Source organism: Streptomyces sp. NPDC002926, from assembly GCF_053591755.1.
In genome coordinates, this window is sequence record NZ_JBSFUK010000002.1 from 170061 (window position 1) to 225922 (window position 55862).

The 55862-nt window shown below is 68.2% G+C and carries 52 protein-coding genes, 2 tRNA genes and 3 pseudogenes (2 of these 57 cut by a window edge); 28 read left to right on the top strand and 29 right to left on the bottom strand.

All coding sequences use genetic code 11. From position 1 onward, the window contains the following. The 3 genes from pheA to ACWDZ6_RS04060 form a co-directional block, all read left to right on the top strand. A protein-coding gene (gene pheA, locus ACWDZ6_RS04050) for a prephenate dehydratase (RefSeq protein WP_366733010.1) crosses the window boundary here: on the top strand, positions 1 to 847 show its 3' portion. 89 nt of this gene lie to the left of the window's left edge; 847 of the gene's 936 nt are visible here — the last part of the coding sequence; its start codon lies off the left edge, out of view; its stop codon occupies positions 845 to 847. 655 nt (positions 848 to 1502) lie between these two features. Continuing rightward, the gene (gene serS / locus ACWDZ6_RS04055; protein ID WP_451501583.1) at positions 1503 to 2780 is read left to right on the top strand and encodes a serine--tRNA ligase; all 1278 of its coding nucleotides are present in this window, start codon (positions 1503 to 1505) and stop codon (positions 2778 to 2780) included. After that, positions 2777 to 3586, top strand: a complete 810-nt coding sequence (locus tag ACWDZ6_RS04060) for an HAD family hydrolase (protein ID WP_451501584.1) — start codon at positions 2777 to 2779, stop codon at positions 3584 to 3586. The genes serS and ACWDZ6_RS04060 overlap by 4 nt, the downstream gene beginning before the upstream one ends. Before the next feature lie 2 nt (positions 3587 to 3588). On the opposite strand, the gene ACWDZ6_RS04065 is transcribed toward ACWDZ6_RS04060, so the two are convergent. The 7 genes from ACWDZ6_RS04065 to ACWDZ6_RS04095 all read right to left on the bottom strand — a co-directional run bounded on the left by ACWDZ6_RS04065 (position 3589) and on the right by ACWDZ6_RS04095 (position 8527). After that, positions 3589 to 3680 (bottom strand) — tRNA-Ser (locus ACWDZ6_RS04065). Between the two features lie 129 nt (positions 3681 to 3809). Beyond that, positions 3810 to 3897 (bottom strand) — tRNA-Ser (locus ACWDZ6_RS04070). Between the two features lie 246 nt (positions 3898 to 4143). Continuing rightward, positions 4144 to 4806, bottom strand: coding sequence for a rhomboid-like protein (locus ACWDZ6_RS04075; protein ID WP_451501585.1), 663 nt, complete (start codon positions 4804 to 4806; stop codon positions 4144 to 4146). Between the two features lie 196 nt (positions 4807 to 5002). Beyond that, complete coding sequence (locus ACWDZ6_RS04080; RefSeq protein WP_451501586.1) at positions 5003 to 5722, bottom strand: ABC transporter permease; 720 nt, start codon at positions 5720 to 5722, stop codon at positions 5003 to 5005. A gap of 17 nt (positions 5723 to 5739) precedes the next feature. Further along, positions 5740 to 6651, bottom strand: coding sequence for an ABC transporter ATP-binding protein (locus tag ACWDZ6_RS04085; RefSeq protein WP_389179882.1), 912 nt, complete (start codon positions 6649 to 6651; stop codon positions 5740 to 5742). Continuing rightward, positions 6648 to 7553 (bottom strand): ABC transporter permease, encoded by a 906-nt coding sequence (locus tag ACWDZ6_RS04090; RefSeq protein ID WP_451501587.1) that lies wholly within the window; start codon positions 7551 to 7553, stop codon positions 6648 to 6650. The genes ACWDZ6_RS04085 and ACWDZ6_RS04090 overlap by 4 nt, the downstream gene beginning before the upstream one ends. Beyond that, positions 7550 to 8527, bottom strand: coding sequence for an ABC transporter ATP-binding protein (locus ACWDZ6_RS04095; RefSeq protein WP_451501907.1), 978 nt, complete (start codon positions 8525 to 8527; stop codon positions 7550 to 7552). Before ACWDZ6_RS04095 ends, ACWDZ6_RS04090 begins: the two co-directional genes overlap by 4 nt. Positions 8528 to 8776: 249 nt before the next feature. Between ACWDZ6_RS04095 and ACWDZ6_RS04100 the strand changes: the two genes are divergently transcribed. The 6 genes from ACWDZ6_RS04100 (at position 8777) to ACWDZ6_RS04125 (ending at position 14139) form a co-directional block, all read left to right on the top strand. Further along, positions 8777 to 9625 carry a M24 family metallopeptidase gene (locus tag ACWDZ6_RS04100; RefSeq protein WP_451501588.1) on the top strand — a complete coding sequence of 283 codons (849 nt, stop codon included), beginning with the start codon at positions 8777 to 8779 and terminating at the stop codon, positions 9623 to 9625. Further along, positions 9622 to 9747, top strand: coding sequence for a hypothetical protein (locus tag ACWDZ6_RS04105; RefSeq protein ID WP_451501589.1), 126 nt, complete (start codon positions 9622 to 9624; stop codon positions 9745 to 9747). The genes ACWDZ6_RS04100 and ACWDZ6_RS04105 overlap by 4 nt, the downstream gene beginning before the upstream one ends. Then, positions 9744 to 11525, top strand: a complete 1782-nt coding sequence (locus ACWDZ6_RS04110) for an SDR family oxidoreductase (protein ID WP_451501590.1) — start codon at positions 9744 to 9746, stop codon at positions 11523 to 11525. The genes ACWDZ6_RS04105 and ACWDZ6_RS04110 overlap by 4 nt, the downstream gene beginning before the upstream one ends. Beyond that, positions 11522 to 12439: a metal-dependent hydrolase gene (locus ACWDZ6_RS04115; RefSeq protein ID WP_451501591.1), complete on the top strand. Its 918-nt coding sequence runs from the start codon at positions 11522 to 11524 to the stop codon at positions 12437 to 12439. The genes ACWDZ6_RS04110 and ACWDZ6_RS04115 overlap by 4 nt, the downstream gene beginning before the upstream one ends. 25 nt (positions 12440 to 12464) lie before the next feature. Beyond that, on the top strand, positions 12465 to 13418 hold the full coding sequence (locus ACWDZ6_RS04120; RefSeq protein WP_451501592.1) for a MerR family transcriptional regulator: 954 nt from the start codon (positions 12465 to 12467) through the stop codon (positions 13416 to 13418). Between the two features lie 145 nt (positions 13419 to 13563). Beyond that, positions 13564 to 14139 carry an RNA 2'-phosphotransferase gene (locus ACWDZ6_RS04125; protein ID WP_451501593.1) on the top strand — a complete coding sequence of 192 codons (576 nt, stop codon included), beginning with the start codon at positions 13564 to 13566 and terminating at the stop codon, positions 14137 to 14139. A gap of 27 nt (positions 14140 to 14166) precedes the next feature. On the opposite strand, the gene ACWDZ6_RS04130 is transcribed toward ACWDZ6_RS04125, so the two are convergent. Continuing rightward, the gene (locus ACWDZ6_RS04130) at positions 14167 to 15066 is read right to left on the bottom strand and encodes an LLM class flavin-dependent oxidoreductase (protein WP_451501594.1); all 900 of its coding nucleotides are present in this window, start codon (positions 15064 to 15066) and stop codon (positions 14167 to 14169) included. 94 nt (positions 15067 to 15160) lie between these two features. On the opposite strand from ACWDZ6_RS04130, the gene ACWDZ6_RS04135 reads away from it, so the two are divergent. Beyond that, positions 15161 to 16030, top strand: coding sequence for a Cof-type HAD-IIB family hydrolase (locus ACWDZ6_RS04135; RefSeq protein ID WP_451501595.1), 870 nt, complete (start codon positions 15161 to 15163; stop codon positions 16028 to 16030). Between the two features lie 55 nt (positions 16031 to 16085). Here the strand turns inward: ACWDZ6_RS04135 and ACWDZ6_RS04140 are convergent, their stop codons facing one another. The 5 genes from ACWDZ6_RS04140 to hisC form a co-directional block, all read right to left on the bottom strand. Beyond that, a complete protein-coding gene (locus tag ACWDZ6_RS04140) occupies positions 16086 to 17132 on the bottom strand; it encodes a peptidoglycan DD-metalloendopeptidase family protein (RefSeq protein ID WP_451501596.1) in 1047 nt (348 codons plus the stop codon). 205 nt (positions 17133 to 17337) lie between these two features. Continuing rightward, the gene (gene cydD, locus ACWDZ6_RS04145) at positions 17338 to 20892 is read right to left on the bottom strand and encodes a thiol reductant ABC exporter subunit CydD (protein WP_451501597.1); all 3555 of its coding nucleotides are present in this window, start codon (positions 20890 to 20892) and stop codon (positions 17338 to 17340) included. Positions 20893 to 20907: 15 nt separating this feature from the next. Beyond that, positions 20908 to 21909, bottom strand: coding sequence for a cytochrome d ubiquinol oxidase subunit II (cydB, locus tag ACWDZ6_RS04150; RefSeq protein WP_451501598.1), 1002 nt, complete (start codon positions 21907 to 21909; stop codon positions 20908 to 20910). A gap of 22 nt (positions 21910 to 21931) precedes the next feature. Beyond that, positions 21932 to 23440: a cytochrome ubiquinol oxidase subunit I gene (locus tag ACWDZ6_RS04155; RefSeq protein ID WP_451501599.1), complete on the bottom strand. Its 1509-nt coding sequence runs from the start codon at positions 23438 to 23440 to the stop codon at positions 21932 to 21934. A 338-nt stretch (positions 23441 to 23778) separates the two neighbouring features. Next, positions 23779 to 24858, bottom strand: coding sequence for a histidinol-phosphate transaminase (gene hisC / locus ACWDZ6_RS04160; protein ID WP_451501600.1), 1080 nt, complete (start codon positions 24856 to 24858; stop codon positions 23779 to 23781). A 381-nt stretch (positions 24859 to 25239) separates the two neighbouring features. On the opposite strand from hisC, the gene ACWDZ6_RS04165 reads away from it, so the two are divergent. From ACWDZ6_RS04165 to ACWDZ6_RS04175, 3 genes are all read left to right on the top strand, one after another. After that, positions 25240 to 26352: a LacI family DNA-binding transcriptional regulator gene (locus tag ACWDZ6_RS04165; RefSeq protein ID WP_366732991.1), complete on the top strand. Its 1113-nt coding sequence runs from the start codon at positions 25240 to 25242 to the stop codon at positions 26350 to 26352. Positions 26353 to 26526: 174 nt separating this feature from the next. Further along, positions 26527 to 27744, top strand: coding sequence for a metallophosphoesterase (locus ACWDZ6_RS04170; protein WP_451501601.1), 1218 nt, complete (start codon positions 26527 to 26529; stop codon positions 27742 to 27744). 148 nt (positions 27745 to 27892) lie between these two features. After that, positions 27893 to 28717, top strand: coding sequence for a hypothetical protein (locus ACWDZ6_RS04175; protein ID WP_451501602.1), 825 nt, complete (start codon positions 27893 to 27895; stop codon positions 28715 to 28717). Between the two features lie 27 nt (positions 28718 to 28744). Here the strand turns inward: ACWDZ6_RS04175 and thiC are convergent, their stop codons facing one another. Then, positions 28745 to 30511 (bottom strand): phosphomethylpyrimidine synthase ThiC, encoded by a 1767-nt coding sequence (thiC, locus tag ACWDZ6_RS04180; protein WP_451501603.1) that lies wholly within the window; start codon positions 30509 to 30511, stop codon positions 28745 to 28747. A gap of 208 nt (positions 30512 to 30719) precedes the next feature. Between thiC and ACWDZ6_RS04185 the strand changes: the two genes are divergently transcribed. Beyond that, positions 30720 to 32063: a YibE/F family protein gene (locus ACWDZ6_RS04185; protein WP_366732987.1), complete on the top strand. Its 1344-nt coding sequence runs from the start codon at positions 30720 to 30722 to the stop codon at positions 32061 to 32063. A 24-nt stretch (positions 32064 to 32087) separates the two neighbouring features. Here the strand turns inward: ACWDZ6_RS04185 and ACWDZ6_RS04190 are convergent, their stop codons facing one another. The 4 genes from ACWDZ6_RS04190 to ACWDZ6_RS04205 form a co-directional block, all read right to left on the bottom strand. Further along, positions 32088 to 32522, bottom strand: coding sequence for an SsgA family sporulation/cell division regulator (locus tag ACWDZ6_RS04190; RefSeq protein ID WP_451501604.1), 435 nt, complete (start codon positions 32520 to 32522; stop codon positions 32088 to 32090). A gap of 105 nt (positions 32523 to 32627) precedes the next feature. Next, positions 32628 to 32846 carry a hypothetical protein gene (locus tag ACWDZ6_RS04195; RefSeq protein WP_451501605.1) on the bottom strand — a complete coding sequence of 73 codons (219 nt, stop codon included), beginning with the start codon at positions 32844 to 32846 and terminating at the stop codon, positions 32628 to 32630. 184 nt (positions 32847 to 33030) lie between these two features. Continuing rightward, positions 33031 to 33243, bottom strand: coding sequence for a DUF5326 family protein (locus ACWDZ6_RS04200; protein WP_351454040.1), 213 nt, complete (start codon positions 33241 to 33243; stop codon positions 33031 to 33033). Between the two features lie 128 nt (positions 33244 to 33371). After that, entirely contained in the window at positions 33372 to 33689 is a 318-nt protein-coding gene (locus ACWDZ6_RS04205; protein WP_366732984.1) for a cupin domain-containing protein, read from the bottom strand. Positions 33690 to 33739: 50 nt separating this feature from the next. Here ACWDZ6_RS04205 and ACWDZ6_RS04210 point away from each other — a divergent pair, with 50 nt between their 5' ends. From ACWDZ6_RS04210 to ACWDZ6_RS04230, 5 genes are all read left to right on the top strand, one after another. Then, positions 33740 to 34117 carry a phage holin family protein gene (locus tag ACWDZ6_RS04210; protein WP_389179926.1) on the top strand — a complete coding sequence of 126 codons (378 nt, stop codon included), beginning with the start codon at positions 33740 to 33742 and terminating at the stop codon, positions 34115 to 34117. Positions 34118 to 34181: 64 nt separating this feature from the next. Next, positions 34182 to 34622, top strand: a complete 441-nt coding sequence (locus ACWDZ6_RS04215; RefSeq protein WP_451501908.1) for a low molecular weight protein-tyrosine-phosphatase — start codon at positions 34182 to 34184, stop codon at positions 34620 to 34622. Continuing rightward, positions 34619 to 35776, top strand: coding sequence for a cystathionine gamma-lyase (locus ACWDZ6_RS04220; protein WP_451501606.1), 1158 nt, complete (start codon positions 34619 to 34621; stop codon positions 35774 to 35776). Before ACWDZ6_RS04215 ends, ACWDZ6_RS04220 begins: the two co-directional genes overlap by 4 nt. A gap of 273 nt (positions 35777 to 36049) precedes the next feature. Beyond that, entirely contained in the window at positions 36050 to 36940 is an 891-nt protein-coding gene (locus ACWDZ6_RS04225) for a LysR family transcriptional regulator (RefSeq protein ID WP_389179932.1), read from the top strand. Between the two features lie 52 nt (positions 36941 to 36992). Further along, entirely contained in the window at positions 36993 to 37472 is a 480-nt protein-coding gene (locus tag ACWDZ6_RS04230; protein WP_326651104.1) for an NUDIX hydrolase, read from the top strand. Between the two features lie 32 nt (positions 37473 to 37504). Here ACWDZ6_RS04230 and ACWDZ6_RS04235 read toward each other — a convergent pair whose 3' ends face one another. Together ACWDZ6_RS04235 and ACWDZ6_RS04240 are read right to left on the bottom strand one after the other, a co-directional pair. After that, a complete protein-coding gene (locus tag ACWDZ6_RS04235) occupies positions 37505 to 39085 on the bottom strand; it encodes a globin domain-containing protein (RefSeq protein WP_451501607.1) in 1581 nt (526 codons plus the stop codon). 304 nt (positions 39086 to 39389) lie between these two features. Then, complete coding sequence (locus ACWDZ6_RS04240; protein ID WP_451501608.1) at positions 39390 to 40031, bottom strand: HAD family hydrolase; 642 nt, start codon at positions 40029 to 40031, stop codon at positions 39390 to 39392. A gap of 76 nt (positions 40032 to 40107) precedes the next feature. Here ACWDZ6_RS04240 and ACWDZ6_RS04245 point away from each other — a divergent pair, with 76 nt between their 5' ends. Further along, a complete protein-coding gene (locus ACWDZ6_RS04245; RefSeq protein ID WP_451501609.1) occupies positions 40108 to 40653 on the top strand; it encodes a DUF2269 domain-containing protein in 546 nt (181 codons plus the stop codon). A 5-nt stretch (positions 40654 to 40658) separates the two neighbouring features. Then, entirely contained in the window at positions 40659 to 41513 is an 855-nt protein-coding gene (locus ACWDZ6_RS04250) for a GNAT family N-acetyltransferase (RefSeq protein ID WP_451501610.1), read from the top strand. Positions 41514 to 41532: 19 nt separating this feature from the next. On the opposite strand, the pseudogene ACWDZ6_RS04255 reads toward ACWDZ6_RS04250, so the two are convergent. Beyond that, positions 41533 to 42624, bottom strand: a pseudogene (locus ACWDZ6_RS04255) (MFS transporter); the annotation flags it as partial. Between ACWDZ6_RS04255 and ACWDZ6_RS04260 the strand changes: the two are divergent. The 3 genes and pseudogenes from ACWDZ6_RS04260 to ACWDZ6_RS04270 form a co-directional block, all read left to right on the top strand. Continuing rightward, positions 42625 to 42996: pseudogene (locus ACWDZ6_RS04260) on the top strand (MarR family winged helix-turn-helix transcriptional regulator); the annotation flags it as partial. It abuts the pseudogene before it with no gap. A gap of 10 nt (positions 42997 to 43006) precedes the next feature. After that, positions 43007 to 43459 carry an N-acetyltransferase family protein gene (locus ACWDZ6_RS04265; protein ID WP_451501611.1) on the top strand — a complete coding sequence of 151 codons (453 nt, stop codon included), beginning with the start codon at positions 43007 to 43009 and terminating at the stop codon, positions 43457 to 43459. A 15-nt stretch (positions 43460 to 43474) separates the two neighbouring features. Beyond that, positions 43475 to 44635 (top strand): winged helix DNA-binding domain-containing protein, encoded by a 1161-nt coding sequence (locus ACWDZ6_RS04270; protein ID WP_451501612.1) that lies wholly within the window; start codon positions 43475 to 43477, stop codon positions 44633 to 44635. 70 nt (positions 44636 to 44705) lie between these two features. Here ACWDZ6_RS04270 and ACWDZ6_RS04275 read toward each other — a convergent pair whose 3' ends face one another. The 3 genes and pseudogenes from ACWDZ6_RS04275 to dnaB form a co-directional block, all read right to left on the bottom strand. Beyond that, complete coding sequence (locus ACWDZ6_RS04275) at positions 44706 to 46088, bottom strand: serine hydrolase domain-containing protein (protein ID WP_451501613.1); 1383 nt, start codon at positions 46086 to 46088, stop codon at positions 44706 to 44708. Positions 46089 to 46149: 61 nt separating this feature from the next. Further along, positions 46150 to 46824, bottom strand: a pseudogene (locus ACWDZ6_RS04280) (class I SAM-dependent DNA methyltransferase). Between the two features lie 51 nt (positions 46825 to 46875). After that, complete coding sequence (dnaB, locus tag ACWDZ6_RS04285; protein WP_451501614.1) at positions 46876 to 48357, bottom strand: replicative DNA helicase; 1482 nt, start codon at positions 48355 to 48357, stop codon at positions 46876 to 46878. 423 nt (positions 48358 to 48780) lie between these two features. Between dnaB and ACWDZ6_RS04290 the strand changes: the two genes are divergently transcribed. Next, positions 48781 to 50118 carry an MATE family efflux transporter gene (locus ACWDZ6_RS04290; protein WP_451501615.1) on the top strand — a complete coding sequence of 446 codons (1338 nt, stop codon included), beginning with the start codon at positions 48781 to 48783 and terminating at the stop codon, positions 50116 to 50118. Between the two features lie 133 nt (positions 50119 to 50251). Here ACWDZ6_RS04290 and rplI read toward each other — a convergent pair whose 3' ends face one another. The 4 genes from rplI to rpsF form a co-directional block, all read right to left on the bottom strand. Next, entirely contained in the window at positions 50252 to 50698 is a 447-nt protein-coding gene (gene rplI, locus ACWDZ6_RS04295) for a 50S ribosomal protein L9 (protein WP_326651115.1), read from the bottom strand. Between the two features lie 18 nt (positions 50699 to 50716). After that, the gene (gene rpsR, locus ACWDZ6_RS04300) at positions 50717 to 50953 is read right to left on the bottom strand and encodes a 30S ribosomal protein S18 (RefSeq protein WP_003956534.1); all 237 of its coding nucleotides are present in this window, start codon (positions 50951 to 50953) and stop codon (positions 50717 to 50719) included. Between the two features lie 43 nt (positions 50954 to 50996). Beyond that, the gene (locus tag ACWDZ6_RS04305) at positions 50997 to 51596 is read right to left on the bottom strand and encodes a single-stranded DNA-binding protein (protein ID WP_366732963.1); all 600 of its coding nucleotides are present in this window, start codon (positions 51594 to 51596) and stop codon (positions 50997 to 50999) included. A 74-nt stretch (positions 51597 to 51670) separates the two neighbouring features. Continuing rightward, positions 51671 to 51961, bottom strand: a complete 291-nt coding sequence (rpsF, locus tag ACWDZ6_RS04310) for a 30S ribosomal protein S6 (protein WP_004950685.1) — start codon at positions 51959 to 51961, stop codon at positions 51671 to 51673. 260 nt (positions 51962 to 52221) lie between these two features. Between rpsF and ACWDZ6_RS04315 the strand changes: the two genes are divergently transcribed. From ACWDZ6_RS04315 to ACWDZ6_RS04325, 3 genes are all read left to right on the top strand, one after another. Continuing rightward, positions 52222 to 52533 (top strand): hypothetical protein, encoded by a 312-nt coding sequence (locus tag ACWDZ6_RS04315; protein ID WP_326651117.1) that lies wholly within the window; start codon positions 52222 to 52224, stop codon positions 52531 to 52533. 146 nt (positions 52534 to 52679) lie between these two features. Further along, positions 52680 to 53798 carry a lipid II:glycine glycyltransferase FemX gene (locus tag ACWDZ6_RS04320; protein ID WP_451501616.1) on the top strand — a complete coding sequence of 373 codons (1119 nt, stop codon included), beginning with the start codon at positions 52680 to 52682 and terminating at the stop codon, positions 53796 to 53798. Between the two features lie 109 nt (positions 53799 to 53907). Beyond that, positions 53908 to 54939 (top strand): alanine racemase, encoded by a 1032-nt coding sequence (locus ACWDZ6_RS04325; RefSeq protein ID WP_366732961.1) that lies wholly within the window; start codon positions 53908 to 53910, stop codon positions 54937 to 54939. 37 nt (positions 54940 to 54976) lie between these two features. On the opposite strand, the gene ACWDZ6_RS04330 is transcribed toward ACWDZ6_RS04325, so the two are convergent. Continuing rightward, positions 54977 to 55862: the 3' portion of a glycosyltransferase family 87 protein gene (locus ACWDZ6_RS04330; RefSeq protein WP_451501617.1), read on the bottom strand. It continues 638 nt past the right edge of the window; the window shows 886 of its 1524 coding nt (coding positions 639-1524); the start codon falls outside the window, past its right edge — the gene reads right to left on this strand; the stop codon is at positions 54977 to 54979.

Here is a 55862-nt window from a genome sequence, read left to right on the forward strand (position 1 = left end):
GCTCGTCCCGATGCTGTCCGTGCCCGCGGCTCTGGATGCCGTACGGAACGGGGATGCCGCGGCCGCCCTCGTACCGATCGAGAACTCCGTGGAGGGTGGCGTCACCGCGACCCTCGACGAGCTGGCCTCCGGGCAGCCGCTGATGATCTACCGCGAGGTGCTGCTGCCGATCGCCTTCGCGCTGCTGGTGCGGCCGGGCACCAAGCTCTCCGATGTGAAGACGGTGACCGGTCATCCGGTCGCCCAGCCGCAGGTGCGCAACTGGCTGCGGGCGAATCTGCCGGGCGCACTGTGGGAGTCGGCCGCGTCGAACGCGGACGGAGCGCGGCTGGTGCAGGAGGGACGGTACGACGCAGCCTTCGCGGGCGAGTTCGCGGCCGCGACGTACGGGCTCGAGCCGCTGGTCAAAGAGATTCATGACGCGGAGAACGCCGAGACGCGTTTCGTACTGGTGGGCCGGCCCGCCAGGCCCGCGTCGCCGACCGGCGCGGACAAGACCTCGGTGGTCATCTGGCTGGGCGACGACCACCCGGGTGCACTGCTGGAGCTGCTCCAGGAATTCGCCGTGCGCGGGGTCAACCTGATGCTGATCCAGTCCCGGCCGACCGGAGCGGGCATCGGGAACTACTGCTTCGCGGTGGACGCCGAGGGCCATATTTCGGACCGGCGGGTGGGCGAAGCGCTGATGGGGCTGAAGCGGATCTGCCCGAAGGTGCGGTTCCTCGGTTCGTATCCGCGGGCGGGTGTGGCGGTGGAGGACGTGTCGGCGCTGCGCGCGGGGACGTCGGACGCCGAGTTCACGGCCGCGTCGGACTGGCTGGCGCGCTGCCAGGACGGCCGGTCCTGAGCGGTCGGCGCATCGGCGCATCGGCCTGTCGGCGCAGTACGGGCGCGGTCGGCGCTGAAGGATCGGCGGCCGGTGCCGAGTGCGGTACCGGGCGGCTGGTGGGCGGCTTCCGGGCCGGTCCTACCTGCAGATTTTCGTTGTCCACAGAAGTTATCCACAGGCTCGCTTCTCGACCTGGGGACAAGTCGACAACAGAGGACGACATGGTCGACATATCGGCTCACTCGCCGCACTTCCCTCCACAGAGCGGCAGGTTGGTCCGTGTCACTCCAATTCCATTGATCAACCCTTTAGAGCGAGGAATTCCCACCCGAATGAGTGCGTGAGGTGGGTTTGGGTGGGGAATCCTTCGGCCCGCGCGCAGCTTTCGGAACGATCACTTCCGTAGTCCACAGATCTCCCACACAGGCTGTGGATAACTTTGCGAAGACCCGCATCCCTGTGGACAAGGGATGTCCAAATCCCGGACAGGGCAAGGAAAGCGGGTCAATACGGGCGCTCACGCGGTGCCCCATTTCGGGGAATAGCATCCTGTTTATTGACGCTTGCGCCGGTGATTTGCCTGCCTCTTTCCAAATTGTGGCAATTCGGACAAAGGGACACGCAAGGCTATATCGAGTGCGGCGGCGAGAGTCCGCACCGGTAGCCTGGTGGGGTGATTGACCTTCGCCTGCTCCGTGAGGACCCCGACCGTGTTCGCGCCTCCCAGCGCGCCCGTGGAGAGGACGTCGCCCTCGTCGACGCCCTGCTCGCCGCCGATGAGCGGCGCAGGTCGTCCGGCCTCAGCTTCGACGAGCTGCGCTCCGAGCAGAAGTCGCTCGGCAAGCTCATCCCCAAGGCCGGTCCGGAAGAGCGCGCCGAGCTGCTGAAGAAGGCCGAGCAGCTGAAGGCCGACGTGAAGGCGGCCGACGCCGCACAGAACGAGGCCGACGAAGAGACCAAGCAGCTGCTGCTCCGGCTCGGGAACATCGTCCAGGAGGACGTCCCGGTCGGCGGCGAGGAGGACTTCGTCGTCCTCGAGACGCACGGCACGATCCGCGACTTCGGCGCCGAGGGCTTCGCGCCCAAGGACCACCTGGAGCTCGGCGAGGCACTGGGCGCCATCGACGTCGAGCGCGGCGCGAAGGTGTCGGGCTCGCGCTTCTACTACCTGACGGGTGTCGGCGCGCTGCTCGAGCTCGCGCTGGTCAACGCCTCGATCGCGCAGGCCACCGAGGCCGGCTTCATCCCGATGCTGACCCCGGCGCTGGTCCGCCCGCGCGCCATGGAGGGCACGGGTTTCCTCGGCCAGGCCTCGGAGAACGTGTACCACCTGGAGAAGGACGACTACTACCTGGTCGGCACCTCCGAGGTCCCGCTCGCCGCGTACCACATGGACGAGATCATCGAGGCCGACAAGCTGCCGCTGCGGTACGCGGGGTTCTCTCCGTGCTTCCGCCGCGAGGCCGGCACGTACGGCAAGGACACCCGGGGCATCTTCCGGGTGCACCAGTTCGACAAGGTCGAGATGTTCTCGTACGTCGCTCCCGAGGAAGCAGAGGCCGAGCACAAACGTCTGCTGGACTGGGAGAAGCAGTGGCTGACCGGCCTTGAGCTGCCCTTCCAGGTGATCGATGTGGCCACCGGCGACCTCGGCGCCTCGGCCTCGCGCAAGTACGACTGCGAGGCGTGGATCCCGACCCAGGGCAAGTACCGCGAGCTCACCTCCGCGTCGAACTGCGACAGTTTCCAGGCCCGGCGGCTCTCGGTCCGTATGCGTGACGGCAAGAAGGTGCAGCCGCTGGCGACGCTGAACGGCACGCTCTGCGCCGTACCGCGCACGATCGTGGCGATCCTGGAGAACCACCAGCTGGCCGACGGTTCGGTGCGGGTTCCCGAGGTGCTCCGTCCGTACCTGGGAGGACGAGAGATCCTGGAGCCGATCTCCAGGTGAGCCCCGCCCACTTTCCGTACAAGCTTGTCGCGACCGATCTCGACGGCACGCTGCTGCGTGGCGACGAAACGGTCTCGGAGCGCACACGCGCCGCGCTCGCCGCGGCCACCGCGGCGGGCGCCGCGCACATCATCGTCACCGGGCGTGCTGTGCCCTGGACCCGGCACATCCTGGACGACCTGGGGTACGACGGCCTCGCGGTCTGCGGCCAGGGCGGGCAGGTCTACCACGCGGGTGAGCACCGGCTGCTGACCTCGGTCACCCTCGACCGGCAGCTGGCCGGCCTCGCACTCTCCAAGATCGAGGCGGAGGTCGGGCCGCTCGCGGTGGCCGCGAGCCGCGACGGCCTCGACGGCGAGGTGCTGGTCGGCCCCGGATACCGGGTGCAGGAAGGCCCTCTGCCGGTGGTGGCGTTCGAGGACCCGGCGGAGCTGTGGAAGGCGCCGCTGAGCAAGTTGTTCATCCAGCATCCGGAGCTCGATGACGACGCGCTGGCACAGGCTGCCAGGGGGACGGTCGGCAGTCTGGTGGATGTGGTGATGGCGGGGCCCGGCGTCGTCGAGATCCTGCCGCTGGGGCTGAGCAAGGCGACAGGCCTCTCGTTGGCGGCCCGGCGGCTGGGGCTGCGGGCCGCGGACACGATCGCCTTCGGTGATATGCCCAATGACATCCCGATGTTCGGCTGGGCCGCGCACGGCGTGGCGATGGCCAACGCGCACGATGAACTGAAGGCCGTGGCGCACGAGATCACGGCGTCGAACGAGCACGACGGCATCGCGGTGGTGCTGGAGCACTTGCTCGGCTGAGGCGGAAGAGGTGGGGGTCGAACCCACACGGGCATTCACATGCCCCAACACTTTTCGAGAGTGCGGCCGGCGCCTGCTGTCGGCTGGCTCTTCCCTGAGGTACCGCGTGACTGCCGGACCGGGCGACTGCGTGACTCCCTGCCGGCTGCCGGGCTCTATGGCCTCCGGACCGGGCAACTCTGCATGCCGAACGGCTGCGTGACTGTGCGGCTGCGTGGCTGTGCGGAGGATGCGCGGATCGAACGCGCGCGGGGTTCAGAGCCCCGACGACGGCTTAGCAAGCCGCTGCCTTACCACTCGGCCAATCCTCCGGGAGGGGGCGGCCCGCGCGGATGCGCGCTCGAAGCGGCCGCCCCCCGGGCAGAGCCCCTGGGCGGCCCAGCGGAGTGGTCGGTGGCTACTCCGCTGCCTGCCCGGCTCTGCCCCGACGGGAGCTCGACGGACTCGCACTCGTACTCTCGGTCATCGCCGCGCTCCTCTCCCGGTCGGTGGCGCCGGCCGCACTGGCGTGCCCGGCTCAACTACTGTGCCTCGGACAGCGGTTCGATGCCACCGAATTACGGTCCGGGCGTACGCCTCGGTCCGTCGTCGCCGACGCGCGTCAGCGGCCAGCAGGCCAGGCCGATGGCGAGGGCGATCGCATGGCCGAGGTCGGTGTAACTGCCGGCTGTGGCGAGCGGCAGACCGAAGAAGGCAAGCGCGCCGGCGAGATAGAGCCGGCGCCATGGCCGCGGAATGCGGTAGGTGAGGATGCCGACCGAGGCAGCGAGCCCGTAACTCACCCCGATGTCCACGACATGCGCCATCCGGCGCGGCACCTCGTGGTTCTCGATGCTCATCAGAACGACCTTCTGGCTGATGAGGGTGGCGCAGATATGCGCCGTGGCCACGGTGAACAGCCAGCGCGGAGTGCCGAGCCAGCGCTCGACCGGCGCGTGAAACACCTCGAAAAGGACCGCGTAGAGGAGGAAGGACGAGGGGTTCTCGATCCAGAACGAGCTGGTCACGAGGGACTGGAGGGGATGGGCGGCCAGTTCGTGGATATTGCTGCTGGTGCGGTGGAGCAGGAAACGCTCAAGACCTTCGGTGGAGAAGGCGATGACGACACTGGTGATGGCGATGATCAGCAACCAGATATGGGTGCCGGGCGCGGAACGGACCCAGCTCCGTAGCGGCCGGGAAGCTTCTCCCCGGCCGGTGCGTTCTGTCGCTGCGGTCACCCCTCGATCATCGCGCGCGCGACGCGTCGGCGCGCCGCACGACATCGGTTGCCGTAGGACAAAGTGCCCTATGGATACGAACTCCCGTTGCCTTCACACGCAGCGGACAACGAACCGATAAAGGCACAGTTACGCGGATATGCGTCAACCCCCGCCCACCGGACGGGGGTTGACCTACAAGCGCGTTGCTCTACGGTCACTCCTCGCCGGCGAGCTTCAGCACCCGCAGCTTCTGCCCCGCGTACCAGGTCGCCACCACCGTGACCCCCGCCAGCAGAGCCACCGCCAGCGGCAGGCCCACGTCCGAGCCGATCAGGCCCTCGCCGCCGATCTTCTCGGCGAGCGACAGAGACCACTGCTGCACACTCAGCGTGCGCGCGCCCGGGACCAGGCTGCCGAACAGCGTCTCCCAGACCAGCGCGTAGACGAGCCCGATGACCACCGCGTGCCGGCTGACCGTCCCGAGCAGCAGGAACAGCGCGCTGTAGGCGATCGAGGCGACCAGCGCCGCCACGGTGTACGCCACGGCGACCTGCTGGCCGTTGCCGTTGAGGATGAATCCCGCGATGAACGTGGGAACCGCCGAGAAGGCCATCGTGATCGCGATCGCGACGATCAGCTTGGTGAAGATGATCGTCGACCGCTTCACCGGCTTGGCCAGCAGATAGACGATCGAGCCGTCGTCGATCTCGGGCCCGATCGCTCCGGTGCCCGCGATCACACCGATCAGCGGCACCATCGTCGCGATGGCGAAACCGCCCAGGACGTCGGCGGCGACCTGGTCGTCCACGCCGTTGAAGCTGCGTACCGCCGCGGCGATGAGCAGCAGCAGACCGGGCAGTACGAACAGAATCGCTGCCCGCCGCTTGCCGAGCACGGCCCGATAGGTGAGCCGGGCGACTGTGGGGTTGTACATGGACGTCACAGCTCCTTTCAGGCCGCTACGAGGTAGGAGAAGACCGACTCGAGGGACTCGTCCGACGGCGAGACCGTGAGCAGCCGGATGGAGTGCTCACGGGCGACCCGCGGCAGCAGTTGGGTGAACCGGCCGAAGTCGACGGCCTGGATGCGCAGCGCACCCTCGGTCAGGTCGACCTCGATACCGGCAGTCGACGGGTCGGCGATCAGGGCCGCGGCGAGCGCCCGGTCGTCGCTGGACCGTACGAGATAGCGGTGCGGCCGGTCGGTCATCAGCCGGCGGATCTTGCGGAAGTCGCCGGACGCCGCATGCCGCCCGGCCACGATCACCTCGATATGAGAGGCGAGTTGTTCGACCTCCTCGAGGATATGGGAGGAGAAAAGCACGGTGCGGCCTTCCGCGCCCATGCGCCGCAGCAGGTCCATCAGTTGCATGCGCTGTCGCGGGTCCATACCGTTGAAGGGCTCGTCGAGGAGGAGTACGGACGGCTCGTGGACGAGGGCCGAGGCCATCTTCACGCGCTGCCGCATGCCCTTGCTGTACGTCGCGATCCTGCGGTCCTGCGCGTACTCCATCTCCACGGTGGCCAGGGCGCGCTGGGCCTCCTTCTTGCCCAGTCCGTGCAATTCGGCGTTGGCGACGACGAATTCGCGGCCGGTGAGGAAGTCGTACATCGCTTCCCGCTCCGGTACGACGCCGATCTGCCGGTAGACGGACTCGTTGCGCCAGATCGTCCGACCGTCGAGCGTGACGCTTCCCGTGGACGGGTTGAGGAAACCGCCCATCATGTTGATGAGCGTGGACTTGCCCGCGCCGTTGGGACCGAGCAGACCGGTGACGCCGGGGCCGATCGTCATGGTCACGTCGTTGACGGCCACGACATTGCCGAACCACCGCGAGGTGTGCTCGATGTTGATGGTGGTCACAGCCCGACCTTTCGGTAGCGGCGCATCAGGACGGCGTACGAGCCGAAGACGAGCGCGAGGACGACGAGCAGATAGACCGTGCCCACGCCGGTTCCCGGTCCCGCTTCACCGGGGAAGGCGGAGGTGGCGCCGAGGAAGGCGGTCTGTACGCCGTCGATGAGCGTGACCGGCGAGAAGAGGCCGAGCCACTTGATCACATCGGGTGAGCCGGTCTCCCAGGCGATGGCCTGGACGGTGGAGACGGCACCGTACGTGATGGTCAGCGTGGCGATCACGGCGGCGACACCGAAGCCGCGGCGCGGCGTGAGCGCGGCCATCACCAGGCCGAGGCCGCCGAAGAGGACGGAGAGAAGCGCGACGGAAAGCATGCCCTGCGCGAATCCCTTCGTCTGGTCCGCGAAGTCCATCTTGGCGAGCAGCGAGCCGATGTAGAGGATGACCAGCGGTGCCGCGGTGAGTACGAAGAGGGCCGAGGCCATTGCCCCGTACTTGGCGAGGACGTAGTCGATGCGCTCGATCGGGCGCGAGAAGTACAGCGGCACCGTCTTGAAGCGCAGATCACGGGAGACCGACTGCGGGGCCTGGGCGGCCAGGAAGAGGCCGATGACCGCCTGGGTGACGATCGCGTAGCGCGTGTAGTCGAGAGGGAGATCCTTGAGTTTGGTGGCGACGGCGACCGCGACGATGATCGCCGCGGGCAGGCACATCACCGCGAGGAGGATCATCGGCAGCACCTTGGACTTGGCCGAGCGGCCGAGTCCGTAGGCCCCGCGCAGGGACTGCGAGTAGAGGGAGAGGCGGGCGTAGGCGCGGCCGAGCCGTGGCCCGTCGTAGTTCCGGTAGCCGATGTTGTGGATCCGGGTCGTCTCGGCCCCGGGCGCCATGTTGGTCTCGGTGCTCATCGAACCTGCACCTCCTGCTCCTTTGCGCCCTGTGTGCCCTGTGCCTCGGGGCGGAAGACCTCCGCGATGTGGTGGCGGCGCTGTTCCATCCGTACGAGACCGAGGCCGAGCCCGGCGACGGTGTCGCGCACCACGTCGTACGTCTCCTCTCCCGTCGCCTCCAGGAGCAGGATGTGGCCCGCGCCCGGCAGACCGTCCTCCACGCGCGCGTGGAGCGTGATTCCGGCGGCGGAGAGCGCCTCACGGAGCACCGCGGTGCCGTCGGGATGTGTGTCCGTGTCGGTGACCTCGACCGCGAGGGTCGTGGTGATCTGGGTGAAGTCGCTGGTGGAACTGGAGCGCAGCAGCGAGCCGCCGTCGATGACGACAACATGATCACAGGTGCGCTCGAGCTCGCCGAGGAGATGCGAGGTGACCAGGACCGAGATGCCGAAGTCGGTGTGGACGCGGCGGATCAGGCCCAGCATCTCGTCGCGGCCGACCGGGTCGAGACCGTTGGTCGGCTCGTCCAGGAGGACCAGCTTCGGGTCGTGGACCAGGGCCTGCGCAAGCTTGACCCGCTGTTTCATACCGGTCGAGTAGCCACCGATGGGGCGGTACCGCTCCTCGTACAGGCCGACATGGCGCAGGGTGTCTGCGGTGCGCTCGCGGGCGGCCGTGGGTGGCAGCCCGGACATGCGCGCCATGTGGACGACGAACTCGGTGGCCGAGACATCGGGCGGCAGGCAGTCGTGCTCGGGCATGTACCCCACCTGCTCACGGATGGCGCCGCCGCTGGTGGCGACGTCGAGTCCGAGCACCGCGGCCCGGCCTTCCGTGGCGGGGGACAGACCCAGCAGGATCTTGATCAACGTGGACTTGCCGGCTCCGTTGGCGCCCACCAGGCCGGTCACACCGGGTCCGATGTCCAAGGAGAGCCGGTCAAGAGCGGTCACCCGGGGGAACCGCTTGCTCAGGCTTTCGGTCGCGATCACAGTCACATTTCGAAGGTAGTGGTGCACGACACATCGGGCGTCAGCCCTGGCGGCTGGATCGACGTCCGACTCGAGAGGTACGGACCCGTAGGGGGCTACGACGAAAGTGGACGGCCGGTCTCGGGGCCCATGGCCTTCGGAAGGGTTTTCCACAGGCTGACGCACGACCCTTGACGCAGCCGCCGAGCATTGTCACATTCATCAGTGTCAAGTTACGGACGCGTACCGCACACGGGACGGACGGGTGGCATGGCCTTAGCAGTGGCAGGCGAACTGACCGCGGAACTGCGGGGGTTCAAGGAAGTGCAGCGCCTCGCTTACGCATGCGCGGAGGCCGTCGCGGCGCAGCTCAAGCCCGGTGTGACAGAGCGCGGGGCGGCGCGGATGCAGCGTGAGTGGCTGCGCGAGCGGGGCGTGCGCGACTGGTTCCACCTGCCCTTCGCCTGGTTCGGGGACCGTACGGCCTTCGCCGGCTTCCGGATACCGCTCCAGTTCTTCCCGACCAACCGCGTGCTCGAGGCGGGCATGCCCTTCATCCTCGACATGGCCCCGGTCCACAAGGGCTACACCGCGGACATCGGTTACTCCGGCTGCCTCGGCCCGAGCCCCGTGCACAACAAACTCCTCGCCGATCTGGAGGCGCACCGCGAGCTGATCCTGCGCGAGGTGCGGGAGCGGCGTTCGCTGCGTGAGATCTACGAGGACGTGGACCGGCTGATGGTCCGGCAGGGGTACGCCAACCGGCACCGCGCATATCCCTTCGGGGTCATCGCCCACAAGATCGGCCGGGTGAAGGAGAGCCGCTTCTCGCCGCACCTCTTCGGGTTCGGCACACAGTCGCTGAAGGGGCTTGTCAGCGATGCGGTGCACGGTCACCGGGACGGCTGGTCGCCGCTGTGGAGCCCGTACACGTTCTCCGATCACCCGCCCCGGCCGGGGCTGTGGGCGGTCGAGCCCCATCTCGGATTCAGGGGTACGGGCGCGAAGTTCGAGGAGATCCTGGTGGTCACCGACTCCAGGGACCCTCAAGCGAGCGCGTTCTGGCTGGACGACGATCTGCCGCATGTGCGGCGCTGGGCGGAGGAGAGAGTCGCGTGAGCGGCACAGGGGGAGCAGCCCGGCCGCGGCAGACCGCGATGGCCACGCCGGCGGCGATCGCCGCGACGGCCACGCCTCTGCGCCGAGCGGGAGCAGAAGCGAACGTCAAGGAGGAAGCGTGAGTCTCAGGGGCGCGCGGGAGCGCTGGGTCCGTACGGGCGGAATCGAGCTGTGCGTCGCCGAGCTGGGGGACGCCTCGCAGCCGACCGTGGTGCTGGTGCACGGCTATCCGGACAGCAAGGAGGTCTGGTCTCAGGTCGCGGAGCGGCTGGCGGACGACTACGGGTTGCATGTAGTGCTGTACGACGTCAGGGGGCACGGCCGCTCGACAGCGCCGGCCCCGCTGCGCGGCGGCTTCACGCTGGAGAAGCTGACGGACGACTTCCTGGCGGTCGCCGACGCGGTGAGCCCGGACAAGCCGGTGCATCTGGTCGGACACGACTGGGGTTCTGTGCAGTCCTGGGAGTTCGTCACGGTCAAGCGCACCGAAGGCCGGATCGCCTCCTTCACCTCGATGTCAGGACCGTCCCTGGACCACTTCGGTCACTGGATCAAGAAGCGGATGAGCCGGCCCACACCCCGCAGGATCGGCCAGCTGCTCGGACAGGGGGCCAAGTCCTGGTACGTGTACATGCTGCATACGCCGGTACTGCCGGAGCTCGCCTGGCGCGGCCCGCTGGGCAGGCTGTGGCCGAAGATCCTGCAGCGGGTGGAGAAGGTGCCCGGCGGCGACTACCCGACGCCCTCGCTGCCGCAGGACGCGGCGCACGGCGCCTGGCTCTACCGCGACAACGTCCGTGCCCGGCTGCGCCGCCCGCGTTCCGACGCGTACGCACACACACCGGTCCAGCTGATCACGCCGACCGGCGACATGTTCCTCTCCGAGCGCCTCTACGACGAACTGGGCAGCTGGGCCCCGCAGTTGACGCGGCGCTCGCTGCCGGCCAAGCACTGGGTCCCCCGCACCCGGCCGGACCAGCTCTCGGCCTGGATCAGTGAGTTCGTCACGGCCAACGAGGGCACAGCCGGAGTGGCCGGAGTAGCCGCCCTGGACACCGTGGCCCGGGGTACGTACGCCGAGCGGTTCGCCGGGCAGCTCGTCCTGGTGACGGGTGCGGCCAGCGGCATCGGGCGTGCCACGGCCTTCGCGTTCGCCGAGGCGGGGGCGCGGATCGTGGCCGTGGACCGGGACGCGGAGGGAGCGGCCAGGACCGCCGAGATGTCGCGGCTGATCGGTTCCCCGGGAGCCTGGGGCGAGACGGTGGACGTCAGCGACGAGCAGGCGATGGAGAAGCTCGCCGAGAAGGTCGCCACCGAGTACGGCGTGGTGGACGTCCTGGTCAACAACGCCGGCATAGGTCTCGCGGGCTCCTTCCTCCAGACCAGCGCCGAGGACTGGAGAAAGGTCCTCGACGTCAATCTGTGGGGCGTCATACACGGCTGCCGGCTCTTCGGCAGGCAGATGGCCGAGCGCGGCCAGGGCGGCCATATCGTCAACACCGCGTCGGCTGCCGCCTATCTGCCTTCGAAGGCACTGCCTGCGTACAGCACCTCCAAGGCCGCGGTGCTCATGCTCAGCGAGTGTCTGCGGGCGGAACTGGCCGGTCAGGGGATCGGGGTCTCGGCGATCTGTCCCGGCATCGTCAACACCAACATCACGTCCACGGCGCGCTTCGCGGGCGTCGACACGGCGGAGGAGAAGCGGCGCCGGAAGAAATCCGCCCGGCTGTACGGGCTGCGCAACTACCCGCCGGAGAAGGTCGCCGACGCGATCCTTCGCGCCGTCGTGAAGAACCAGGCGGTGGTGCCGGTGACGCCCGAGGCCCGTGGCGCCCTGTTCATATCCCGCTTCGCGCCCAGGACGCTGCGTGCGATCGCCCGGTTGGAACCGCCGCTGTGAGCGCCGGGGAGAACACCGGCCACTACGCCATCGTGCCGCGCCGGGTCTCGTTCGACTGGGACGGGACGCCACTGCACTGGATACCGGACGAGCCCACCGCCACGCATGTCATCAATGTGCTGCATCTCCTGCTGCCGGCCGGCGAGCGTTGGTTCGTCAAGGTCTTCAAGGAAGCACTGCCGCTGGTCGACGACCCGCTGCTGCTGAAGGACGTCAAGGGCTTCATGGGCCAGGAAGCCACGCACAGCGTGCAGCACGCATATGTGCTGAACCACCTGGCCACGCAGCGACTCGACACCGAGGCGTTCACCAAGTACGTCGACTTCCTCTTCGAGAAACTCCTCGGTGAGCAGCCGCCGTTCGGTGTGCCGATACCGACCCAGGAGTGGCTGCGCTTCCGCCTGTCGGTCATCGCAGCGATCGAACAGTTCACGGCGGTCCTGGGCGACTGGGTGCTGCACGCCGAAGGACTCGACCGGGCGGACGCCGACAAGATCATGCTCGATCTGCTGCGCTGGCACGGGGCGGAGGAGGTGGAGCACCGGGCCGTCGCCTTCGACATGTACCAGCACTGCTGTGCCGAGGGACTGGCGCGCTATGCCCGCCGCATCGGAGGTATGGCCGTCACCGCTCCCGTGCTGGCCTGGCTCTGGGTATGGGGCACCGCCTACCTGATCCGGCATGACCCCCGGCTCGCCGGCCGGCTGCGCTACTCACTGCGCGAACACAACCGCGCCGTCGGCAAAGGGCTGCTGCCCACATGGCGTGAGCTGGGCGCGGCCATACCTCGCTACCTCCGGCGGTCGTACCATCCCTCGCAGGAGGGCTCGCTGCGCAAGGCCGTCGACTATCTCGCGACCTCGCCCGCGGCCCGGGCCGCGGCGGGGGCGGTGGGCCGCGCCGCCTTGTCGTAGGCGGCTTGTCATCGAGGGAGCGGGCTTGTCCGAGCAGTCAGTCGCCCAGTCGGTCGCCGAGTACCGGATCGAGGATCTGGCGCACCACAGTGGCGCCACCGTCCGTACGATCCGCGCCTACCAGGACCGCGGACTGCTGCCGAAACCGGAACGGCGCGGGCGGGCCAATGTGTACGGGTCCGCCCACCTCGCCCGGCTGCGGCAGATCGCAGATCTGCTCGACCGCGGCTACACCCTGGCCTCTATCAAGGAGTTGCTCGAGGCCTGGGACGCCGGGCGCGGGCTCGGCGGAGTGCTGGGGCTGGTTGCCGAGGTGCAGGGGCCGTGGACGGACGAGGAGGTGGCCCGCATCTCCCGCGCGGAGCTGGACGGAAAGTTCGGCGGGAGGCCGGACGAGGCTGCTGTCGCGGAGGCGGTGGACCTTGGTGTGCTGGAGCGCATCCCCGGCCGTGACGACGAATTCCTGGTGCCCAGCCCCCAGGAGCTGGCGGTGGCCGCGGAGTTGTACGCCGCCGGGGTCCCGCTCCCGGCAATCTCCGGTCATCTTCGGGAACTTCGCGGGCAGGTGGAGCACATCGCCTCCCGTTTCCTGGAGTTCACCACCGAGCATGTCTTCGCCCGCTATCTGGGGCACCGGCCTCCTACCGACGCGGATGTGGCCGAGGCGGCGGCCCTGGTCCGACGGCTGCGCCCACTCGCGCAACAGACGATCGACGCCGAACTGGCGCGGGCCATGCGGACGTTCGCCACCCGTCATCTTCGGCAGCACCTGAGTGCCGAAGGACCGCCGACGGTGGAGAGCGAGCTCCCGGCGGTGTCTTTGCCGCCGGAGACAATTCGCTCGGTGCAGGCCCTCGTTGGCCAGGAGAATGCGGCTGCCTTCATCGCTGCAGCGACCGAACGCGAGCTGCAGGCCAGGACATTGGACGCCCTTGTGCCAATCAATGGCGATCCCGGGCAACTTGACCAAAGTTCCTAGATGACACAGGAGTTGTCCACAGAATCGTCAATTCCCCTGTGGATAACTACAGTTGGCTGTGGATCAAACCTGTGGAGTGAAATTTTCGACAGGGGAGCGAAATTTTCGGTGGCGCCGTCGGCGAGCGGACGGGCACCCTGACGGGATGAACGCAAGACCCGCAGGAAACGATGCGCCCGATGAGCGCCGCACCGTGAAGGTGTCGAAGTACCTCTCGAAGCATCTGCGCCACCAGCCGGAGCGGATCGGCATCGTCCTCGACGAGAACGGCTGGGTGCCCGTCGACGAACTGATGCGGGCGGCGGCCGAGCACGGCTTCCGGATCACCCGCGCCGAGCTCGACCATGTCGTCGCCGTCAACGACAAACAGCGCTTCACGATCGACGGCACCCGCATCCGCGCCAACCAGGGCCACTCCGTCGAGGTCGACCTGGACCTGCCTCCGGCCGAGCCGCCCGCGTATCTCTACCACGGCACCGTCGCCCGCAGCCTGGACGCGATCCGCGACGAGGGACTGCGCGCCATGAACCGCCACCATGTCCATCTCTCGCCCGACCGCGAGACCGCGACCCGCGTCGGCGCCCGCCGCGGCCGCCCCGTCGTCCTCTCCGTGCATGCCGGAGCGATGCACGAAGCGGGCCACCTTTTCCACGTCAGCGCCAACGGCGTCTGGCTCACCGACGCCGTACCGCCGGAGTTTCTGCGCTTCCCCGGCCACTAGGTCCTCCAGTACGGGACCTCCTGCGGGTCAGCGGCTCAGCTGGGCAAGCCCCTCGGTCGCGATCTGTTCGAAGACGGCCTGGTCCGCCGCGAAGTCCGAGTCCGGGATCGGGGCATGGATCACGAGCTCGGTGAAGCCGAGCTCGAAGTGCTTGCCGGCGAAGTCCACAAAGGCGCCGAGGGACTCCATCGGCCGGCCGGGCTCCGGTGTGAAGCCGGTGAGCAGGATCTTGTCCAGCTCGGCCACATCACGGCCGATGTCCGCGCACGCCTTGCCAAGCTTGTCCATCTGCCCGCGGATGGCCTCGACGGACTGCGCGGGCGTGCCCGTCTCGAAGAGCTTCGGGTCGCCCGTGGTCACCCACGCCTGCCCGTACTCCGCCGCGAGCTTCAGCCCGCGCGGCCCGGTGGCGGCGACCGCGAAGGGCAGCCGGGGCCGCTGGACGCAGCCTGGGATGTTGCGGGCCTCGACCGCCGAGTAGAAGCTCCCGTCGTATGTCACCGAGTCCTCGGTGAGCAGCCGGTCGAGCAGCGACACGAACTCCCCGAACCGGTCGGCACGCTCGCGTGGCGTCCAGGCCTGCTGGCCCAGCGCCGTCGCGTCGAAGCCATTGCCGCCCGCACCGATGCCGAGCGTGATCCGCCCGCCGGAGATGTCGTCCAGCGAGATCAGGTCCTTGGCGAGGGTCACAGGGTGGCGGAAGTTCGGTGAGGTGACCAGCGTGCCGAGGCGCAGCCGCTCGGTGGCGGCGGCCGCGGCGGTCAGCGTCGGGACCGCGCCGTACCAGGGACCGTCGCGGAAGGTACGCCACGACAGGTGGTCGTATGTGTACGCGGTGTGGAAACCGAGCTGTTCGGCTCGGAGCCACTCGTCGCGGCCGCCTTCGTGCCAGCGGCGGACAGGGAGGATCACGGTACTCAAACGCATGCCTTCGAGAGTACGTGGCCCCGCTGCGTCCCCAGCACACTCAAATGTGCGCCCTGTCGCACGCACGTGCGCCCGCGTACGGGAGAATGGATCTGTGACCTCAGCTACCGATCCCAGCCCGCTGCCCGCCACCCCCAGGCTGATCGCCACCGATCTGGACGGCACCCTGCTGCGCGACGACAAGTCCGTCTCCGACCGTACGATCGCCGCCCTGGCCGCTGCCGAGGAGGCCGGAGTCGAGGTTTTCTTCGTCACAGGACGCCCGGCTCGCTGGATGGACGTCGTCAGTGACCATGTCCACGGCCATGGGCTCGCGATCTGCGCCAACGGCGCGGCGGTCGTGGATCTGCACGCCGGCGGGAAGCTGCTGGAGGTCCGCGCCCTGGAGCGGGACACCGCCCTCGATGTCGTGAGGATCCTGCGCGACGCAGCCCCCGGCACCTCTTTCGCGGTCGAGACGACCACCGGGATCCACTACGAGCCGGACTATCCCCCGTTCCATGTCGACCCCGGCGCGACCGTCGCCACCGCGGAGAAGCTGCTTCACGAGGAGCGGCTGGGCGAAGGCGCCCCGGTGATCAAGCTGCTCGCCCACCACCCCGAGCTCACACCCGACGGCTTTCTCACCCTGGCCCGTACGGCCGCCGGGGACCTGGCGTCCTTCACCCGCTCCAGCCCGACCGCGCTCCTCGAGGTCAGCGGCCTCGGTGTGAGCAAGGCCAGCACCCTGGCGCTGTGCTGCGCCGAGCGCGGGATCTCCTCCGACGAGGTCGTCGCCTTCGGCGACATGCCCAACGACGTGGAGATGCTGAGCTGGGCAGGCACCTCGTACGCGATGGGCAACGCCCATCCGGACGTGATCGCCGCGGCCTCCGGCCGGACTGTGGCCAACAACGAGGACGGGGTAGCGGTCGTCATCGAGCAGATCCTCGCCCGGCGCGCGGAGAGCAGCGAAGCGCTCTGAAGGAAGGAAGCGCTCTGAAGGAAGAACGAGGAAGAGCTCCGAGAAGCGAGAGCCGCTAGACCCGGACCCCATGTTCGCGGAGCCAGGGCAACGGATCCACCCCGGAGCCCAGATACGGCGTGAGCCGCACCTCGAAGTGCAGGTGCGGCCCTGTCGAGTTTCCCGTGGTGCCGGACTGCCCGATCCACTGCCCGGTGCGCACCTGCTCCCCCTGGTCGACGGTGACCGCTGCCATATGCGCGTACTGCGAGTAGTAGCCACCCGGGTGCTGGATGACGATCTCAATGCCGAAGGCACCGCCGCACGAGACCGACACCACCCGGCCCGCCCCGACCGACCGCACCGGAGTGCCGATCTCCACCGCGAAGTCCTGCCCGGTGTGCCGATGCGCCCAGTGCTCACCCGCGCTGTCGAATCCGGCGGACAGCGCGTAATTCTCCACCGGCGTCACCCATTTCGTGCCCGGCGGCGCGCCTCCGCGCTTCTGTAGCCGGATGACTCCCGCACACTTGCCCGCAGCCACGCTGCGGTCCGCCTCCCCCTGCAGCTCCCACTGCGCGGATTCCAGCTGCGCCCTGATGCCCTGCTTGATGGTTGCCAGCTGTTCCTGGCGTACCTCGAGCTCGTGCCGGGCCGCCCGGGCATTCCCCTCGGTCACGGAGAGCCGCCGCTCGGCCTGCCTTGACCGGTCGAGCAGTTGGTTCACTGCCGTCTCCGCCTGCCAGGTGAGCCGCTGCGCGCGCATCAGCTGCTCCGGGTTGTCGGCGAACAGCAACCCGGCGGTGAGGGCGAGCGGGCCGCCGGTGCGGTACTGGGCGCGGGCGACGCTGCCGATGGCCTCGTGGACCGTGGCGAGTTCGTCCCGCTGCAGCGTCAGCTGCTCCTGGAGCCGGGCCGACGAGGTGCGCTGCGCGTCAGCGGCACGCCTGCCTTGTTCGTACTTCGCGGTGGCCTTCGCCGCGTCCTCGAACAATCGCACCACCTCGGCGCCGGTGCCGATGCTGGGCCCGTCGGACGCCGTGGCGGCGGGTACCGCCGTACCCAGGAGCGCGCACAGCACCGCCAGGACGAGCAACAGCCGGTCGCGGTGTCTCAAGCACATCCACGGATCGTCGCCCGGTATGGCGTCGATTTCGGGTACCGGCGAGGTGTCGTGCCTCCACCTGGCCTACAGGGATGCCTCCCAGTACACCGTCGTGCCCCTCGTCGTCCTGTCGCGGCTTCCGGCGGGCCCCTCGGTTCAGGCACTGTCACACCCTGCTGAGCAGTCAGTCCTGATCGGCGAGGAGGGGCGGTTACCAGGCCGGCTACTCGGCTGTGGAGATCGGGATACCGAGCAGATCCGCGGCCCGCTCGCGCTCGATCATCCGGCGCAACGGCCCGTCGATGGTGGCGAGTTCGGCGTACGAACCGCGCTGCACGGTCCGCCCGGCCTCCAGGACGACGATCTCGTCGACGGCCTCAAGCCCTTGCAGCCGGTGCGTGATCAGCACTGTCGTCCGGCCTTCCGTCGCCACCAGCAGATCTGCCGTCAGCGCATCGGCCGTCGCCAGGTCGAGGTGCTCGGCCGGTTCGTCGAGTACGAGTACGGGGAAGTCGGCGAGGAGCGCGCGGGCCAGCGCGAGCCGCTGCCGCTGACCGCCCGACAACTGCGCGCCCAGCTCACCGACGAGAGTGTCGAGACCTTCGGGCAGCGTGTCGACCCACTCCAGCAGCCGGGCCTTGGCGAGCGCCTGCCGAAGCTCGTCCTCCGTCGCCTCCGTACGCGCGAGCCGGAGGTTCTCCCGTACGGAACTGTCGAAGAGGTGGGCGTCCTGCGCGCACAGCCCGACGAACCGCCGGACCGCGTCCCCGTCGAGCGTGGACGCGTCCACGCCGCCGATGGTGTACTTCCCTTCCCGCACGTCCAGGAAGCGGAGCAGCACCTGCGCGAGGGTGGTCTTTCCCGAACCCGAGGTGCCGACAACGGCGATGCGTTTCCCCGCCGTGAGCGTCAGATCGAATCCGCCGAGCGCGTCCCGCTCCTGTCCGGCGTACCGGGCACCTAGCCCTCGCACGGCGAGCGGGAAGGCCGTCGCCGGCGGAGCCGCCGCCCGGTCCGGCTCGTGTACGGGGACGGGCGAGTCCAGCACCTCGTACACCCTCTCGGCGCTCCGCCTGACCCGCTGCCGGTACTGCACGGCCGACGGAAGTCCGGTGACCGCCTCGAAAGCGGCGAGCGGAGTGAGCACCACGACCGCCAGGGACACACCGTCCAGCCGCCCGTCTCGCACCGCCTGCACTCCGGCGAAGGCGGCGCACACGACGGTCAGCCCGCAGACCAGCGCGGAGAGGCCGCCGCCGAGTGCGGTGGCGGCGGCGCCCCGGGAGGCGATGCGGGTCAGCTGCCGGTCGGCTTCCCGTGCCCTGGCCCCCCGTCCCTTCAGGGCTCCGGCGACAGTCAGTTCGGCGGTGCCGCGGAGCAAGTCGACGATATGGATGGCCAGCGCCCCGCGTGCGGGCGCGAGTTGACGCTCGGCCCGCCGTGCGACGGCACCGCTGATCAGCGGTACGGCCACCCCGGCGAGGAGCAGACCGACGGCGAGCACGGCCCCTGCCTCGGGCAGCAGCCACGCCGTGAAGCCCACGGCCCCCGCGCCGGCGACGACGGCCACTCCGGCAGGCAGCAGCCAGCGCAGCCAGTAGTCCTGCAGGGCGTCCACGTCGGCGACGAGCCGCGACAGCAGATCTCCGCGCCGGGTCTGCCGCAGCCCGGCGGGCGCGATCCGCTCCAGCCCGCGGTAGACCGCGACCCGCATCTCGGCGAGCATGCGCAACACGGCGTCGTGCGACACCAGCCGCTCGGCGTACCGGAAGACGGGCCGCCCGAGACCGAAAGCGCGGGTCGCCGTCACAGCCACCATCAGATAGAGCACGGGCGGCTGCTCGGACGCGCGTGAAATGAGCCATCCGGAGACGGCCATGAGCCCTACGGCGGAGCCCACAGCAAGGCTGCCCAGCAGCAACGACAGCCCCAGCCGGCCCCGGAGCTCCCCGGCGGCGCTCCGCACCCGTGCCAGCGGCGACCGTGCGCGCACCGACTGCGCCGGCCGGGCGACGTCGACCGTCTGGGCGGGCTCACTTGTATCCATCTCCGAGCGCACTGCTTCCGGAGCCCTGGCCGAAGCCGATGGCTGAGCACGTGCGTACGCACCGACTTCCGGCCTCGCAGGCCCCGGAACGAGCGATGGGCGGCGGGAGAGCGTGACCACGCGGTCCGCCACCGCCAGCAGTGCCGGCCGATGGACGACCAGCAGGACCGTCCGCCCCTCTGCCAGCCGTCGCACCGCGTCGACGATGCCCGCTTCCGTCTCGCCGTCCAGAGCGGCCGTTGGCTCGTCGAGCAGCAGTAGCGGCCGGTCCGCGAGGAACGCCCGGGCCAGCGCGAGGCGTTGCCGCTGGCCGGCCGAGAGCCCGGCGCCGTCCTCGCCGAGCAGGGTGTCGGCACCCTGAGGAAGCCCGGCCACAAAGTCGAACGCGTTGGCGTCCCGCAGCGCTGCCCGCACTGCCGCGTCGTCGGCGCCCGGCCGCGCCAGCCGTACATTCTCCGCGACCGTCCCCGCGAAAAGGTACGGCCGCTGCGGCACCCAAGCGATCTGCTCACGCCACCGGTCCATGTCGAGCGACGCCAGATCCGTACCGCTTACGAGCACCCGCCCCTCGGCCGGCTCCACGAAGCCGAGCAGCACACTCAGCAGCGTCGTTTTCCCGACCCCGCTCGGTCCGACCAGCGCGACCGTCTCGCCGGGCTCCACCACCAGTGAGACCGCATCCAATGACGCCTCACTGCGCCCCGCGTGACGGACGGTCACCCCGTCGAGCTCCACCAGGAGGGTGCCCGGCACCTTCCCCTTACCGCCCGCCCGCGGCTCGGTCTCCAGGACCTGGAAGATTCCCTCCGCGGCCGAAAGTCCCTCCGCCGCCGCGTGGTACTGCGCCCCCACCTGCCGGATCGGCAGATACGCCTCGGGCGCGAGGATCAGAATCACCAGGCCCGTATACAGATCCAGGTCCCCGTGCACCAGCCGCATACCGATACCGACGGCCACGAGCGCCACCGAGAGAGTCGACAGAAGCTCCAGCGCGAACGACGAGAGAAACGCGATCCGCAGCGTCCGCAGTGTCGCCTTCCGGTACTCCGAGGTGATCGTCCGGATCGACTCGGCCTGGGCCTTCGCCCGCCCGAAGACCTTCAGGGTCGGCAGACCGGCGACCACATCCAGGAAGTGCCCCGACAGTCGGGACAGCAGTCGCCACTGGCGGTCCATGCGGGCCTGTGTGGCCCAGCCGATGAGCACCATGAACAGCGGAATCAGCGGCAGAGTCACAACAATGACCGCCGCCGAGACCCAGTCCTCGGTCACGATCCGCGCCAGCACCGCCACGGGCACCACGACGGCGAGCCCCAACTGCGGCAGATAGCGTGAGAAGTAGTCGTCCAGGGCGTCGACACCGCGGGTGGCCTGCGCAAGCAGCGAACCGGTCCGCTGCCCACTCAGCCACTCGGGCCCCAGCTGGGTGGCCCTCTCCAGCAGCCGCACGCGCAGCTCCGACTTGACCGCCGCACTCGCCCGGTGCGCGGCCAGTTCGGTCAGCCAGGAGACGACCGCCCGTCCGACCGCGACCGCCGCCAGGAGTGCCAGCGGCGTCGCCAGACCGGACGCGGAGAGCCCCCGCTCGAATGCCCCCACCACCACGTCGGCGATAAGCATCGCCTGGGCGATGACCAGCGCCGCCCCGACAAGTCCGAGGAGCACCACTGCGATGAGGAAGTGGCGGGTGGCCCGGGCGTACCGGAGCAGACGCGGGTCGATCGGTTTCACGTGAAACATCCCCCACTAATGGGCATCGGCGATGTGCTGGGTGCCGATGCGCTTGCGGAATACCCAGTACGTCCAGCCCTGGTAGAGCATCACCAGCGGCGCTGCGATGCCCGCGCACCAGGTCATGATCTTCAGGGTGTACGGACTCGACGAGGCGTTGGTGACCGTAAGGTTCCACTCCTCATTGAGCGAGGACGGCATGACGTTCGGGAAGAGCGTCAGGAACAACATCGCGACCGCGGCAGCGATCGTCACGCCCGACAGAGCGAACGACCAGCCCTCGCGTCCCACCTTGATGGCCACGACCGCTCCGGCCAGTGCCACCACCGCGACAATCATCGCGACCAGACTCTTGCCGTCACCGCGCGAGACCTGGGTCCAGAGCAGGAAGCCGAGCGCCAGTACGGTCGTGAGCAGCCCCAGCTTCAGCGCCAGCCCCCGGGCCCGGACCCTGATGTCCCCGACCGTCTTCAGCGCGGCGAACACCGCGCCGTGGAAGGTGAACAAGGTCAGCGTCACCAGGCCGCCCAGGATCGCGTACGGGTTGAGCAGATCGAAGAAGGTGCCGACGTACTCCTTCTGCCCGTCGATCTTCACGCCGCGCACAATGTTGCCGAACGCGACGCCCCACAGCAGGGCGGGCAGCAGTGAGGTCCAGAAGATCGCGTGTTCCCAGTTGGTCTGCCACCTTTCCTCGTCCCGCTTGTGCCGGTACTCGAAAGCGACCCCGCGCACGATCAGGCAGACCAGGATCAGCAGCAGCGGCAGATAGAAGCCGGAGAAGAGGGTGGCGTACCAGTCGGGGAAGGCGGCGAAGGTCGCTCCGCCGGCCGTCAGCAGCCAGACCTCGTTGCCGTCCCAGACGGGCCCGATGGTGTTGATCAGGACCCGCCGCTCGGCCCGGCCCCGGGCCAGCAGCTTGGTCAGGACGCCGACCCCGAAATCGAAGCCCTCGAGGAAGAAGTAGCCGATCCACAGGACGGCGATGAGTACGAACCAGACGTCGTGAAGTTCCATGCCTCAGCAGCTCCTCAGGGCCTCAGTACGAGAAGGCCATCGGCCGGTCGGCGTCACGGTCGTCGCCGCCGATCTTGGTGGGCGGGTTGAGGTCGGCCTCCGTGAGCTCGGGCGGTCCGACCTTGACGTACTTCAGAAGCAGCTTGACCTCGATGACGGCGAGGACCGCGTAGAGCAGCGTGAAGACGATCATCGAGGTGAGCACCTCGCCCTGCGAGACACCGGGGGAGACGGCGTCGCGGGTACGCAGCACGCCGTACACCACCCACGGCTGACGCCCCATCTCGGTGAAGATCCAGCCCCAGGAGTTGGCGATCAGCGGGAAGAGCATCGTCCAGAGGGCGACGACCCAGTACCACTTGGTCAGCCTTGGGTTCAGCGCCTTCTCCTTGAAGAGGACCAGATGCGGCACTTCGTCCTCGCCTGTCCGCAGGCCCGGCGGAAGCATGAACTTCTTGCGGGTCAGCCAGAGCCCGAGCAGGCCGATGGCGAGGGACGTCATGCCAAAGCCGATCATCCAGCGGAAGCCCCAGTAGGCGACCGGGATATTGGGCCGGTAGTCGCCGGGCCCGAACTTCTCCTGTTCGGACTTGTTGACGTCGTTGATGCCGGGTACGTACGAGGAGAAGTCGTCGTTGGCCAGGAAGGACAGCAGTCCCGGGACCTCTATCGCGACCTTGTTGTGGCCTTTTTCGACGTCGCCGTACGCGAACACCGAGAAGGGCGCGGGCGCCTCGCCGTCCCACAGCGCCTCGGCTGCGGCCATCTTCATCGGCTGCTGCTTGAACATGACCTTGCCGAGCAGGTCGCCGCTGACAGCGGTGAGCAGTCCGGCGATCGCCACGGTGACCAGCCCGAGCCGCAGCGAGGTGCGCATCACCGGAATGTGCTTCTTGCGCGCAAGGTGGAAGGCAGCGATGCCGACCATGAAGGCGCCGCCGACGAGGAAGGCGGCAGTGATGGTGTGGAAGAACTGGGTGAGCGCGGTGTTCTGTGTGAGTACGTGCCAGAAGTCGGTGAGCTCCGCTCGGCCTCGCTCCTTGTTGATCCGGTAGCCGACCGGGTGCTGCATCCAGGAGTTGGCCGCCAGGATGAAGTACGCGGAGAGGACGGTGCCCATCGAGACCATCCAGATGCAGGCGAGATGGATCTTCTTCGGCAGCTTGTCCCAGCCGAAGATCCACAGCCCGATGAAGGTGGACTCGAAGAAGAACGCGATCAGCGCCTCGAAGGCGAGCGGGGCACCGAAGATGTCACCGACGAAGCGCGAGTAGTCGGACCAGTTCATGCCGAACTGGAACTCCTGGACGATGCCGGTGACGACACCCATGGCGATGTTGATCAGGAAGAGCTTGCCCCAGAACTTGGTGGCCTTGAGGTACTTCTCCTTCTCGGTGCGCACCCAGGCGGTCTGCAGGCCGGCGGTGAGCGCGGCGAGCGAGATCGTCAGAGGGACGAAGAGGAAGTGATAGACGGTGGTGATGCCGAACTGCCATCGCGCCAAGGTCTCCGGCGCCAGAGCTACGTCCACGTCGTCTTCTCCTTACATCGCCGTGGTCACTGCCGCGGTCTGTCCCCTTAATCCCGTCGATAACGGGAGAAACGAGACAGGCTTGTGAACGCGTTCACATTCACAAGCATTATGGCTCATACGAATTTCGCACGTTCGGCCGGGGGGTCGCTCTTCCGGCGGCTTCAACATCTCGTTGAATCCGACGGGTGCAGATACGGATCCCCGGGCCCGCCCGGCAGACGCCTTCGAGCTACGAAGAAGCCCCCACGGGCACGGCGCTCGTGGGGGGCTCTGCCACGGGTTCGAGGGCGGTGCGCTCGCTCCACCCTCCCGATGCGCGTGGAGACGATCGAGGCCTAGAGCCCCTTGTGGAACGCCTCGGTGACGTGCAGGAACAGGTCATTGGCCTCGGTCTCCCCGATGGTGACCCGTACGCCCTCACCCGCGAAGGGCCTGACCACGACACCGGCCTCCTCGCACGCCGCCGCGAAGTCGAGCGTGCGGTCGCCGAGCCGCACCCAGACGAAGTTCGCCTGGGTCTCGGGCACCGTCCAGCCCTGCTTGACCAGGCTCTGGTGCACCCGCACCCGCTCGGCGACCAGCGAGCCGACCCGGCCGATCAGTTCATCCTCGGCCCGCAGCGAGGCGACCGCCGCGTCCTGCGCGAGCTGCGAGACACCGAAGGGGACCGCGGTCTTGCGCAGCGCGGCAGCCACCGGCTCATGGGCGATGGCAAAACCGACCCGCAGCCCGGCAAGTCCGTAAGCCTTGGAGAACGTGCGCAGCACCGCCACATTGGGGCGGTCGCGGTAGATCCCGATGCCGTTCGGGACATCGACGTCGCGGACGAACTCGATGTACGCCTCGTCCAGCACCACCAGGACGTCGGTGGGCACCCGGTCCAGGAAGCGCTCCAGCTCGGCCCGGCGCACCACCGTGCCGGTCGGGTTGTTGGGGTTGCAGATGAAGATCAGCCGGGTCCGGTCGGTGATCGCGTCGGCCATCGCGTCCAGATCGTGCACATCCCCCGGGGTCAGCGGCACCTGCACCGGCGTCGCCCCACTGATCCGCGTGATGATCGGGTACGCCTCGAAGGACCGCCAGGCAAAGATGACCTCGTCTCCAGGGCCCGAGGTGGACTGCAGCAACGACTGGGCGACGCCGACCGAGCCAGTGCCGGTGGCCAGATGCGTCACGGGCACGCCGAAACGGTCCGCGAGCTCGTTCATCAGGCCGGTGCAGGCCATGTCCGGATAACGGTTGAAGTTGTGGGCAGCGGCGATCGCGCTCTCCACGACACCGGGCAGCGGCGGATACGGGTTCTCGTTGGACGACAGCTTGTAAGCGACCTGGCCGCCCGAAGCAGCCGGCTTGCCGGGCTTGTATGTGGGGATGCCGTCCAGCTCGGCGCGCAGCTTGGGGCTCGTCTCGCTCACCGCAGGTCCTCCTCGACCATCCGTACACAGCAGTACTCCAATACTGCTCACCTTATGAGGATTCGCGTCCGCTGCGAATGGGTGGCCCCGGGGAATGCGAATGGGTGGGTCCGGAGAAGGGGGGAGCGCCCCTCCTTGTCACGCGCGCCGGTAGCTCACTCCGTGGCGCGCATCCCCCGTAGTGGTGAGTTGAGACCTCTTCGAAACATCGACCATTCAACAGGTCCATGCGGCTGGACGCCCGAGACGCCGTGGGCTGACCACCCAACTCCCTTGATTTCCAAGGCGATTGACTATGAACGGCCATGCAGAAACGTGCCTGTCAACGAGTGAATATGCGACCGGCTCAACCGCCCGTGCGAGCCCTACTATCGGCTCGCCATGACAGCAGCAGGGAAGCACCAGGTGAGCCGGGCGGAGACATCACGCCGGGGCAGCCGGCAGAGTCGGGCGGGCATCAGAGACGTGGCCGCCGCAGCCGGCGTCTCCATCACGACAGTCTCCGACGCCCTCAACGGCAAGGGCCGGCTCCCGGACGCCACCCGCCGACATGTCCGCGAGGTCGCCGACCGGCTGGGCTACCGCCCGTCCGCCGCGGCCCGCACGCTCCGTACCGGAAAGTCCGGCCTCATCGGCCTGACGGTGACGACGTACGGGGATGAACCTTTCACCTTCACCGAGTTCGCGTACTTCGCCGAAATGGCGAGAGCCGCGACCTCCGCCGCGCTCGCCCGCGGCTACGCCCTTGTCATCCTGCCCGCCACCTCACGCCATGACGTCTGGTCGAACGTCGCCCTCGACGGCACTGTCGTCATCGATCCGTCCGACCAGGACCCGGTCGTCACCGAACTCGTCCGCCAGGGCCTGCCCGTCGTCTCCGACGGCCGTCCGGCCGGCACACTTCCGGTCACAGCCTGGGTCGACAACGACCACGAAGCCGCCGTACTCGACCTGCTCGACCACCTCGCCGCCGCCGGCGCCCGCCGTATCGGCCTGCTCACCGGTACCACCACCGACACCTACACACGCCTGTCCACCACCGCGTATCTCGAATGGTGCGAGCGCGTCGGCCAGGACCCGGTCTACGAGTCCTATCCGGCCCACGACCCGTGCGCCGGAGCCGTCGCAGCCGACCGGCTGCTCGCCCGCCCCGACCGGCCCGACGCCGTCTACGGGCTCTTCGACCCCAACGGCACCGATCTGCTCGCCGCCGCCCGGCGGTACGGCCTGCGCGTCCCCGACGATCTGCTGCTCGTCTGCTGCAGCGAGTCGACCGTGTACGCCACCACCGAACCGCCCATCACCACGCTCTCGCTCAAACCGCGCCGGATCGGCACGGCGGTCGTCCAGCTCCTCATCGACGCCATCGAAGGAGTCGACGAGGACCGGCCGGTCGAGCAGGTAATACCGACCGAACTGATCATCCGGACGTCATCACAGCGCCGCCCTCAGCGAACGACTGTGAGCGCCCCGCGATCCCCTTCTCCGGACTAGACCTCCCTAATCGGTACGAAACAGTCGGCGAACCAGGGGTGCGAACGGATTCACCACCCCTGGTGCGTCACACAGCGCGGAGCTCATTCCTATGATGGGCGCACGACACCGCGGACCACCCCGACCAGGCTGGGCCGAGAGGTGAACGGCGGCGCGACGGTGGTGGAGGGGTCGATGACTCAGGGGGCCGGTCAAGGACCCGTGGTGCGGACGGCGACGTTGCGCGATTTCCGTGTGCCGCCCTATGCGCAGGTTCCCGTGCAGTCGGAGGAACCGCAGCCCGCGGCGCCACAGCAGCACGCACCACAGCACCAGGCACCACAACCTCAGGCGCAGGCGCAACCTCAGGCACGGGCGCAGCAATCCCCGCCGGAGGCTCAGCAACCACAGCCACAGCAGCCTGAGGTGCAGCAGTCCACGGAGTCCGGGCATCCCGGCAACGCCGTCCCCGACGGCGAAGCCCCTGACGGCTACACCCCCACCGCGCGCGACCTCCCGGTAATCAGCCGCGGCGGCCCCGGCGACACCGTCCAGGTGCAGATCAACCCGTCGGAGATGCCCGCCGCCGACGGGCCCGGCCCGCTCTTTGTCGTCGGCGACGTCCACGGCTACCTCGACGAACTCCTCGCGGCTCTCACCGAACAGGGCCTCATCGACGCCGAAGGCCAGTGGGCCGCGGGCAACGCCCGGCTCTGGTTCCTCGGGGACTTCACCGACCGGGGCCCCGACGGCATCGGCGTCATCGACCTCGTCATGCGGCTCTCCGCCGAGGCCGCCGCCGCCGGCGGCTACTGCAAGGCCCTGATGGGCAATCACGAACTGCTGCTGCTCGGCGCCAAGCGGTTCGGCGACACCCCCGTCAACTCCGGGGCCGGCACCGCCACCTTCCAGGCCGCCTGGTTGCTCAACGGCGGCCAGAAGTCCGATATGGACCGTCTGCAGGAAGTCCATCTGCAGTGGATGGCGCGTCTCGACGCCATCGAGCTGGAGGACGAGCATCTGCTGATGCACTCCGACACCACGGCCTATCTCGACTACGGCGACTCGATCGAAGCGGTCAACGACACCGTCCGCGAGACCCTGACCCGCAATGACGCCGACGAGTGCTGGGACCTCTTCCGCAAGTTCACCAAGCGCTTCGCCTTCCGCGACGACGGCGGCCCGCAGGCCGTACGCGAACTGCTCTCGGCCTACGGCGGCCGACGCGTTGTGCACGGCCACAGCCCCATTCCGTATCTGCTCGGCGAGGTGGGTACCGAGGACGGTGAGGACGGCGCGCGTCCGGTTGTAGAAGGCCCGCATGTGTACGCGGACGAGCTCGCGATCGCCATGGACGGCGGCGTGACCATGGCCGGAAAACTGCTTGTGGTCGAACTCCCACTGCATAACTGAGCCGACTCGGGACAGGCGATTTACCGAAACCCCCTGTCACCCCGTGCCGTAACCGCAATACCATCGGCTTATCCGTAGCAGGCTCTCCTCCGTTTCTGCCCAACCGCCCGGTCGATGCGGGCAATCCGGCCCTACGGAGCATCGGGGGATGCACATGAACAGCGCTCCGCACCTGCTGACCGAGGATCGCGCCGAGTACGAGCGAATCCTCGACGACGCGCTGCGCAACGCCCATGACCGTCCGGATCTCGCTGCCGTGGGGCAGCGCCTGAACACCGAACAACTGCGCACCATGGCCCTGAACGCGACAGCGCTGATCACCACCGCCGCCGCGGCCGAGTACGAGCACTATGTGAAGGTCCGCGAGGATATGCGCGCGCCCGCGGCCGCCGCGTCCGTACGTAATTCCGTGCTGGCCCCGGCCGAGGACGAGGCAGCCGAGAGCGGCGCCGGATTCGCCGCCGTCATCGCCGTACTGGCGCCGGTGCTCGCGGGGACGGCCGCGGCGATCTTCCTGCTGGTCGGCTACATCCTGAAAATGCTCAGCCCCACGCCGTCCTTCGCGGACACCCTGCTCACCGCCGGGTGGTTCTTCGGCGCGGTCACGGCGGCCGGAATCCTCGTCGCCGCGGTCGCGCTGCTGCTCACCGCTCTGCGCAACGGCGCGACGCAGGTCCCGGCCGAGGAGTCGGCGGGCGAGCCGGACGAGGTGGCCCGGGCCAAGGAGGCCTGGCGTCATGCGGTGCTGGAACGCGGCCTGCTGCCGTTTCTGCGGGCAGCGCTGGCCGATCCCAGCGCCGACCCGTCGTCGGCCGACCCGCCCCGCAATGTGAGCCGTATCCCCAAGATCGGCTACAGCGGCCCGGACTACTCCAGCCCGAGCGAGGGCTCGACGACGGGCCAGAGACCCACCTTCACCAGCCCGGACTTCACCAGCCCGGACTTCGGCGGCCCCGAGCACCAGCCGGAGTGACCCGGCCGGCGCCCGGTGGCCGGGGGTTCACTCGGCGATCGGCAGATAAACCCGGTTGCCGGCCGCGGCGAACTCCTTGGACTTCTCCTCCATGCCCGCCTCGATCTCCTGCTGCGAGCCGCCGTGCTGCCGCCGGATGTCCTGGGAGATCTTCATCGAGCAGAACTTCGGACCGCACATCGAGCAGAAATGCGCGGTCTTCGCGGGCTCGGCCGGCAGCGTCTCGTCGTGGAACTCCCGTGCCGTGTCGGGGTCGAGGGCCAGATTGAACTGGTCCTCCCACCGGAACTCGAAGCGCGCGTCGGAGAGCGCGTCGTCCCACTCCTGCGCTCCCGGGTGGCCCTTCGCGAGGTCCGCCGCATGAGCCGCGATCTTGTAGGTGATGACGCCGGTCTTCACATCGTCGCGGTTCGGCAGGCCCAAGTGCTCCTTGGGTGTGACGTAGCAGAGCATCGCCGTGCCCCACCAGGCGATCATCGCGGCTCCGATACCGGAGGTGATGTGGTCGTACGCGGGCGCGACGTCCGTCGTCAGCGGGCCGAGCGTGTAGAACGGGGCCTCCTCGCAGATCTCCTGCTGAAGGTCGATGTTCTCCTTGATCTTGTGCATCGGGACATGGCCCGGGCCCTCGATCATGGTCTGCACATGGTGGCGCTTGGCGATGGTGTTGAGCTCGCCGAGCGTCCGCAGCTCCGCGAACTGCGCCTCGTCATTGGCGTCCGCGATCGATCCTGGGCGCAGTCCGTCGCCGAGGGAATACGTCACGTCGTACGAGGCGAGGATCTCGCAGAGCTCCTCGAAGTTCTCGTACAGGAACGATTCCTTGTGGTGCGCCAGACACCAGGCCGCCATGATCGAGCCGCCGCGGGACACGATGCCGGTCTTGCGGCGGGCGGTGAGCGGCACGTACCGCAGCAGCACGCCCGCGTGGACGGTCATGTAGTCGACGCCCTGCTCGGCCTGCTCGATGACGGTGTCCTTGTAGACCTCCCAGGTCAGCTCCTCGGCCTTGCCGTCGACCTTCTCGAGCGCCTGGTAGAGCGGCACCGTGCCGATCGGGACGGGGGAGTTGCGCAGCACCCACTCGCGGGTGGTGTGGATGTTGCGGCCGGTGGAGAGGTCCATGACCGTGTCCGCGCCCCACTTCGTGGCCCAGGTCATCTTGTCCACCTCCTCCTCGATGGAGGAGGTGACCGCGGAGTTGCCGATGTTGGCGTTGACCTTCACCAGGAATCGCTTACCGATGATCATCGGCTCGATCTCGGGGTGGTTGACGTTGGCGGGCAGGACGGCCCGGCCCGCCGCGATCTCTTCGCGTACGACCTCGGCGGTGACGTTCTCTCGGATCGCGACGTACTCCATCTCCGGGGTGATCTCACCGCGGCGGGCGTACGCGAGCTGTGTCACCGCCTGACCGTCGCGGCCCCGGCGGGGCTGACGGGGGCGGCCGGGGAAGACCGCGTCGAGATTGCGCAGTCCCCCGCGCGGCGAGGTGTGCTTGATCCCGTCGTCCTCGGGGCGGACCGGGCGGCCCGCGTACTCCTCGGTGTCGCCACGGCCGATGATCCAGTTCTCCCGCAGCGGCGACAGGCCGCGGCGGACGTCGGTCTCGACGGTGGGATCGGTATACGGGCCGGACGTGTCGTACAGCGTCACGTCCTTGCCATTGGTGAGGTGCACTTGGCGGACAGGCACCCGGAGGTCGGGGCGCGAACCCTCGATGTACCCCTTGTGCCAGCCGGGCTTGCGCTCCGCCTGGTCGGCGGCAGGCGTGTGTGCATCCTGAACGGTCATGAGACCTACTCCCTACGCCGGCATTACCCGGTAACAGGTTCGGCGGTCGACGCAGCGGCTTCCGTACGATTCATGACGACTTGTACGGAGGTCAGCGCCCTCTCAGCCCGGTGCTCCGAGCTCCCGCGTGTGCAAAGGTGCCACCACGCTAGCGTCATTTCTGGCGTGCTGAACAGTGGGCCCCTTCCGTTCTTGCGATGATCGGTCGGTGACCTCCTCGCAGCAGACGCCCGAAGCACACAGTCATTCGCACAGTCATGGGCCGGCCGCACCCGTCTCCAAGCACCTCCGCAAGGTCATCGCCGCGGTGCTGATTCCTTTCTCCACCGCGGTCGTGGTCGGTCTGTTCGTGCTCTGGCCCGGCGGCGCTCCCGACCATCAGCGCAGCGGTGTCGGCTTCGACCGGCAGACCGAGCAGGGCAGTGTGGTGGCGGTCGAGAAGGTCAACTGCAAGGACGTGAACGCGGCGCAGGTGCCGCCGACCGGCGACACCTCCACCCCTGAGGGGCGCGAGGCGGTCAACTCCCAGAAGGGCAGCTGCTCGAAGGCGACGATCAAGGTCACCAGCGGCAAGGACAAGGGCCGTACGTTCACCGAGATCGTCCAGCCGGACTCTCCACGGCAGTTGAGCAAAGGCCAGGGGGTGGTGGTGGCGTACGCGCCCGACGCCCCCCGCGATCTTCAGTACTCCGTGACCGATGTGGACCGAGAGTTCCCGATGGCGCTGCTGGCCGGGATCTTCGCGCTCGCTGTGGTGGTGGTGGGGCGGATGCGCGGCGTGATGGCGCTGATCGCGCTTGCCGCCTCGTTCGCCGTACTGACCCTGTTCATCCTGCCCGCGATCCTGCAGGGCTCTAATCCGCTGGTCGTCGCGGTCATCGGGGCGAGCGCCATCATGCTGATCGCGCTCTATCTGTGCCACGGCCTCACCGCACGTACATCGGTCGCGGTCCTCGGCACACTGATCTCGCTGCTGCTGATCGGACTGCTCGGTTCGCTCTTCATCGGCTGGGCGAGCCTGACCGGCAACACAGACGACAGCACCGGCCTGATCCACGGCCTGTTTCCGAACATCGACCTGAGCGGCCTGCTGCTGGCCGGCGTCATCATCGGTTCGCTCGGTGTGCTCGACGATGTGACAGTGACCCAGACCTCGGCAGTCTGGGAGCTGCACCAGGCGGATCCGGACCTGGGGCCGCGCGGGCTCTACCGGGCCGCCATCCGGATCGGCCGGGACCATATCGCGTCGGTCGTGAACACGCTGGTACTCGCCTACGCGGGCGCGGCGTTGCCACTGCTGCTGCTCTTCTCGATCGCGCAGAGCAGTGTGGGGACGGTGGCCAACAGCGAGCTGGTGGCGGTGGAGATCGTACGCACCCTGGTGGGGTCGATCGGTCTGGTCGCTTCGGTTCCGGTGACCACCGCGCTCGCTGCGATGGTGGTTTCCGCGGACCGGCCGAGGTCGCCGGGAGCGTCAGAAGCGGAGAGCGCTCCGCCGGGACGGCCGGTGTCGCCGGTACGGACCGGGAAGGGCCGCCGCCGCAAGAGGTAGCTCAGTGGGTGCTCCGGCCACCGCTCAACCGGCGTTCTCCTCGGCGAGGATGCGCCCGAGGGCCTCTTCCAGGCTGCCCTCGAATTCACCCAGTGTGCGCTCCTGGCCCAGCGGCACCAGTTTGTCGGTGCGGTCGAGGAAGCCCACGAGCGGCGCCGCGCTCGACCGGAACATGGCCCGGTCGCAGCCGACCTGGAGCCTGATGCCGACGTCGGCCAGCCCTTCTTGCCCGATCGGCGCGATGTGTACATCACCGTCGCCACTCGGCCCGTTGATGCCGTCGAGCAGCAGTTCACGGCCGAAAGCCCAGGTCACGGGGGCATCTCCAGGCAGATGGAAGGTCATCCGTACCGCGTAGGGGTCCCCTGTCTCGTATCGCAGCTCCACCTGGATCCGGAACGAGAGCTCCTCCGAGACAAGGAAACTCATGAGGACCTCGGCATGGACCGACTGACGCATCGTGTACCCCGCAGTGGCTGAAGCAGTGAAGGAAACCTGCTGAAAACGGCCAGGATTGGCACCCCATGGCCCTCTTGACGTAATGGTGCTGTAAGCGCGGGAAGATCACAAGGAGTGATTTTTCAGATACTGATAGAGAAGGTTAGCGAACCGGCAAGCCGCCGCCATTCCGCTGCGTATCCGTACGACCGCAGCCAGTAATCGTTCGTTCTGGCGAAGGGGGAGGGAAATAGCCATCGCGACGGCACTGGATCCGGCCGTGATCGGGATGGCGGCACTGACCGTGCCGAGCGCATATTCCCGTCGCTCCACGACAGACTGCATTCGCTCCATCGAGGCGAGCGGCTTGCCCGTCAACCGATTCGGCGGACAAAACGGGCGTCGGAGTGCGCAGCGGGCGGTACGCGGTGGGGAGAGGAAACCCGCCTCGCGCGCGAGCGGGTTCGCGGGGGCCCAGGCGTTTCCCCGGCCGGGCCAACCCCTGTACAGCCGGGGACTGTCAGTCGCTCTACCAGTCGCTCTTCGAACTCGAAGACGCCATGAACTTCCGTACGACAAAGATGAGCCCGCCGACGAGGGCGACGAAGACCAGAACCTTGAAGAGCAGCGCGATCACAAAGCCGACGACGCTCGCGATCAGCCCACCGAACACGACAAGGGCGATGACAGGCACCGCAACCCACTTCACCCACCACGGCATCCCCGCGAACATCTCTCGCACAGCCATCTTCCTTACCTCGTTTCTCTGAGTTCCTGGCTTCGATGCTAGGCGGGAGAAGGGGGTCAACGGGGGCCCGCGAGCCCTTGGACTCCCCTGACCGATCCCTTAGGGAACGGGCAGGGCCCGGCTCAGCTCTCAGGCGGAGAGAAAACCACCATGACCCGCAGATCCTCGGTGATGTGGTGGAACTTGTGGGCCTCTCCGGCCGGGACGTAGACCACGCTGCCTCGCCCGACCTGCGTGGTTTCCGTCCCGACAGTGATGGCGGCCCGGCCGCTGACGACGAAGTAGACCTCGTCCTGGCGGTGGGGCAGCTGCGGGTCGAGCTCGCCTGCGTCCAGTGCGTACAGGCCGACCGACATGTTCCGTTCGCGCAGGAACTGCAGATACGCACCGTCATTGGCGGCGCGCTCCGCCTCCAGCTCGTCCAGTCGGAATGCCTTCATCGTCCGCCCGCCCCTGCCTTGGTCCGATCACGTCTGCCACGATCAGACACATGATGAATTTCGTAGTCAAGACGATCGCCAATGCGGCAGCCCTGCTGGTCGCCATCTGGCTGTTGCAGGACATCACGCTGACCGGCGACAGCACCGGCAGGAAGGCATGGACGCTGGTTCTGGTGGCCCTGCTCTTCGGACTGGTCAATTTCCTCGTCAAGCCGGTGGTGAAGCTGCTCACACTGCCACTGTTCATAGTCACCCTGGGACTGATCACGCTGGTGATCAATGCCCTGATGCTGCTGCTGACCTCTTGGCTGGCCGACCAGTTCGATCTGAACTTCCATGTCGAGGGCTTCTGGACGGCCGTACTCGGCGGCCTGATCATCTCCGTCGTTTCATGGGCGATGAACGTCGCCCTGCCCGACAAGGACTGAGTACCGCGTGAATTCCGCGTATCGCATCTGCTTTGTCTGCACCGGCAACATCTGCCGCTCGCCCATGGCCGAGTCCGTCTTCCGCGCGCGAGTGGCGGACGCCGGACTCGACGGGGTGGTGGAGGTGGACAGTGCGGGCACGGCCGGCTGGCACGAGGGTGACGGCGCCGACCGGCGCACGGTAGCGGTACTGGAGGCGAACGGCTACGAGTTCGGCCACCGCGCGCGCCGGTTCCGCGCAGCCTGGTTCCCGCTCATCGATCTGGTGATCGCTCTGGACGAGGGGCACCTGCGGGAGCTGCGGCGGCTGGCTCCGACGGCCGCTGACGCCGCGAAGGTGCGGCTGCTGAGGGCGTACGATCCGTCGGCCGTCGCGGATCTGGATGTTCCGGATCCGTACTACGGCGGCATGGACGGTTTCGAGGAGTGCCTGGAAATGGTGGAGGCGGCGAGCGAGGGCCTGCTCGACGCGGTACGGACGGCTGTCGAGGAGCGAGCTGCATGAGCGCGGGACACGGGACCTCTCCCCTGACGACCGGGGATGGCACCAGGGCGGTACGGGCGGGGCTGCCCGAGCCGGTGAAGTACGAACCGACCCTGCCGGGCCCGGTCTTCGCAGCCCACTTCCATCTGCCGGGCGAGGCCACCGGGCCGTACACCTACGGCCGTGACTCGAACCCGACCTGGACGCACCTCGAGCGGGCGATCGGCGAGCTGGAGGCGCCGGGGGAGTCCGTCGAGACCGTGGCCTTCGCCTCGGGCATGGCGGCAGTCTCGGCCGTGCTCTTCTCGCAGCTGAAGGCCGGTGACGCGGTGGTGCTGCCGGTCGACGGCTATCAGGCGCTGCCGCTGGTGCGCGAGCGGCTCGAGGCGTACGGCGTCGAGGTGCGCACCGCGCCGACCGGCGACGACGCGCAGCTCTCCGTCCTGGACGGGGCCCGGCTGCTGTGGATCGAGACACCGTCCAATCCGGGGCTCGATGTCTGCGATGTACGGCGGCTCGCGGAGGCGGCGCACGCGGCCGGCGCTCTGGTCGCGGTCGACAACACCCTGGCGACTCCGCTCGGCCAGCGCCCGCTGGAGCTGGGCGCCGACTTCTCGGTGGCCAGCGACACCAAGGGGATGACAGGCCACGGCGACATCCTGCTCGGACATGTGACCTGCCGTGATACGGATTTGGCCGCCGGTGTGCGGAAGTGGCGCAAGGTCGTGGGAGCGATCCCCGGCCCGATGGAAGCGTGGCTCGCGCACCGCTCCCTGGCCACGCTGCAGCTGCGGATCGAGCGGCAGTGCGCGAACGCGCTGGCGCTCGCGGAGGCGCTGAGCGCGCGCGGCGAGGTGACGGGTCTGCGCTATCCGGGCCTGGCGACGGACCCTTCGCACAAGACAGCCTCGCTGCAGATGCGGCGCTTCGGCTGTGTGGTCTCGTTCGTCCTGCCGGACCGCGGCCACGCGGAACGCTTCATGGACAGTCTGCGGCTGGTGGACGACGCGACGAGTTTCGGTGGAGTGCGGTCCACCGCGGAACGGCGCGGACGTTGGGGCGGCGACGCCGTGCCGGATGGCTTTATCCGGTTCTCGGCGGGCGCAGAGGACGCCGAGGACCTGGTGGCGGATGTGCTGCGGGCGCTGGACGAAGCGGCGGACTCGACTTCGTAGCCCGGGGGGCGTACGCCGGTGTACGTCGGCGCGCTGAGCGGCTGTACGTACAACGGGCGGTCCGAGCCTCCCCCCTCATGGCTCGGACCGCCCCCGGTTCCAGGTGCGAAGAACCGCGTGACCAAGGCTAGTTGACTCTGTGTCAGTGTCCAATCACAGTAGCGACAGCGACCTATCGACTTATTTATAGTTGGCCGGGTCCGCCGGAATTGCCCGGTGGACGCCGACAGGCTGCATCGTCGGGCACGTATCGTCGGGTCGGGAGGGCATGGCATGGATCTGGCCCTGTTACGCACATTCGTCACGGTGCACCGGGCCGGCTCATTCACCCGTGCCGCCGCGCTGCTCGGCCTCTCCCAGCCCGCGGTGACCGGCCAGATCCGCACGTTGGAGCGGCAGCTGGGCCGCCCCCTGTTCCTGCGCCAGGCGCGCGGAGTGACCCCCACGACGATCGGCGACGAGCTGGCCCACCGCGCCGCGCCGCATCTGGACGCCCTGGTGGAGATCGCCGAGACCGGGCTCGACGAAGAGGCGGGCGTACGGACCCTGCATCTCGCCGGCCTCCCGGAGTTCACCTCCCTGCGCGCCCTGCCCGCCCTCACCCCGCTGATCTCCCAGGGGCTGGCGCTGCGGGCCTCGTTCGGGAATTCCGAGGAAGCACTGGAGGGACTGGCCGCCGGACATCACGATCTGGCCATCACCACGGCCCGTCCGCGTGGCGGGCTGCTCACCGCGACTCCGCTCTGCGACGAGGAGCACGTACTGGTCGCCTCGCCGCGCTGGGCGGCGCGGCTGGGGCCCGGCGTCCTGCGCAAGGGGCATGTGGTGCTCGAGCAGCTGCCGGTTGTGGAGGTGCACGAGTCCCTGCCGCTGGTCTCGCGCTACTGGTCCGCCGTCTTCGACTCCCGGCCGGCCGCCGCGGGCGCCGTCATCGCGCCCGATCTGCGGGCGGTCCTGGAGGCCGCGGCCTCGGGTGCCGGGCTCGCCGTACTGCCGCGCTATCTGTGCGAGGACGCCTTGCAGCGCGGCCGGGTGGTGGCGCTGCTCGATCCTCCGGTGCCCCCGCTGCGTACATACTTTCTGGTCGTGCGCACCGGCACACTCGCCCTTCCGCACATCGCGCGGGCGCACGAGTGGCTGCTGCGCGCTGCCGTCGACTGGTGACCGCAGGGCGGGCAGGAGTTTCAGAAGGCTCGGCGCGGGCCACTCTCTTGCCATGACCGAACGACCGGTGGTCAAGCGCACCGCACGCGCCATTCTGCTGGACGGCAACGACCTCGTCCTGATCAAGCGCACCAAGCCCGGAGTGGATCCGTACTGGGTCACCCCCGGTGGCGGGGTCGAGCCGGAGGACGCCACCGTCGTCGACGCGCTCCACCGGGAGGTGGACGAAGAGCTCGGCGCCAAGATCATCGATGTGGTGCCCTGCTTCGTCGACACCGTCGAACACATCGCGGACGGCGGTGTGACGGGGGTGAAGGTGCAGCATTTCTTCGTGTGCCGACTGGAATCCATGGATCCGTCGCGTCGGCACGGCCCGGAGATCGAGGAGCCCTGCGGGGAGTACGAGATCGTACGGGTGCCGTTCAGCCGGGTCGGGATCGCGGCCGTCCATCTCGTACCGCTGTCACTGCGGCACTACCTGGACGGCAATATCGAGGGCGTACGCGCGATGCACGCACCCGACCTGGGCTAGTACGCCACCACTGCTCCGCAGGCACTACTCCACTAGTCGCCGGCCGCCACGAGTTCTTCGAGGGAGTCGTGGCGGATCCGGTCGAACGGGATGCCAATTCCGCGCAGTGCGTCGACACCGCTGCGGATCATGCCGGGCGGTCCGGAGAGATAGGCGTCGTACTCGTACCACGGGCCGTGCTCCCGCACAGCGTCCGGGAACTGGGACCGGCCATCGACCACCGGGCGGACCGAGAGCCAGGGATGCGTCTGCTGGAGCCGCAGCATCGTGTCGATGTCGTAGAGGTCGAAATCGGTGCGCGCTCCGTAGAAGACCTTTACCGGGCGCCGTTCTCCGTGCTCGGCGACATCCTCGACCAGCGCCTTGATGGGGGCTATGCCGGTGCCGCCGCCCAGACAGAGCAGACCGTTGTCGGTGGTGTGGTCGACGGTCATCGAACCGGCGGGAGCCCCGAGGCGCACGACGTCGCCGGGGCGGGCGTGGTGGACCAGGGCGTTGGAGACCCAGCCGGCCGGGACCGCCTTGACATGGAACGAGAGCAGACCATCGGCGCGGGGCGCTCCTGCAAAGGAGTAGTGCCGCCAGATCCGCGGCCACCAGGGCGTCTCCAGGCTTGTGTACTGGCCGGCCAGGAACGCGTACGGCTGGTCGGGGCGGACGGTGATGATCGCGATGTCAGGAGTTCTCAGGTCGTGCGACACCACCTCGCCATGCCACCAGGCGGGCGCGTGCCGCTCATTCTCGGAGGCCGCGTCAATCATGATCTGGGAGATCTTGGTGTACGTACGGACCCAGGCTGCCTCGGTCTCCTCGTCCCAGGTGGCCGTGGCGTACCGGGTCAGCGCGCCGATCAACGCCTCACCGACGGCGGGGTAGTGCGCGGCCTGGGTCCCGTACTTGCGGTGTCCATGGCCCAGGTGCTTGAGGTATTCGGTCAGCACGGACGGGTTGTCCATGTGCTCGGCAGCGGTGAGCAGGGCCTTGAGGAGCCGGTCGCGCTGGGCATCCATGGCCGCGGGGAAGAGGCCGCGCAGGTCGGGATGACGGACGAAGAGCAGGGCGTAGAAGTACGAGGTCACCTTGTCGGCGACGGGCTCGATCTCCGCCATCGTGCGCCGGATGAGGATGGCGTCGGGAGAGCCGGGGGACGCGGGCGCGGCGGGTGGTGGCTCATAAGGGGTGGGGGCCTCGTGGACCGCCGTGCGGGCCCCGTGGGCGTTGTCGAGCGGCGGGCACTCGTCCGGGACGCGATCGATCGGGGAGTGCCTCAGGGGGTCGTGCTCGATCGGGAGGTCGTCGACAGTGACCTCGTCGAAGGCAGTCTCATCGAGCGGGGAGTCGGCCACGCGGGCGGCGGCGGCATGGGCTGCCTGAGCTTCAGCCGCGGGCGCCGGGGCGGTACGGGACGGGCCGGAGCCCACCGGTCGTATGGAGGCGACGGGGCGCCGCGGCGTGGCTATTCGCTGCTGCCCGGCATCACCCGCGGACGCCCCCTCATCGGGGGCGGGAGGGGGGGCGGCCCGGCCCTGGGCCGGCTGCTTACGAGGGGTGAACCATCCGCCGCTGTCGCCTGCAGTGCCGTTGTCGGCCGACGTGGTGGTCGGAGCGTCCATTGTCTGCCTCGCCTCGAACATCTTTCGGTCGGTCCACGCACATCCGCTGATCCGGAATGTGCCTCAATTCCCCGTTCTGCCTCAGGACTGCTGCCGGCCCACACTAACCTCGGCCACGCGCCGATCAAGGAGAAGTAAGCCCGGAATGTGACATTGCCCGCAGCACCCGTCGTCGCAGCATGCCAGGTGGCGAGACCTCATGAACAAAGAGCAGAAAGTCCGGGCGTCCGAACCCGCTTTCCCGTTAGGCTCCATTGCCCCCATGTCCATGTGCCGGGTTCTCCCCCAGCCCGGAGCTGCTGAACTATCCGCGGAATCGCACCAGTTCATAGGCTTCGCGCAGATCGCCCCCCATATAGGTGTGTGTGGCCAGACCCGACAGATGGTGATCGGCATTCACCGCCACCGTTGTGGGCACCGACGCGAAGATCTCCGCGTCGGACATGGAATCACCGTATGCAACACATGCGTCCAGACCAACCCCCAAGTCTGCACAAAGCCGGTCAGCGATCTTCACTTTCGCAGCCGCGTTGAGAATGCCCGCGGGGTCCACAGGCCGGGTGAAGGGCAGCTCGGGAAAGAGTGAGCCGTGCGCCGCATGAGCTCCCCAGCCCAGCAGCCGCTCCACGAAGAAGGAGGGCGAGAGCGAAATGACGGCGCAATAGTCGCCGCCTTCACGGATCTCCCGCCACACCTCCTGGATGCCGTCGAGCCAGGGCGCCCTCTCGAAAGCGGCCGCCACATGCGCCTCGGTGAGATCGCTCCACAGGGCGTGCACACGCACCGCATACTCCGGCGGGCCGATCCTGCGGGCGATGATGTCCCGTTCCAGCTCGCCGATCTCTTCCAGCAGCCCCAGTTGCCGGGATATCTCCACGGGGGCCGCCGATCCGCGGATCAGTGTGCCGTCGAGATCGAAGATGTGCAGTCTGCGTGTTCTCTCCATGTACGCCGAGGCTAGTAGCCGCGATTACTCCCGCTGTCAGACGCGGCGATCTGGCCGGTCCGGCACCGTGTTTCACGTGAAACCACTCAGGCGCTCCGCTCGCCGGGCCTTCCTCGTCGTCCATGTCGCCGCATCCGCCGGCTGGCTCGGGCTCACGCTCGGTCTGCTCGCGCTTGCCGTCACGGCCGCCACCACCGAGTCGGAGCCGATGATCGAGGCCACGTGCCGCTCGATGGAGGTCTTCACGGACTGGCTGGTGATTCCGGTCGCGCTGCTGACCCTGATCAGCGGTCTGCTGCTGTCGCTCCGCACCAAATGGGGCCTTGCCAGGCACCGCTGGGTCTATACGAAGTTCTGGCTGACCCTCATCACCATCACCGCATCACTCTTCGCTCTGCGCCCGGGGGTCAACAACGCGGTCGACACCATCTCGTCAGGTATGCCATTGACCGAGCCTCGCGACCTGGTGATGGGCCCGGCCGTCTCCCTGAGCACGTACATCTTCATGACCGCCATCTCCGTCCTCAAACCGTGGGGCCTCACGCGGCGCGGCCGGCGGTCGCGCGTCTCGGCCACTTCACCGAAAGCGCTGGACGAACGATCACTCCGTCGGACAGCCTGACCCCTATGTCAACACCGCTTTCCGAGCTGCCCATTCGCCGTCTGACCATGGACGACCTCATTTCCTGCGCCGATCTGTCCGAGGACCGCGGCTGGCCTCGTGAGGAGCACAAGTGGGGCCTGCTGCTGACGGCAGGGACGGGCTACGGCACCGACGACCCCGCGGGCAAGGGGCTGATGACCGCGTGCGTAGTGACCTCGTACGGCTCCGGACTCGCCGCGATCGGGATGGTGCTCGTCGCCGAGCGGTTCGCCCGGCAGGGCGTCGGACGGCGCCTGATGAAACATGTGCTCGAGGTGGCCGGGGAGACCCCGGTCGCTCTGCACGCCACCCCGAACGGGCAGCCGCTCTACGAGGAGCTGGGCTTCATGAACACCGGCCGCGCCGAAATGGTCTGCGGTTACTTCCATGCCTCGGGCCCGGCCGTCGAGGTATCCACGCGCCCGGCGACCGCGGAGGACCTCCAGGCCGTCCTGCGGCTCGACACCGAGGTCTTCGGCCTGGACCGCACCCATATGATCACGCGCCTGCCCGCCTTCGCGGACCAGCTCCGCGTGGCGGAGGAGCATGGCATCCTGACGGGGTACGCGGCGGCATGGCCGAACATGGAGACCCAGGTCGTCGGCCCGCTGATCGCGCGGGACACGGAGACGGCGAAGGCGCTGATCGCCTCGCTGGCGGCGGGTACGGACCGGCCGCTCCGTACGGACATCGACGTACGCCATGAGGAACTGCTCACCTGGGTGAAGGAGCACGGCCTTGAGCCGATCGCCTTCAACGCGGTGATGACCTACGGCATCCCGGGCCTCCCTGGCGACTGGACCCGCCGCTTCGCACCTTTGACGGTCGCGGCCGGCTAGCCGGTCGGGAGATCCCCCTTCAGTGGTGGGCCGCGGTGGCCTGAGCAGTGCCGGGACTCGAGGTGGCGATGACGCGGCTGGTCTCGGTGCGGCGTTCGAGGCGGCGTGAGAGGACGGCGAGGACGAGGGCCGAGGTGGCGAGGGCCGCGCCGACCCAGTTGGGGGCGGTGTAGCCGAGGCCGGCGGCGATGACGATGCCGCCCAGCCAGGCCGAGAGCGCGTTGCCGAGGTTGAAGGCACCGATATTGACGGCAGATGCCAGCGTGGGGGCGCCTGCGGCCTGGTCCAGGACCCGCTTCTGCAGCGGCGGAACAGTCGCGAATCCCAGCGCGCCGATCAGCACGATGGTCACGGCCGCCGTGAACTTGTTGTGGGCAGTCAACGTGAACAGGGCGAGCACGACCGCAAGGGCACCCAGCGACACGTACAGGATGGGCATCAGGGCGCGGTCCGCGAACTTGCCGCCGACGAGGTTGCCGCCGACCATGCCGAGGCCGAAGAGGACGAGCAGCCAGGTGACGGAGCCGTCGGCGAAGCCGGTGACCTCGGTCATCATCGGCGTGATGTAGGTGATGGCGGCGAAGACTCCGCCGAAGCCGAGGACCGTCATCGCCATGGCGAGCAGCACCTGAGCATTGCGGAAGGCGGCCAGCTCGTGCCTCAGCCGTACACCTTCGACCTTCGGCATGTCGGGTACGAGCTTCGCGATACCGGCGAGGCCGATGACACCGAGCCCGGCGACGATGGCGAAGGTCACCCGCCAGCCGATGCTCTGCCCGACGAGAGTGCCCAGCGGGACGCCCACGACATTGGCCACGGTCAGACCCGTGAACATCATCGCGATGGCTCCGGCCTTCTTCTCGGGGGCTACGAGATCCGCCGCGACGACCGAACCGATGCCGAAGAACGCGCCGTGTGCGAGCGAGGCGACCACGCGTCCTGCGAGCATCACGCCGAACACCGGGGCGACCGCAGAGAGCAGGTTGCCCGCGATGAAGAGGCCCATCAGCAGCATCAGCATGCGCTTGCGGGAGATCCGGGTGCCGAGGACGGTCATCAGCGGGGCGCCGAGTACGACACCGAGCGCATAGCCGGTGACCAGGAACCCGGCCAGCGCGCCCTCGAGTCCCGGCACGGCCTGAGCATGCGGGAGTACTCACTGCTCGACGTCCTGAGCCGCCAGCACAGCGGCCCCGGTGGCCATCTGCAGATGAAGCAGGTCGCCGACGCCGTCGTCCTCAGCCAGAGCGCCACCACCCGCCTGGTCACCCGTCTCGAGAACCGCGGCCTGCTGACCCGCTATCTCTGCGACACCGACCGGCGCGGCATCTACACCGACGTCACCGAGGCAGGCCTGCAACTGCTCGCCGAGGCGCGGCCCACCAACGACACGGCTCTGCGCGAGGCGCTCGACGAGGCCTCCATGAACCCCGAGCTGGCTTCCCTGGTCAAGACTGTCGAGGAACTGCGGGTCCCCGCGTAGTCTGCCGATCATGAGCGATCTGGACATACGGCCGGCGGCAGTCGACGACATCCCGGCGATCGTGGCGATGCTCGCCGACGACCCGCTGGGAGCTCAGCGCGAATCGCCGGAGGACCTCACCCCGTACACCGCCGCCTTCGAGCGGCTGGCCCAGGACCCGAATCAGTACCAGGCTGTCGCCGTACGCGAGGACCGGGTCGTCGGCACGCTCCAGCTCACGATCATCCCAGGACTGTCCCGCCGTGGCTCCACCCGCTCGATCATCGAGGGCGTCCGGATCCACGCCGACGAACGAGGCAGCGGTCTCGGCACCCGGCTCATCGAATGGGCCATTGACGAATCGCGTCGCCAGAACTGCCAGTTGGTTCAGCTGACCTCGGACATCAGCCGCACCGACGCCCGCCGCTTCTATGAGCGGCTCGGCTTCACCGCCTCCCACGTGGGCTTCAAACTCCAGCTCTGATCAAGGGAATTCACCGTGCATCGGATCAGTGACGAGCAGCGCCGCATCCGGCTCGGCCGCCGCCATCTGCTGGCCCCGTCCGTGCGCGGTGACACGCCGGTGGCGGTCGCCGACGCGATCGTCGCACTGCACGCCACCGACGCCTCGACCGTCTTCCTCTCCACCTGCGCACGCCTCACAGACCCGGGCGTCCAAGCCGTGGAACAGTCTCTGTACGAGGACGTGACGCTGGTCCGGCTGCTCTCCATGCGGCGCACGCTCTTCGCCGTCTCCGCCGAACTCGCACCGTATGTCGATGCGTCCACCGCCCGTGCCATCGCCGCCAAGGAGCGCAGAACACTCGTCGATCATCTGGCTGAGGACGGGAACGGGCTGGACGAACGGTGGCTCGCCGAAGCCGAGGAGGCGGTCATGGCTGCTCTCGCCGCACGCGGCCCCGCCACCGGCAGCCAGCTCGCCGCCGATGTCCCGGCCCTTCGCATGAAGATCACCGTCTTCCCCGGCAAGAAGTACGAGACGGTGCAGGGCGTGGCCAGCCGGGTCATCCGCGTGCTCGCCGCCGACGGCCGCATCCGGCGAGACCGGCCGCGCGGCTCCTGGACCTCCAGCCAGTTCCGGTGGACGACGAGCGAGCCATGGCCTCCGTTGCCGGCCGCCCAGGCACAGGCCGAACTGGCCAGGCGCTGGCTGCTCTCCTACGGACCGGCCACCGAGGCCGACCTCAAATGGTGGACGGGGTGGCCCCTCGGCGACGTACGCAAAGCGCTGGCCGCCGCCGGCGCCGAGAAGGTCAGCCTCTATGCGGGCACGGGCTATGTGGCGCCCGGCGACACCGCGCCCGAACCGGCCGTGGAGTCCTGGGCCGCACTGCTCCCCGCGCTCGATCCGAGTGCCATGGCCTGGGCCGACCGCGACTTCCATCTCAGCGTCGACCATCGCGCCGCACTCTTCGACCGGTCGGGCAATATCGGCCCCACCGTGTGGTGGAACGGAGAGATCATCGGCGGCTGGACCCAGCGCGCTGACGGCGAGATCGTCTGGCGACTGCTGACCGACCCTGGCCGCGAGGCCGCCGCAGCGATCGAAGCGGAGGCCTCACGACTGTCGGCATGGGTGGGAGAGACGCGGATCACGCCCCGCTTCCGAACACCGCTGGAGCGGGAGTTGACAGCCTGACGGCTGCTTGGGGTCGGCCTCGCGCCCGTTTCACGTGAAACATCACTGGCGTTTCACGCGAACATCCGTCTCAGATCCGTAGTCCGCGCCAGCCCTCCTTGTCCACGCCGCCGGGCACAGCCTCGCCCGGCTCGTACGGCTTACGTGTGAAGACGAACGACCCCAGGTCGAGATGGCTCACCGAGCCGTCGTCCCGCCGCACCACGCGCAACGTCTCGCCCGCGTAGTAACCGTCAAGGCCGGTCCAGGTCCCGTCTGCCTCGGCGACGAAGCGCGAACCACGGCCGGTGCTGCGGAGCGGCTGCAGTTCCACGCCACGGTCTGCTCCAAGGCGCAGGCCGAAGGAGTATGTCCCCCAATACCAGGGCCCGGTCAGCTCGAGGAGCGACTGATCCACCTCGGGCAGCGGCCGCCACGGCTCAGGGATACGCGGCTCGGCCTCGGCCACGATCCGTACGAGATCAGCGGCGACCACCGCGGTGAGCGGTCCCGAGGTGGCATTGGCGAGCGCGACGGCGGCTACCCCGTCGTCCACGCTCACCCAGAGTCCAGCAACGAAGCCGGGCAGCGAGCCCGTGTGCCCGACAAGAGTGCGCCCGTCCTTCCGCTGGACCTGCATCCCCAGGCCGTAGGCGCTGTCCCACTCGCCCGCCTCCGGCGGCACGGACGGTGTCCGCATCTCTCGCACGGACGCGGCGCTCAGCACGCGATCGTCGCCCTCGGCAAGGAATACGGCGAACCTGCAGAGGTCGGCAGCGGTCGACCAGAGCTGTCCGGACGGAGCCATCAGACCAAGATCTTCGGAGGGCTCGGGAAGCATCACATCGGCCCAAGGGTGCACCGCCCAGCCTCCGGCATGCGGGGCCACGGGCTGTGCGCTTGTACGGTCCATGGCGAGCGGTTCCAGGATCTCGCGCCGCAGGACCTCCTCCCAGGACGCCCCGCGCACCGCCTCGATCAGCGAACCGAGCAGCGTAAAGCCAGGGTTGGAGTAATGGTGGCGCCGGCCGACGGGATGCATCCGCGGCTGTTGACCAAGGACATCGGAGAGTTCGGGGCGGAGCGAGCCCGGGGTCCGCTCCCACCACGGCGCCGGGGACTCCGCGCCCAGGCCCGCGCTGTGGCCGAGGAGCTGAGCGACAGTCACCTCCCCCACACCCGTGCCGGGGAGGTGCTTCTCCAGAGGGTCGTTCAGATCCAGCAGCCCCTCGTCGCGCAGTCTCAGCACCAGGACGGCCGTGAAGGTCTTGGTGATCGAGCCGATGCGGTACTGGGTGTCGGCGTCCGGGGCATGTCCGTCGACCGAGCTGCGGGAACCCGTCCAGACCAGGTCTCCCGCGCGCGCCACGGCGGCGACGAACGAGGGGGCGCGCCCTTCGGACTGGGCAACGGCGATGCGATGGAGAAGGGCTCGTTGCGTACCGGGGAGCAGCTCTTCAAAGGGTGAGGTCATGGGGCAGGTCTATCGTTGCCGGTCCGGCCGCGTCGACTTGAATACGCGGTACGCGGAACGGTCAGCACTGCGATCGGCCGTCGCCTGCATCGGCTGGTTTGCGGGCCGTCAAGTGAGCCCGCGGCACCTTCTCCGCCTCATCGGGCTCGCGCAGCAGTCGGGCGTACATGACCAACCCGGCCTGGCTCCGCAGTTCGGCGACACGGTCCGGCTGCTGCCAGTAGTAGTCGAGCGAGATCGCGTGACCGAACGCTTCTGTCCGGTGCAACCGCTCGTCGCCGACCTGGAACACAAGCAGCAGATGCCCGCCCGGAGCCAGCACTCGATAAAACTCGGCGAAGACCTCCATCAGCCGTTCCGGTGGGATGTGGATGATCGAGTACATGGCCACGATGCCGCCGAGGGAACTGTCCGGCAGGTGCAGCGTCGTCATCGAACCCTCGTAGAACCGCAGGTCCGGGTTCTCCTACCGGGCCAACGCGACCATCTGCGGCGACAGGTCGACCCCGAAAACGGGTACTCCCAGGGTGTGCAGATGGGCCGTCACACGCCCCGGGCCGCACCCGACGTCAGCGACCGGTCCGGCACCGGGGGCGTGCACGAGTTCGGCGAACCCGGCAAGCATCGCCCGGTCCAGCGGCTTGGATGCCAGTTCACCGTGGAAATGTTCGGCGTAGTCGGTGGCAACGGCGTCGTAGGACGCCCGGGTGGTGCGCAGGAAATCCGGTTCGGTCACGGGCGCGCACCATACTCCGGGTGTCAGGACCTGGTCCCTGCATCGGCTCGATCAGGTCTGCGCCATGTCCACGAAGCGCGAGTAGTGCCCCTGGAAGGCGACGGTGATCGTCGCCGTCGGACCGTTACGGTGCTTGGCCACGATCAGGTCCGCCTCGCCCGCACGCGGTGACTCCTTCTCGTACGCATCCTCGCGGTGCAACAGGATGACCATGTCGGCGTCCTGCTCGATGGAGCCCGATTCACGCAGGTCGGAGACCATCGGCTTCTTGTCCGTACGCTGCTCGGGGCCACGGTTCAGCTGGGACAGCGCGATCACGGGGAGCTCGAGCTCCTTCGCCAGCAGCTTGAGGTTTCGGGACATGTCCGAGACCTCCTGCTGACGGCTCTCGGCACGCTTCGAGCCACCGGACTGCATCAGCTGCAGATAGTCGATGACGACCAGCTTCAGACCATTGCGCTGCTTCAGCCGTCGGCACTTTGCGCGGATCTCCATCATCGAGAGGTTCGGGGAGTCGTCGATGTACAACGGGGCCTGGGACACATCCGGCATGCGGCGCGCCAGCCGGGTCCAGTCCTCGTCCGTCATCGTCCCGGAGCGCATGTGGTGCAGCGCCACTCGCGCCTCTGCCGACAGCAGGCGCATCGCGATCTCGTTGCGCCCCATTTCGAGGGAGAAGATCACGCTGGGAAGGTTGTTCTTGATCGAACAGGCCCGGGCAAAGTCCAGCGCCAGCGTGGACTTACCCATGGCGGGTCGGGCCGCGATGACGATCATCTGGCCGGGGTGCAGACCGTTGGTCAGCGAGTCGAAGTCGGTGAAACCGGTAGGCACACCCGTCATCTCACCGCTGCGCGAGCCGATCGCCTCGATCTCGTCGAGCGCACCTTCCATGATGTCGCCGAGTGGCAGATAGTCCTCGCTGGTGCGCTGCTCGGTGACGGCGTAGATCTCGGCCTGGGCGGAGTTGACGATCTCGTCGACGTCGCCGTCGGCCGCGTATCCCATCTGCGTGATCTTGGTGCCGGCCTCCACGAGTCTGCGCAGCACGGCGCGCTCATGGACGATTTCCGCGTAATACGAGGCGTTGGCCGCGGTCGGCACCGACTGGACCAGCGTGTGGAGATACGGCGCTCCGCCGACCTTGGTGATCTCGCCTCGCTTGACCAGTTCGGCGGCAACCGTGATGGGGTCGGCCGGCTCGCCCTTGGCGTAGAGGTCGAGGATCGCTGTGTAGACCGTCTCGTGGGCGGGCCGGTAGAAGTCGTGGCCCTTGATGATCTCTACGACGTCGGCGATCGCGTCCTTGGAGAGCAGCATGCCGCCGAGGACGGACTGCTCGGCGTCCAGGTCCTGGGGAGGCACACGTTCGAAGCCGGGGGAGCTTCCGTCCCAGCCGCCGTTGTCCCTGCCGCGCTCGTGCTGGTCCTCTCGGCCGCTGCGGCCGTCGCCGCGGCGCTGGCGGGAGACGGGCAGACGATCACCGGGACCCTCCGCGGCCCATGGGTCGTCCAAGGGCTCGGAAATGCTCATCGGGCCACCTCCTCCCGTCCGCTCCGCGGACCTCGCCGTGCCGCTCTTTCTACGGCACGGCACTGACAAAACGAATGGCCAGACTCCGCTTCCGGCGCGTCGGGCGACGGTCCACCGTAGGCCTGTCGGCACCGTCAGCCAATCTGGTTATCCACAGGCCATGTGGACGACGGACCAGATGCTGTGGAGAACCCTGCGGAACCTGTGCACGGACCGGGGGACAGTACTGTGGACAAGTTCATGGCCACCCCGCCACACCCGCTCTGACCTGCTATTTTTCCGTCCACTGGCTGTGGGGGAGAAAAACTTTCCCGACTGGACCAAGATCAGAACAAACGGCGCACAGAAGAAGGTGCACCAAGAAGATTGGTAAGGAGTGCAGGGTAATTGCATCTCTTACCTGTGGAAGATTAGATTGAGGCCATGACAGAGGCTCCCGCAGCGCCCAAGGCTGGTCGGCAACGGCACGACCGAGAGATCATCGCACTCGCCGTCCCCGCCTTCGGCGCCCTCGTCGCCGAGCCCCTCTTCGTGATGGTGGACAGCGCCGTCGTCGGCCATCTCGGCACCCCGCAACTTGCCGGACTGGCGGTCGCCTCGGCGCTCCTGATGACCGCCGTCAGCATCTTCGTTTTCCTCGCCTACGCCACCACAGCCGCCGTCGCACGCCGCGTCGGCGCGGGCGATCTCGCGGCCGCCATCCGGCAGGGCATGGACGGCATCTGGCTCGCTCTGCTGCTCGGTATCGCCGTCATCGCCGCCACCTTGCCTACCGCCCCCTGGCTCGTCCAGATCTTCGGCGCCTCCGACACTGCCGCCCCGTACGCCACCACATATCTGCGGATCTCCAGCCTTGGCATTCCCGCGATGCTCATCGTGCTGGCCGCCACAGGCGTACTGCGAGGTCTGCAGGACACCAGGACCCCTCTGTATGTGGCCATCGGTGGCTTCGCCGCCAACGCGGCACTCAACGCCGGCCTCGTCTACGGCGCCGGTCTCGGCATCGCCGGCTCCGCCTGGGGCACCGTCATCGCCCAGTGCGCGATGGCCGCCGCCTATCTGGTCGTGGTGGTGCGGGGAGCGCGTCGGCACGGTGCCTCCCTGCGCCCCGATGCCGCCGGGATACGGGCCAGTGCTCAGGCGGGTGTCCCCCTCCTGATCCGTACGCTCTCGCTGCGGGCCGTCCTGATGATCGCTACTGCCGTCGCGGCCCGCCTCGGTGACACCGAGATCGCCGCCCATCAGATCGTCCTGTCCCTGTGGAGCCTGATGGCCTTCGCACTCGACGCGATCGCCATCGCCGGGCAGGCGATCATCGGCCGCTATCTGGGAGCCGACGACGCCGAGGGCGCCCGGCAGGCCTGCCGCCGCATGGTGCAGTGGGGCGTCGCTTCCGGTGTGGTGCTCGGCATCTTGGTCATGGCCTCACGACCGCTCCTTCTCCCGGTGTTCACCGGCGACCATTCGGTGCACAGCACTCTGCTGCCGGCATTGCTGGTGGTCGCCGTATCTCAGCCGATCGCAGGCGTGGTCTTCGTCCTCGACGGCGTACTCATGGGAGCCGGTGACGGCTCCTACTTGGCCGGCGCCATGCTGGTGACGCTCGCGGTCTTCGCCCCTGTCGCCCTGCTCATCCCGACCTTCGGAGGCGGACTTACTGCCTTGTGGTGGGCCATGACCCTGATGATGAACGTGCGCATGCTGACTCTCTGGCTGCGAATGCGCTCCGGCCGCTGGCTCGTCACCGGTGCGACACGCTGAACGACCGAGTCACCCTGTCCGAGTCACGGGGGCGTTGTTTCACGTGAAACGGGCGACTGCAAACAGCAAGAGGGCCGCACCCTGGGGTGCGGCCCTCTTGTGCTCTGCAGCACGTGCTTCGCAGAGCGCAGCGTTACGCGGCGACGACCTCGACGCCGAGCTTCGCGGCAACCTCGGGGTGCAGACGCACAGACACCTGGTGCGAGCCCAGGGTCTTGATCGGCGAACCGAGCTCAACGCGGCGCTTGTCGACGTCCGGACCACCGGCAGCCTTGATCGCCGAAGCGATGTCGGCCGGGGTGACGGAGCCGAAGAGGCGGCCGGCGTCGCCGGAGCGAACAGCCAGACGCACCTTCACGGCCTCGAGCCGGGCCTTGATCTCATTGGCCTGCTCGATCGTCGCGATCTCGTGGATCTTGCGGGCGCGGCGGATCTGCGCCACGTCCTTCTCGCCACCCTTGGTCCAGCGGATCGCAAAACCACGCGGGACCAGGTAGTTGCGAGCGTAACCGTCCTTGACGTCAACGACATCGCCGGCGGCACCGAGGCCAGAGACCTCGTGGGTGAGGATGATCTTCATTAGTCGGTCACCCTTCCCTTATCGCGCGGTGGACGTGTAGGGCAGCAGCGCCATCTCACGGCTGTTCTTCACAGCCGTGGCGACGTCACGCTGGTGCTGCGTGCAGTTGCCGGTAACGCGGCGGGCACGGATCTTGCCGCGGTCGGAAATGAACTTCCGCAGCATGTTCGTGTCCTTGTAGTCCACGTAGACGGTCTTGTCCTTGCAGAATGCGCAGACCTTCTTCTTCGGCTTGCGCACAGGCGGCTTCGCCATGGTGTATCTCCTGTGTGATCAAGAAGTGGGGTACGAGCTGCCCTTAGAAGGGGGGCTCGTCCGAGTAGCCGCCGCCGGAACCGCCGGAGCTTCCGGAGCTTCCGCCCCAGCTCCCCCCGCTGCCCTGCTGCTGGCCGCCGCCGGCCGGCGCGCTGGTGGCCCAGGGGTCGTCGGCGGATGCACCGCCGCCGCCCTGCTGCTGGCCACCACTGGGACCGCCGCCCCAGTTGCCGCCACCCTGCTGCTGACCGCCGCCGTAGCCACCCTGGCCACCGCGACCGGTGGTCTTGGTGACCTTGGCCGTGGCGTTCTTCAGGCTGGGGCCGACTTCCTCGACGTCCAGCTCGTAGACCGTGCGCTTGACGCCCTCGCGGTCTTCGTAGGACCGCTGCTTCAGCCGGCCCTGCACGACGACGCGCATGCCTCGCGTAAGCGACTCCGCGACGTTCTCCGCCGCCTGACGCCAGACCGAGCAGGTGAGGAACAGGCCTTCGCCGTCCTTCCACTCATTGGTCTGCTTGTCGAAGATGCGGGGAGTGGACGCGACACGGAACTTCGCGACCGCCGCACCGGAGGGGGTGAAGCGCAGCTCGGGGTCGTCGACGAGATTGCCGACGACCGTGATGACGGTCTCGCCTGCCATGGGTGAACCTCTCGGCGGGGATTGCTTCTGGCTGCTTGCTGCTACTCGAACCCGATGACCTCTGAGCTAGATGCTCAGTGGGTCTCGGGACGGAGGACCTTGGTCCGGAGGACCGACTCGTTCAGGTTCATCTGGCGGTCGAGCTCCTTGACGACCGCAGGCTCGGCCTGCAGGTCGATGACCGAGTAGATGCCCTCGGGCTTCTTCTTGATCTCGTAAGCGAGACGACGACGGCCCCAGGTGTCGACCTTCTCAACCTTTCCGTTGCCCTCACGGACGACGGAGAGGAAGTTCTCGATCAGCGGGGAGACAGCGCGCTCCTCGAGATCGGGGTCGAGGATGACCATCACTTCGTAGTGACGCATGTAAAACCCACCTCCTTTGGACTCAGCGGCCACGGTCGTTCCGTGGCAGGAGGGTCGTGATGCGTAAGCAACGGTATCGGCCGCCACTGACAATCCGGGAGGATCGCGTACTGGCCTGGGCAGACACCGGTGCAGACCGTACAGAGTACCTGGAGACAGGCTTCCGGTTGAAATCCGGTGGCCAGGGGACGCAATCTGTACACATCGGGTGTGCGCGGCGCTACGATGCGCCGCCTTCCGGCAACGCCAGGAGGTGCCTCATGGCACAGGCAATGCGACGTCAGTCCCAAGTCTCCCTCTTCGCCACCGACGGCAAGCCCCATCCCCTTCAGGACACGCTGATGGCGGTGACGCTGGTGCTCGGCGTTCTCGCCTTCGTGTCGGCGATGTTCTACAACCTCCATCTGCTCAGCTCGTGGGCCGGGCTGGTGGGGATCATTACGGGCGCGTACGGACAGTTCATCTCGGCGACGACCCGCGAACGCTTCGCCTTGATCATCGGTCTCGGCGCTTCCGCGGTCGGCTTCTACCTCGGCATGGCACACGGCGGACTCTTCGGCGGACTCTTCTAGGGCAGAACAGCAGCAGGAGGGGACGGGGTCACAGAGGACGCTCTTCCCTACAGGCCATCCGGGGCGCTCCCCCAGCGCAGTAGGCTTCGGCGCGAGAGCCGGAGCCCCTGTACCCATGGGGACACACCTGCCGAGGAGCGCCCCGCATGAGCCTGACCCTGAGCACCATCAGCCGAGAGCAGCATCTGGCTTACATCCAGAGCCTGCCCGCGGCAAGTCACTGCCAGGTCCCGGCGTGGGCTGACGTGAAGACAGAATGGCGCTCCGAGAGCCTTGGCTGGTTCGACAAGAGCGGTGAACTGGTCGGCGCCGGCCTGGTGTTGTACCGCCAGCTGCCCAAGATCAAGCGTTATCTCGCGTACCTGCCCGAGGGCCCGGTGATCAACTGGTACGCGCCGAACCTGGACGACTGGCTGCAGCCGATGCTCGCCCACCTCAAGCAGCAGGGCGCCTTCTCCGTGAAGATGGGCCCGCCGGTGGTCATCCGCCGCTGGGACGCTGCCGCCATCAAGTCCGGTATCCAGGACCCGGACGTCAAGCGGCTGCGTGACGTCGAGGCCAGCCACATCGAGCCGCGTGCCTTCGAGGTCTCCGACCGGCTGCGCAAGATGGGCTGGCAACAGGGCGAGGACGGCGGCGCCGGATTCGGCGACGTGCAGCCCCGCTATGTGTTCCAGGTACCGCTCGCCAACCGCTCGCTGGACGATGTCCTCAAGGGTTTCAACCAGCTGTGGCGGCGCAACATCAAGAAGGCCGAGAAGGCCGGCGTCGAGGTCGTCCAGGGCGGCTACGACGACCTCGCCGAGTGGCAGCGGCTGTACGAAGTCACCGCAGAGCGCGACCATTTCAGGCCCCGCCCGCTGTCGTACTTCCAGCGGATGTGGTCCGTCCTGAACAACGAGGACCCCAACCGGATGCGGCTGTACTTCGCCCGTCACGAGGGCGAGAACGTCGCGGCCGCGACCATGCTGATCGTCGGCGGCCACGTCTGGTACTCCTACGGCGCCTCCGCCAACCACAAGCGCGAGGTCCGGCCCTCGAACGCGATGCAGTGGCGGATGCTGCGGGACGCGTACGCGATGGGCGCGACCGTCTACGACCTGCGCGGCATCAGCGACTCCCTCGACGAGACCGACCACCTCTTCGGCCTGATCCAGTTCAAGGTCGGCACCGGCGGCGAGGCCGTCGAGTACGTCGGCGAGTGGGACTTCCCGCTCAACAAGCTGCTCCACAAGGCGCTCGACATCTACATGTCCCGCCGCTGAAGTCGCCACGGCCGACGCCGCTGACGACGCCGCGCACAACGCCGTAGTCTCGTAAATCTCGTACATACCCCTGATACACCGCAGCCACCAGAAAGGTTCCGGGCCGGCCATGGCGCTCTCCCTCTACGTCGACACCGCGCGCTGGCGGGCGCACCAGAAGTCCGTTATCGACCAGTTCCCCGGCCTCGTGCCGGTCTGCAAGGGCAACGGTTACGGCTTCGGTCATGAGCGGCTCGCGGACGAGGCCTCCCGCTTCGGCTCGGACATGCTGGCCGTCGGCACCACCTACGAGGCGGCCCGGATCAAGGACTGGTTCAGCGGTGATCTCCTCGTCCTCACACCCTTCCGGAGGGGCGAGGAGCCGGTCCCGCTCCCCGACCGTGTCATCCGCTCCGTCTCGTCCGTCGACGGTGTGCACGCGCTGGTGGGAGCGCGGGTCGTCATCGAGTGCATGAGCTCCATGAAGCGCCACGGCGTGAGTGAGCAGGAGCTCGGCCTGCTGCACGCCGCGATCGAGGACGTACGCCTCGAGGGCTTCGCGCTCCACCTCCCCCTCGACCGTACGGACGGCTCCGACGCGGTCGAGGAGGTCATCGGCTGGATGGACCGGCTGCGCGCAGCCCGGCTGCCGCTGCACACCATGTTCGTCAGCCATCTGCGCGCCGAGGAACTGGCCCGTCTTCAGCAGCAGTTCCCGCAGACCCGATTCCGCGCCCGCATCGGCACGCGGCTGTGGCTCGGCGACCACGACGCCACGGAGTACCGCGGCGCCGTTCTCGACGTCACCCGTGTCGCCAAGGGCGACCGCTTCGGCTACCGCCAGCAGAAGGCCGCATCCGACGGCTGGCTGGTCGTCGTCGCCGGCGGTACGTCCCACGGCGTCGGCCTGGAGGCACCGAAGGCTCTGCACGGTGTGATGCCGCGCGCCAAGGGTGTCGCCCGCGCGGGCCTGGCGACGGTCAACCGCAACCTCTCGCCGTTCGTCTGGGCGGGCAAGCAGCGCTGGTTCGCCGAGCCGCCGCACATGCAGGTCTCGATCCTGTTCGTACCGTCGGACTCGCAGGAGCCGAAGGTCGGCGACGAACTGGTGGCTCACCTGCGCCACACGACGACGCAGTTCGACCGTCTCGTCGACCGCTGAGCCCCTTCTTCTCCGCGCGGCCTCTGGCCCCAAAGCCCTAGGCCGACGGCTTAGGACCCGTACCGGACGCCTGGGGCTGCTTCCCCCAGTCCACCCGCGGACCCTCCACCGCGTGCGCCGCATGGCGCGGAGGATGCGCCGCACGCCCCAGGACGAAGACGTCGTCAGCCCCGTCGAGAACGCCGCCCGACGGGTCATCGGATCCGTCCGTCCGTACGCCGTCCCGCTCCGGCTTCAGGATGTCCCGCACCACCACCGCGCACAGGTACAGCGTCCCCAGCAGATGCAGGGCGATGGCTACTTGATAGCCCTCGGGCGGCAGGCCCTTGTGCTTGGGGCTGGTCGTGTACGCGAGGTACATCCAGATCCCGAGGAAGTACATGACCTCGCAGGACTGCCAGATCAGGAAGTCCCGCCAACGCGGCCTGGCCAGCGCGGCGAGCGGAATCAGCCACAGTACGTACTGCGGTGAATAGACCTTGTTGGTGATGATGAACGCGGCGACGACCAGGAAGGCGAGCTGTGCGAAACGAGGCCGCCGCGGCGCGCTCAGCGTCAGCGCGCCGATGCCCGCGCACGCCAGGATCATCAAAAATGTCGCGTAGGTGTTCACCGACTCGACTTCCAGCGGCTCGCCCGTACGCTGCGTGATGATCAGCCAGAAGGAGCCGAAGTCGACCTGCCGCTCCTGGCTGAAGGTGTAGAACTTCTTCCACCCCTCCGGCGCGAGCAGCATCACGGGCAGGTTCACCACCAGCCAGGCGGCCGCCGCGCCGAGCGCCGCTGTGACGAACTCCCGCCATTTACCGGCCCGCCAGCACAACAGCAGCAGCGGACCGAGCAGCAGCACGGGATAGAGCTTGGCGGCGGTCGCGAGCCCGATGAGGATGCCGAACGCCAGCGCCCGGCCACGCGACCACATC

Bases quoted from the DNA above. Each gene is read 5' to 3' on its own strand.
- ACWDZ6_RS04080 (WP_451501586.1), bottom strand. From the start codon at position 5,722: ATGTACAACCCCACAGTCGCCCGGCTCACCTATCGGGCCGTGCTCGGC.
- ACWDZ6_RS04090 (WP_451501587.1), bottom strand. From the start codon at position 7,553: ATGAGCACCGAGACCAACATGGCGCCCGGGGCCGAGACGACCCGGATC.
- ACWDZ6_RS04100 (WP_451501588.1), top strand. From the start codon at position 8,777: ATGGCCTTAGCAGTGGCAGGCGAACTGACCGCGGAACTGCGGGGGTTC.
- ACWDZ6_RS04125 (WP_451501593.1), top strand. From the start codon at position 13,564: ATGAACGCAAGACCCGCAGGAAACGATGCGCCCGATGAGCGCCGCACC.
- ACWDZ6_RS04130 (WP_451501594.1), bottom strand. From the start codon at position 15,066: ATGCGTTTGAGTACCGTGATCCTCCCTGTCCGCCGCTGGCACGAAGGC.
- ACWDZ6_RS04140 (WP_451501596.1), bottom strand. From the start codon at position 17,132: ATGTGCTTGAGACACCGCGACCGGCTGTTGCTCGTCCTGGCGGTGCTG.
- cydB (WP_451501598.1), bottom strand. From the start codon at position 21,909: ATGGAACTTCACGACGTCTGGTTCGTACTCATCGCCGTCCTGTGGATC.
- ACWDZ6_RS04165 (WP_366732991.1), top strand. From the start codon at position 25,240: ATGACAGCAGCAGGGAAGCACCAGGTGAGCCGGGCGGAGACATCACGC.
- ACWDZ6_RS04170 (WP_451501601.1), top strand. From the start codon at position 26,527: ATGACTCAGGGGGCCGGTCAAGGACCCGTGGTGCGGACGGCGACGTTG.
- ACWDZ6_RS04175 (WP_451501602.1), top strand. From the start codon at position 27,893: ATGCACATGAACAGCGCTCCGCACCTGCTGACCGAGGATCGCGCCGAG.
- thiC (WP_451501603.1), bottom strand. From the start codon at position 30,511: ATGACCGTTCAGGATGCACACACGCCTGCCGCCGACCAGGCGGAGCGC.
- ACWDZ6_RS04190 (WP_451501604.1), bottom strand. From the start codon at position 32,522: ATGCGTCAGTCGGTCCATGCCGAGGTCCTCATGAGTTTCCTTGTCTCG.
- ACWDZ6_RS04195 (WP_451501605.1), bottom strand. From the start codon at position 32,846: ATGCAGTCTGTCGTGGAGCGACGGGAATATGCGCTCGGCACGGTCAGT.
- ACWDZ6_RS04205 (WP_366732984.1), bottom strand. From the start codon at position 33,689: ATGAAGGCATTCCGACTGGACGAGCTGGAGGCGGAGCGCGCCGCCAAT.
- ACWDZ6_RS04210 (WP_389179926.1), top strand. From the start codon at position 33,740: ATGATGAATTTCGTAGTCAAGACGATCGCCAATGCGGCAGCCCTGCTG.
- ACWDZ6_RS04215 (WP_451501908.1), top strand. From the start codon at position 34,182: ATGGCCGAGTCCGTCTTCCGCGCGCGAGTGGCGGACGCCGGACTCGAC.
- ACWDZ6_RS04220 (WP_451501606.1), top strand. From the start codon at position 34,619: ATGAGCGCGGGACACGGGACCTCTCCCCTGACGACCGGGGATGGCACC.
- ACWDZ6_RS04225 (WP_389179932.1), top strand. From the start codon at position 36,050: ATGGATCTGGCCCTGTTACGCACATTCGTCACGGTGCACCGGGCCGGC.
- ACWDZ6_RS04230 (WP_326651104.1), top strand. From the start codon at position 36,993: ATGACCGAACGACCGGTGGTCAAGCGCACCGCACGCGCCATTCTGCTG.
- ACWDZ6_RS04235 (WP_451501607.1), bottom strand. From the start codon at position 39,085: ATGGACGCTCCGACCACCACGTCGGCCGACAACGGCACTGCAGGCGAC.
- ACWDZ6_RS04240 (WP_451501608.1), bottom strand. From the start codon at position 40,031: ATGGAGAGAACACGCAGACTGCACATCTTCGATCTCGACGGCACACTG.
- ACWDZ6_RS04250 (WP_451501610.1), top strand. From the start codon at position 40,659: ATGTCAACACCGCTTTCCGAGCTGCCCATTCGCCGTCTGACCATGGAC.
- ACWDZ6_RS04265 (WP_451501611.1), top strand. From the start codon at position 43,007: ATGAGCGATCTGGACATACGGCCGGCGGCAGTCGACGACATCCCGGCG.
- ACWDZ6_RS04275 (WP_451501613.1), bottom strand. From the start codon at position 46,088: ATGACCTCACCCTTTGAAGAGCTGCTCCCCGGTACGCAACGAGCCCTT.
- dnaB (WP_451501614.1), bottom strand. From the start codon at position 48,357: ATGAGCATTTCCGAGCCCTTGGACGACCCATGGGCCGCGGAGGGTCCC.
- ACWDZ6_RS04290 (WP_451501615.1), top strand. From the start codon at position 48,781: ATGACAGAGGCTCCCGCAGCGCCCAAGGCTGGTCGGCAACGGCACGAC.
- rplI (WP_326651115.1), bottom strand. From the start codon at position 50,698: ATGAAGATCATCCTCACCCACGAGGTCTCTGGCCTCGGTGCCGCCGGC.
- rpsR (WP_003956534.1), bottom strand. From the start codon at position 50,953: ATGGCGAAGCCGCCTGTGCGCAAGCCGAAGAAGAAGGTCTGCGCATTC.
- ACWDZ6_RS04305 (WP_366732963.1), bottom strand. From the start codon at position 51,596: ATGGCAGGCGAGACCGTCATCACGGTCGTCGGCAATCTCGTCGACGAC.
- rpsF (WP_004950685.1), bottom strand. From the start codon at position 51,961: ATGCGTCACTACGAAGTGATGGTCATCCTCGACCCCGATCTCGAGGAG.
- ACWDZ6_RS04315 (WP_326651117.1), top strand. From the start codon at position 52,222: ATGGCACAGGCAATGCGACGTCAGTCCCAAGTCTCCCTCTTCGCCACC.
- ACWDZ6_RS04320 (WP_451501616.1), top strand. From the start codon at position 52,680: ATGAGCCTGACCCTGAGCACCATCAGCCGAGAGCAGCATCTGGCTTAC.
- ACWDZ6_RS04325 (WP_366732961.1), top strand. From the start codon at position 53,908: ATGGCGCTCTCCCTCTACGTCGACACCGCGCGCTGGCGGGCGCACCAG.